Raw genomic sequence first — 57671 nt, 5'->3', positions numbered from 1 at the left:
CCGTGACCGCCGCGACCGGCGCCGGATTCACCCTGGTCATCGCACCCGGCGTGTACCGCGAGACGGTCTCGGTCGGCGCCGTCGACCCGGCGACCGGCCTGCCCGGCGCCGCCGGCTCCGAGATGACCTGGATCGGCGCCTCCGGCGACCCGCGCGACGTCGTCGTCGTGTACGACAACGCCAACGGCACGCCGAAGCCCGACGGTTCGGGCACCTACGGCACCACCGGGTCCGCGACGACCACGGTGCGCACCGACGGGTTCACGGCCCGCTCGGTCACCTTCGCCAACGACTGGCTGCGCGCCGACCACCCCGGGATCACCGGCACCCAGGCCGTGGCGGTCAAGGTGCAGGGCGACCGCTCGGCGTTCCACCGGTGCCGCTTCCTCGGCCACCAGGACACCCTGTACGCCGACTCGATCGCGCTCGGCACCTTCGCCCGGCAGTACTACCGGGACTGCTACGTCGAGGGGGACGTGGACTTCGTCTTCGGGCGGGCGACGGCGGTCTTCGAGTACTGCCACTTCCGCACCCTGGACCGCACGGACCTGTCCGGCGCCCCGTACGGCTTCGTCTTCGCGCCGTCCACGGCCGTCGCCGACCCGCGCGGGTACCTGGTCACCCGCAGCCGGATCAGCAGCGCCGCGCCGGACGCTTACTACAAGCTGGCCCGCCCCTGGGTGCCCGGCTCGGACCTCACCGCCCGCCCGATGCTGACCGTCCGCGACACCCGTCTGGACGCCGGCATCGACGCGGTGGCGCCCTACACGAACATGTCCGCCGCCTATCCGTGGCAGAGCCAGCGCTTCGCCGAGTACCGCGACACCGGGCCGGGCGCGGTGATCACGGTCCCGGAGAACCGTCCCCAGCTCACGGCCGAGCAGGCCCGTTCGGCGACCCGTGAGGCGTACCTCGGCGACTGGACTCCGTGGAAGGGGTGCTGAGATGCGCAGGCGAACCCTCCTCGCCGGTCTGGCGGGGTCGTTCACGGCCGCGGTCACGGCCCCGGCCGCCGCCCACGGCCGCCGTGTCCTGCACGTGCGTCCCGGCGACTCGGTCCAGGCCGCCGTGGACGCGGTGGACGGTCCCGGGCAGACGATCGTCATCCACCCGGGAACGTACCGCGAGGTGGTCCGCATCCCCGCCGACAAGGGGGAGCTGACGCTCCGTGGTGCCACGCGCGACCCGCGCGACGCGGTCGTCGTCTTCGGCCGGGCGAACGGCACGCCGCTGCCGGACGGCTCCGGGACCTACGGGACCGCGGGCTCGGCGACCTTCACCTCGGCGGCTCCGGGGCTGACCGTGCGCCGGCTGACGATCGCGAACGACTGGCTGCGCGCGGACCACCCGGAGACCACCGGCACACAGGCGGTCGCGGCCTACGTCACCGGCGACCGCTCGTACTTCGAGCGGGTGCGGCTGCTGGCCCACCAGGACACGCTGTTCGCGGACACGACGGACCTGGCCGCCTTCGACCGGCACTGCTACCGCGACTGCCACATCGAGGGCGACGTCGACTTCGTGTTCGGCCGGGCCACCGCCGTCTTCGAACGCTGCCGCTTCCACACCCTCGACCGGGACGTCTCCTTCAAGCCCGAGGGCATGGTCTTCGCGCCGTCCACCGCCCGCGCGAACCCCCACGGCTTCCTCGCCGTCGGCGGCCGTGTCACCTCGGGCGCCGAGGACGGGGCGTACAAGATCGCCCGGCCCTGGGTCCCGTCGTACGAGACCACCGCGTGGCCCTCGCTCGTGGTCCGCGGCTGCGAACTCGGGCCCGGCATCGACGCGGTGGCGCCCTACACCGACATGCGCGCGGCCTACCCCTGGCAGTCCATGCGCTTTCGCGAGTACCGCAACACCGGACCCGGCGCGGTGATCACCGTCCCGGAGAACCGCCCCCAGCTCACGGACGCGGAGGCCGAGCGGCACACCCGTGCCGCGTATCTCGGCGACTGGCGCCCGTGATTCCCCCGCTCCATTCCCCAGCACGACGAAAGGACCGCACTCCATGTCCCGTCGTACCGTTCTCGCCTTAGGCGCCACCCTGGCGCTCGGCGCGGGCCTCGCCGTCCTCCCCACCCAGGCACAGGCCGCCACCGTCGTCGTCTCCACCACCGCCCAACTGACCAGCGCGATCTCCGGTGCCACCGCCGGAACCGTCATCCAGGTGCGCGGCGGCACCTACTCCCCGACGGCCACCCTCCAGTCCACCGCCAACGGCACGTCCTCCTCGCCGGTCACCCTCACGGCGTACGGCTCGGAGACCGTGAAGATCGACGGCTCCTCGCTCCCCTCGGGCTCCTGGATCTTCAAGTTGACCGCCGACTACTGGAACGTCTCCAACATCACGTTCCAGAACTCCCCGGACAGCGCGGTCGTCTGCCAGTCCTGCACCGGCACCGTCTGGAACAACATCAAGACCATCAACGGCGGCGACTCCGGCTTCACCCTGACCGGCGACGGCACCGTGAACAACACGGTCAAGAACATCGACGCGTACGGCAACTACGACGCCGCCACCCACGGCGAGAACGCGGACGGCGTCGCCGTGAAGTTCGGCTCGGGCAGCGGCAACCTGATCACCGGGGCCCGCCTCTACAACAACTCGGACGACGGAATCGACTTCTGGTCGTTCTCCTCGCCCGTCACCGTCGAACACACCTGGTCCTTCGGCAACGGCAAGAACCGCTGGGGGGACTCGGCCTTCGCGGGCGACGGCAACGGCTACAAACTGGGCGGCGACGGCGAGGTCGTCGCCCACGTCGTCAACAACTCCGCCGCCTGGGACGACGCGGGCAGCGGCTTCACCGAGAACTCCAACACCGGTGCCATCGTCATCAACCGCACCACCGCCTACGCCAACGGGAAGTACGGCTACTACTTCGCCACCAGCGCCGCCAAGCTCGGCAAGAACCTCGCCGTGAGCAACGGCACCGCGGTCTCCAAGGGCTCCTCGGTGACGTCGGCCGGCAACAACTGGGACTCCGGCGTCTCCACCCCGTCGTTCATCTCCACGGACGCGAGCACCACGTACAACTCCCGCTCCTCCAGCGGGACACTGCCCGCGACCACCTTCCTCACGACGGGCAGCACGACCATCGGCGCGACCATGAACTGACTCCCGCCGGGCAGTCCGTGAGGCCCGATCCGTGCGACGCGAGGTCCAAGTCGGCCGAAAAGTATGTATCGATCCGGCAAAAGGCCTCGCGTCCAGCGACGTGACGCGCGTAGAAAACTGTCATGCATAAGTCACTGCGCATAGCGGCCGTCGCCGCAACCTGTGTCGTCGCCGGTGCCGCCCTGTACGGCACCGGTGTCGCCACCGCCGGTCAGTCCACGGCGAACTCGACGCACGAGCCTTACAACATCGGTGTTCTCGTCAAGGACATCGACACCTATTACGGCACCACGGCCGACGCCAACGGGGTGTACCAGGCGTCCCCCGACAGCCCGTACGCCAAGGACCTGGCCCGCCTCGACGCCTCCGCCAAGCGGTACATCGACCAGGCGGCCCGCAAGGCCCACCACCGCCACGGGAAGCCCGCGGTCGTCTTCGACATCGACGACACGCTGCTGCTCTCCCTCGACTACGAGAAGAAGACCAACTACACCTACAACTCGGCCTCCTGGGCCGCGTACGTCGCCCAGGCGGACCGTCCGGCCGTCTTCGGCAGCCCCGACCTCGTCAAGTACGCCGCGTCCAAGGGCGTCGAGGTGTTCTACAACTCCGGCCTGAAGGAGTCGCAGCGCGTCTCCGCGGTCGACAACCTCAAGAAGGTCGGCGTCGACGTCAACCTCGACGCCGCGCACATGTTCCTCAAGGACGCGGCCAACCCGCCCGCGTACCTGAGCGACTGCGCCACCGCCACCGCCTGGAACTGCACGACCGTGCAGTACAAGGCCGGCACCCGCAAGCACATCGAGTCCCTCGGGTACGACATCGTCGCCAACTTCGGCGACCAGTACTCGGACCTCGACGGCGGCTACGCCGACAAGACCTACAAGCTCCCGAACCCCACGTACTTCGTGAGCTGACACGCCCCCATCGTCGAACGCCCCCGCCGGTCGCCACCGGTGGGGGCGTTCGTCGTCTCCGGAAGGCGAACGCGTCCGCGGGCCTCGCTAGGGATCGCCGCCGTCGCTGTCCCGGGTCGCGAAGTCCCCGGCCACGAAAGCCCGTTCGCCGCCCTTCACGGTCGCCGTCACGGTGTAGCCGTCCTCCTTCGCGTCCCGGCCGCCACGATCGTGGCCGTACTGGCCGGCGAAGATCCACGCGCCCGGACGGACCGTGCGACCCGGCCTGAGCGTCCAGGTGTAGACGAGGAAGCCGTCCCGCTCGGTGACCGCCGTCGTGAAGTCGCTCCCGGGCAGCGAGAGCCAGGCCCCCGTCTCGCTCACCCCGCCGGTCTGCCTGACCTCCAGCGTGACCGAGAGCGAGGTGAGCTGCTCCGTGGTCCGCAGGCTGACATCGCTCTGCGCCCAATAGTCGTCGCTGTGCGGGTCGACCGAGCCGTCCGACCGCAACGGGCCGTCCGCGGTGTCCCCGCCGGGCGCCCGGTCCGGGGCCGAGGGGCCGCTCTTCGCGGGGGTCCGGGAGGGGGACGGACGCGGCCGGTCCGACACCTTCGGCGTCCCGGAACGCGGTCCGGCCCCGGCGGTGGCCGGCGCCCGGCCGGCCGGGTCCGGCGACGGGTCGGGCGCCGGGGGAACGGCCACGGTCCGCCGTGCCGGCCCCTCGTCCCGCACCGCCGAGGCGACCGCGTAACCGCCCGCCACCAGGACGCCCGCGACCGCGGCCGTGGCGCCCAGGACACGGGCCCAGCCGAGCAGCGGCGGGCGCGCGGCGCGCCGCGGGGGCCGCCGCTCGCCGGAGCCCGCCATGCCGCGCTCCACCCGGGCCAGGATGCGCGCGCGGTCCGGCCCGTGGGCCCCGGCCGCCTCGCGCAGCCGGGCGCGCAGCTCGTCGTGCACCTCCCGCGACTCCCTCACCGGTCCCGTCCTCCGGTCCCACCCGTGGGCAGCGCCCCCGCGTGCATCCGTACCGACGCCTCGTCCGTGCCGAGCAGTCGCTTCAGTTCCGCCATGCCCTTGGACGTCTGGCTCTTCACCGTACCCACGGAGACGCCGAGGGCGAGCGCGGTGTCCTTCTCCGACAGATCGAAGGCGTGCCGCAGCACGACACAGGCTCGCTTGCGGAACGGCAGTCGGCGCAGGGCCTGTTGGACATCGACCGTTCCCGGTATGTCGGGGTTCTCGGCCCTGTCCTCGCGCTGGGACCAGACGAGCGTGATCCGCCGGCGTTCCCGCACGGCGGCGCGGATCCGGGTGCGGGCGAGGTTGGCGACCACTCCGCGCGCGTACGCCGTCGGACGGTCCGCCGCCCGCACCCGGTCCCAGCGGTGCCACAGCGCGAGCAGCGCGTCGGCGGCCAGGTCGTCCGCGGCGTCCGGCTCACCCGTCAACAGGTGCGCCAGCCGGGCCAGTTCGGCGTAGTGCCGCTCGAAGAAGGCGTGGAACTCCACCGAGGCGGCGTCGTCGACGAGCGTGCCCACGGGGTGTCTCCCCTCGCTTCGGCTGCGGCACCGGTGCGGGTGCGGTGGGTACGGATCCGTGATTCCGGTGTGGAGCACGGGAGTTCCGGCGGAGCGGGATGCGTGAGCGTACCAGCCGGTCGTACGGGCCTTCGAACGGCGTATGGCGGGCCGAACTCGATTCCGTAACACGGGGAAAACCTGAAACCTGTTGATCGGGGGAACAATCCAGCCAGCATCCGCACACGAGGCACGCAGGCAACGAGGAGTATCGCCATGTCCGAAGCGCAGAAGGTCGACAACCGGCCAAGTACCGCCCCACCGGCGGCAGGCGGGATCGACGCCTTCTTCAAGATATCCGCCAGAGGCTCCACCGTCGGCCGGGAGATACGCGGCGGGTTCGCCACCTTCTTCACCATGGCCTACATCCTCGTCCTGAATCCCATCATCCTCGGCAGCGCCAAGGACAAGTTCGGGCACACGCTGGACACCGGTCAACTGGTCACCGCCACCGCGCTGGTGGCGTGTGTCATGACCGTCATCATGGGGATCGGAGGCAACCTTCCGCTCGCCATCGCGGCGGGCCTCGGCCTCAACGCCGTCGTGGCCTTCCAGCTCGCGCCGCTGATGAGCTGGGACGACGCCATGGGCCTGGTCGTCCTCGAAGGCGTCCTGATCTGCGTCCTGGTGCTCACCGGCCTCCGGGAAGCGATCATGAACGCGATCCCGCAGCAGCTCAAGCAGGCCATCGGCGTGGGCATCGGTCTGTTCATCGCCTTCATCGGCTTCGTGGACGCCGGGTTCGTCAGCCGTATCCCGGACGTCGCCCACACCACCGTCCCGGTCCAGCTCGGGGCCGTGGGCCGCCTCACCGGATGGCCCGTCCTCGTCTTCTGTCTCGGCGTCCTGCTGACCATCGCGCTGCTCGCCCGCAAGGTGAAGGGCGCGATCCTCATCAGCATCGTCAGCATGACGGTCGTGGCGATCGTCATCGACGCCGTCGCCGACATCAAGAGCTGGGGCCTGACCACGCCCAAGGTCCCGGACAAGATCGTCGCCAGCCCGGACTTCGGGCTCGTCGGCCACTTCAGCCTGTTCGGCGGCTTCGCCGAGGCCGGTGTCCTCACCGCCGTCCTGCTGATCTTCACGCTGGTCCTGTCGGACTTCTTCGACGCCATGGGGACCATCGTCGGGATCAGCGCCGAGGCCGGGCTGCTCGACGAGCAGGGCCAGGTCCCGGGCATCGGCCGGGTCCTGTTCATCGACGGCGCCGCCGCCGTCGCGGGCGGTGTGGGCTCCGCCTCCTCCAACACCGCCTACATCGAGTCCGCGGCCGGCGTCGGCGAGGGCGCCCGCACCGGCTTCGCCAACCTGGTCACCGGCGGTCTCTTCGGCCTCGCGCTCTTCCTCACCCCGCTGCTGACCATCGTCCCGCTCCAGGCCGCGGCGCCCGCGCTGATCGCGGTCGGGTTCCTGATGATGACCCACGTCAAGCACATCGACTGGGACCGGTACGAGATCGCGATCCCGGCGTTCCTGACCATCGCCGTGATGCCGTTCACGTACTCCATCACCGACGGCATCGGGGCCGGCTTCCTGGCCTACGTCGTCATCAAGGCGGTCCTGGGCAAGGCGAAGGAGGTCAACTGGCTGCTGTGGGCCGTCTCGGCGCTGTTCCTGGTGTACTTCGCGATCGACCCGGTGGAGCAGGTACTCGGCGTGAAGTGACCGGCCCGAGCGAGGGAGCCGGTTCCCGAGGTGACCGGCCAGGCGGTGGGAGCCGGTGGCTGAAGCGACAGGCCGGCCGGTGGGAGCCGGTTCCTGAAGCGGCCTGCCAGGCGGTGGGAGCCGGTTCCTGAGGCGACGGCCCGTCCGGCGGACCCGGTGTCCGTGGCTACGGCCCGGCCGGCGGAGTCCTTGCGCGCGGCGGCCCCGCACCCGATGGGGTGCGGGGCCGCTCACTTGCGGGGGCGCGCCTCAGTTCTTCAGCGCCGCCCGCATCATCGCCTTGGCGACCGGCGCCGCCAGTCCGTTGCCGCTCACCTCCGAGCGCGCCGCGTCCGACTGCTCGACCATGACCGCGACGGCGACCTCCTTGCCGTTCGAGTCGGACTTCGCGAACGACGTGAACCAGGCGTACGGCGTCTTGCTGTTCTTCTCGCCGTGCTGGGCCGTGCCGGTCTTGCCGCCCACGGTCGCGCCGGGGATCAGGGCGTTGGTGCCCGTGCCGTCCTCGACGACCGTCTGCATCGCGGACCGGAGCTGCCGGGCGGTCTCCGAGCTGACGATCTCCTGGGTGTCCGCGCTGTCGTCGTAGTTCTTCAGCACATTGCCGTCGGCGTCGCTGGTCTGCGACACCATGTGCGGCGAGACCAGCTTGCCGTCGTTGGCGATCGCGGCGGACACCATCGCCATCTGGAGCGGCGTGGCCGTGACGTCGAACTGCCCGATGCCGGTCAGCGCCGTGGACGACCTGTCCATGCCCGTGGGGTACACGCTGGCGTACGCCCGCACCGGCACGTCCTGCTCGGTGTCGTTGAAGCCGAACTTCTCCGCCATGGCCCTGACCTTGTCCTGGCCGAGGTCGACCGCCATCTTCGCGAAGACGTTGTTGCAGGAGTACTGGAGCGCGACCCGGATCGAGGCGTTCTCGCAGGGAGCGGACGCGTTCTCGTTCTTCAGGACGGTCGTCGTGCCCGGCAGGGTGTACGGGTCCGGGCTGGTCGTCTTCGCGTCCACGTCGGAGTAGAGCCCGTTCTCCAGCGCGGCGGCGGCCACGACCAGCTTGAAGGTGGAGCCCGGCGGCAGGGGCTGCCGCAGCGCGCGGTTGACCAGCGGCTTGTCGGCGTCCTTGGTCAGCTTCTGCCAGACGCTGTTGTCGCCCGCGCTGATCGACGTCGGGTCGTACGACGGTGTCGAGACGACCGCGAGGATCTTGCCGGTCTTCGGGTCGATCGCGACGGCCGCGCCCTTGTTGCTCCCGAGCGCGCTGTAGGCGGCCTTCTGGACGGCCGGGTCGATCGTCGTGACCACGTCACCGGGGTCGGCGCGCCTGTTGGTGAGCGTGTCCAGCGGGTTCTTCAGCCGGAGGTCCGAGCCGTCCAGCAGCTTCTGGTAGATGCCCTCCAGCTGGGTCGCGCCGTAGACCTGCGAGCTGTAGCCGGTGACCGCCGAGTACAGGCTGCCGTTCTTGTACGTCCGCTTGTACTTGAGGTCGCTCCCTGTCGTCTCCGCGGAGCCGGTGATCGCGTCGCCGGCCACGATGATGTTCCCGAGCGGGTTCGCGTACAGCGCGATCGCGTTCCGTCGGTTGTCCTTGTCGTCCGCGAGTGCCTGTCCGTCGTAGAACTGCACCCAGGTCGCCCTGATCAGCAGAGAGAGCACGAGCAGCAGTGAGAAGACGGCGGCACGCCTGATCGTCTTGTTCATCCCGCACAGAAGGACGAGCGATCAGGGGCGAATCGTTCCCGTCCGCCCGGTTTTCTCATCAATCCTTCATGGGGCCACCGGGCGGCCGTCCCGCCGTCAGAGCCTGCGGGTGGCCAGGGTGAGCCGGTCGCGGGCGTCGAACAGGGCGTCCTTGACCATCTGCTCGTGCGCGGGGGTGAGCCGGGCCACGGGCACCGAGCAGCTGATCGCGTCACGGGCGGGCGTGCGGTACGGGATCGCCACACCGAAGCAGCGCAGCCCCAGCGTGTTCTCCTCGCGGTCCACCGCGAAGCCCTGCTCCCGTACCTGGTGCAGCTCCTCGATGAGCTTCTCCCGGTCGGTGATCGTGTGCTCGGTCAGCGCGGGGAGCGTCTCCGGCAGCATCTTGCGGACCTGCTCGTCACCGTACGTGGCCAGCAGCGCCTTGCCGAGCGAGGTGGAGTGGGCGGGGAGCCGGCGGCCGACCCGGGTGAAGGGGCGCAGATAGTGCTGCGACTGCCGGGTGGCCAGATAGACGACGTTCGTGCCGTCCAGACGCGCGAGGTGGATCGTCTCGGTGGTGTCGTCGGAGAGACGGTCGAGGGTCGGGCGGGCCGCGGCGACCACCTCGTCGCCGTCGATGTACGAGGTGCCGACCAGCAGGGCCCGTACGCCGATGCCGTACCGCGTGCCCGTCGCGTCCGTCTCGACCCAGCCGAGCTCGACGAGCGTGCGAAGCAACATGTACAGGCTGGACTTGGGATATCCGACGGCCTCCTGGACCGCGGCGAGGGAATGCATTCCGGGCCGGCCGGCGAAGTACTCCAGCAATTCAACGGTCCGCACCGCGGACTTGACCTGCGCCCCGCCACCTGTCTCGCCTGCCGACATCGCCCTTGACCCCTTCGTTGGACGGGAAATAGTCTCCGACAGGAGATTCACCATCAGAGACAGCGTTCAGCATATCGAACACCCCTGGTGAGTGACACAAGAACTGTGGCATCACATCTGAAGGGACCCGCGGTGGCAGCAGCACCAGTCTGGAGTGTCGACCCCCGTACCGGGAAGCAGCGGGAACAGGTTGCGGTGGAGGCCACGGCCCAGGAGGTGGACGACTCCGTCCGTGCCGCGCACGCCGCGCGTTCCGCGCTCGCCGACCGCACCGTACGCGCCGCGTTCCTGCGTACCGCCGCCGACCTGCTCGAAGGGGCCAAGGACCTGCTCGTCGAGGCCGCCGACGCGGAGACCGCGCTCGGCCCGGTCCGGCTCACCGGTGAACTCGCCCGCACCTGCTACCAGTTGCGCGCATTCGCCGGAATCGTCGACGAGGGTGCCTTCCTCGACGTCGTGATCAACCACCCGGACGCCACGGCCACCCCGCCGATCCCGGACCTGCGCCGCTACAAGGTGCCGCTGGGCGTCGTCGCCGTGTACTCGGCCTCGAACTTCCCCTTCGCCTTCTCGGTGGCCGGCGGTGACACGGCCAGCGCGCTGGCGGCGGGCTGCCCGGTCGTCGTCAAGGCCCACCCCGACCACCCGGCGCTCTCCGAGCTCGTCGCGGCCGTCCTGCGCCGCGCGGCCGGCCGGCACGACATCCCCGAGGGCGTCGTCGGCCTCGTCCACGGCTTCGAGGCCGGCGTCGAACTGGTCCGGCACCCGCTGGTCACGGCGGCCGGGTTCACCGGTTCCGTCCGCGGCGGGCGCGCGCTGTTCGACGCGGCTTCCGCGCGTCCGGTGCCGATTCCGTTCCACGGCGAGCTGGGCTCCCTGAACCCCGTGGTCGTCACCGAGGCCGCGGCCGCCGAGCGCGCCGAGGAGATCGGCGCGGGACTCGCCGGCTCGATGACCCTGGGTGTCGGCCAGTTCTGTGTGAAGCCGGGCCTGGTGCTCGCTCCGGCCGGCGCGGCGGGCGACCGCCTGCTGAAGTCCCTGACCGAAGCGGTGAGCGACACCGCCTCCGGGGTCCTGCTCGACCACCGTATGCGCGACAACTTCATCGCCGGGGTGGCCGAGCGCGCCGGGCTCCCGGACGTGCAGGCCCCGGTGACACCGGGTGCGGGCGGCGAGCACACGGTGAGCCCCGGCTTCCTGACCGTGCCCGCGAGCAGGCTCGCGGCCGAGGGTGTGCACGATCTTCTCCTGGAGGAGTGCTTCGGGCCGCTCACGGTCGTGGCGCGCTACGAGGACGAGTCCGAGGCGGGCGCGGTGCTCTCCCGGCTTCCGGGCAACCTCACGGCCACGGTGCAGCTCTCCGCGGAGGAGGCGGCGGGCGAGGGGCGCGGTGCGGAGATCCTCGCCGAACTCACCCCCCTCGCGGGCCGGGTCCTCGTGAACGGCTGGCCGACCGGGGTCGCCGTCGCGGCGGCCCAGCACCACGGAGGGCCGTACCCCGCGACGACCTCGACGTCCACCTCGGTCGGCGGCACCGCCATCGAGCGCTGGATGCGGCCGGTCGCCTACCAGGGCGTGCCCGAGGCGCTGCTGCCGCCCGAACTGCGCGACGACAACCCGCTGGGGCTGCCCCGACGGTACGACGGGCGCCTGGAGCGTTAGGTCGGTTCCGTGCCGGGCCGCCCCGGTTCCGGGCCGGGCCGGTTCCGTGTGCGGTCGGTCGTGTGCCGGGCCGGCCTCTTCGGGGGACGGCCCGGTTTCGTCCCCCGAAGGAGCCTGGTCCTTCTCCCGGGGCGGCCGGCCGAGAACCTGAGAGACTTCCGGCCATGGACATCACACTCCCCGAACTCCCCTTCTCCCTTCGTACCTACGGTCCCGACGGGAACTGGTCGTACGAGGACGGTGTCCTCACCGGCTGGGCCGGACCACGGCAGGACCGCTTCGTGCCGCCCACCGGCGAAGGACTCGACCCGGCTTCCGACGCGCCGAGGCTGCTCGGCTCGCCGGAGGGGGACTTCCAGCTGATCGCCCGCGTGACGGTGGGCTTCGGGGCGGCCTTCGACGCGGGCGTGCTGTACGTCCATGTCGGGGAGCGGGCCTGGGCGAAGCTGTGCCTGGAGTACTCCCCGGACGTGCCCACCGTCTGCACGGTGGTCACCCGGGGACACTCCGACGATGCCAACTCCTTCACCGTGGACGGCAGTTCCGTCTGGCTGCGGGTCAGCCGCACGGGCCGCGCCTTCGCCTTCCACGCCTCCCGCGACGGCGAGCGCTGGACCTTCGTCCGTCTGTTCACCCTGGACGGCGAGAAGGAGACCGGGGCCGCGCTGGTGGGCTTCATGACCCAGTCGCCGATGGGGGAGGGCTGCGTGGTGACCTACGACGGCATCGAGTTCAGGCCTGACTGGCCGAGCGACCTGAGAGACGGAAGCTGAGGGCGAACGTCACGGTGAGCAGGGCCGCGCTGACGGCCAGACTCAGCCGCATCCCGGTCTCGAAACCGCTCGCGACCAGTGCCCCGAACACCGCGATGCCCAGGCCCCCGGACACCTGCCGGGCCGCGTTGAGCACACCGGCCGCCAGCCCCGCCCGCTCGGCGGGGACGGCGTCCATCATCGCGGCGGTGAGCGGCGGCACCGTCAGAGCGCACCCCAGCGCCAGCGGGACCAGCAGGACAGCCACCAGCACCGGGGACGTGCGGGCGTCGACGCAGAGGAGGGCGAGCAGCCCGGCGGCTGCCACCGGCTGTCCCACCAGCATCGGCAGCCGCGGCCCGTAGCGCCCCGTGATCTTGCCGGCCACCACGTTCGTCACCGCGATCAGGCTCGTCATCGGCAGGAACAGCAGCCCGGCGTACAGCGCGGAGTGGTGCTGGACCTGCTGGAAGAAGAGCGAGAAGACGAACACCATGCTGTAGAAGGCCACGCTGACCGCCGAGCCCACGGCGACCGTCGTGGCCACGGTCCGGTTGCGGAACAGACCGAGCGGCACCACCGGGTGCGCCTGGCGCGCCTCGATCCGCAGGAACGCGGCGCCCGCGACCACGGCCGTCAGCAGCGCGAGGCGGCCCGCCGTCCCGCCCTCGATCACCGCGAAGGTCAGCGCCGTGAGGGCCACCACCGCCGTCAGCTGGCCGGGCAGGTCCAGCGGGGCCGGGCGGGGCCGCGAGCGCGGGGCCCGGAGGAGCAGCAGCAGGATCACCGCGCCCACCGGCAGATTGACGAAGAAGATGCCCCGCCAGTTCCAGGCCGCGATCAGCGCGCCGCCGGCCACCGGTCCGAGCGCCACCGCCAGCGAACCGCCCGCCGCCCAGGCGGCCACCGCGCGTGCCCGCCGCGCCGGTTCCGCGTACGCCTGCCGCACCAGCGCCAGTGAGGCCGGGAGCACGACCGCCGCCGCCACACCCTGCACCACCCGGGCACCGACGAGGGCCGGCAGGTTCGGGGCCAGTCCGCAGGCCGCCGAGGCGAGAGTGAACACCACGGTGCCCAGCGCGTACGCCCGGCTCGCCCCGGCCCGGTCCGAGAAGGCGCCGGTGGACAGCATCAGCGCGGCGAAGGCCAGGGTGTAGGCGTCCACCACCCACTGGAGGCCGGACATCCCGGCGCCGAAGGAGGAACCGATCGTGGGCAGGGCCACGTTCACCACGGACGCGTCGAGACAGGTCAGCGCGAAGCCGAGCAGCGAGGCGGTGAGGGTGAGTGCGGAGGAGGGCTTCCCCGACCCCGACTCCGGCCTCAACTCCCGCTGGCTGAGGACGGGTTCGGAGGCCCTGGACATCTGGTTCGTTGGCATGTCCCCATGCTGCGGACCCGCGGCGCCGTACAGTAGTGGCCTGAACGCCATGCTTCCGGAGGTTCTGGCCATGCCCGAGCGGCTCGCCCCGCACCGCGTCACCGTCATCGCCCCCTCCCCTGTCGCGCTGTTCAACCTCGCGATGCCGGAGATGCTGTTCGGCAAGGTCGTGGTGGACGGCCGGCCGGGTTACGAGGTGGTCGTCTGCACGGCCGAGCCGGGACCCGTGCCCACGACCGGTGGACTCGACCTGCACGTCCCGCACGGTCTGGAGGCCGTGGGGGAGGCGGACACGGTGGTCGTCGCGGGCACCGGGGCGCCGTTCGAGCCGGACCCGCGGATCGTGGCGGCGCTCCGCGAGGCGGCCGCCGCGGGCAAGCGCATCGCGTCCATCTGCACCGGCGCTTTCCAGCTCGCCGAGGCGGGCCTGCTCCAGGGCCGCAGGGCCACCACGTACTGGGCCCACGCCGAGGTGATGCGTCGGCGCTACCCGCAGGTCGAGCTGCGCGGAGACGTGCTGTACGTGCAGGACGGGCCGTTCCTGACGTCGTCCGGCTACGCCGCCGGCATCGACCTGTGTCTGCACATCATCCGCACCGACTACGGCGCCGCCGTGGCCAACGAGGTCGCACGCCTGGCCCTGGTCGCCCCCGTACGGCCCGGCGGCCAGACCCAGTTCACCCAGACCCCGCTGCCCCCCGAGCGCGGCAACGCCTGTGCCGACACCCGCGGCTGGGCCATGCGCAACCTCGACAAGCCGCTCACCCTCACCGACCTGGCCCGGCACGCGGGTGTCAGTGTGCGCACCCTCACCCGCCGGTTCCACGCCGAGAGCGGGGTCAGTCCCCTTCAGTGGCTGCTGCACCAGCGCGTCGAACGCGCGAAGGAACTCCTGGAGACCACGACCCTGCCGATGGATCAGGTGGCCGCGGCCTGCGGACTCGGCACGGCCGACTCGCTGCGCGCCCACGTGGTCCGCCGGACCGGTCTCACCCCGAGCGCGTACCGGACCCAGTTCAGCCGGCACGGAACCGTGACCGGAGCCGTGACGTCCTCCGTTGCATGATCAGTGGACGTGTTACCGGCGCGCTGGTGATCCGCACCGCCGTGCCCGTCGAGGCCGAGACCATCGCCGATCTGCACTTCCGGGCCCGTTCGACGTACTACCCGGACGGCGTCCCGCAGGGCGACGTCGACTGGGCCGAGGCCTGGCGCGGCTCCATCGCCCGCCCCGACGCACATGTGCTGTGCGCCGTCGCGCAGGGCCGGATGGTCGGCATCGCCTCGTTCCGTACGGCCGAGGGCGCGCCCGCCGACACGGTCAGGCTCTTCCAGTTCCACGTCGACCCCGACCGCTGGCGGGCCGGAATCGGGAGGGCGCTGCACGCGGCCTGCGTGGAGGAGTGGCAGGCGGACGGGAAGCGCACGGCGACCCTCGACGTGCACGTCGACAATCTGCGCGCGCAGGCCTTCTACGCCCGCCTGGGCTGGGTCCCCGATCCGGAGAACCCGCCCGAGGAGGGTGATCACCACCTGTATCTGCGGTACGCCGTGGCCGGGCGCGCGGCCGTGGCCGGGCGCGCGGCCGTGGCCGGGGAATGACCCGAGCCGCTTGAACGTTCACCTAAACGACGTCCCTGGAGGATGTCCCGTATCCGCACGACCTGGAGAGAGCCGAAGAATGCGCGTCGAGATCTGGTCCGACATCGCCTGCCCGTGGTGCTATGTCGGAAAGGCCCGTTTCGAGAAGGCGCTGGACGCCTTCCCGCACCGTGACGAGGTCGAGGTCGTGCACCGTTCGTTCGAGCTGGACCCCGGTCGCGCCAAGGGTGACATCCAGCCCGTGATCACGATGCTCACCAAGAAGTACGGCATGAGCGAGGCCCAGGCGCAGGCGGGCGAGGAGAACCTCGGCACGCAGGCCGCCGCCGAGGGGCTCGCGTACCGCACCCGGGACCGCGACCACGGCAACACCTTCGACATGCACCGCCTGCTGCACCTCGCCAAGGCGCGGGGCCGCCAGGACGAGCTGATCGGCCTGTTCTACCAGGCCAACTTCGCCGAGGAGCGGACCGTCTTCGGTGACGACGAGCGGCTCGTGGAGCTGGCCGTCGCCGCCGGGCTCGACGCCGGCGAGGCCCGCCGGGTGCTCGCCGACCCGGCCGCCTACGCCGACGACGTCCGCGCCGACGAGCGCGAGGCCGCCGAGCTGGGCGCGAACGGCGTCCCCTTCTTCGTGCTGGACCGCACGTACGGGGTCTCCGGCGCGCAGCCCGCCGAGGTCTTCGCGCAGGCGCTGTCCCAGGCCTGGGGCGAGCGTCCGGGGCTCACGCTGATCCAGGACGAGGCCGGCGACGCCGAGGCCTGTGGCCCGGACGGCTGCGCCGTTCCGCAGAACTGAGAAGCGCGGGAGAGGGCCCCGGCGCCGGAAGACGCAGGTCGGGGCCCATTCATAAGCGCTGCTTGGGGAAACCGCGTAAAAGTCCGCAATGGACTTGGGCATCGTCCGGGCCCACAGTGGTTTCATGGAGACCTTCGAGACCCTCGTCCGTGCCGAGTTCGCCCCGAAGAACACGTTCCTGAACACCGCGAGTACCGGCCTGCTCCCCGCCCGTACCGTCGCGGCCCTGCACGAGGCGGTGGCCCTGCGGGCCGCGGGCAGGCCGATCGACTCCCTCTTCGAGGACGTCGAGCTGGCCCGCGCCTCCTTCGCCCGGCTGGCCGGTGTCCCGGCCGCCCGGGTCGCAGCCGGCCCGTCCGTCGCGGCCCAGACCGCGCTGGTCGCCTCCGGGCTGGCGCCGGGGTCCGAAGTCCTCACCGCCGAGGACGACTTCACCTCCGTGCTGAACCCGTTCCACGTCCGCGGTGACCTCAAGGTGCGCGCCGTACCGCTGGAGCGGCTCGCCGAGTCCGTACGGCCCGGCACGGCGCTCGTCGCGGTCAGCGCCGCCCAGTCCGCCGACGGCCGGATCGCGGACCTGCCCGCGCTGCGCGAGGCGGCCCGCGCCCACGGAGCTCGCACCTACGTCGACTTCTCCCAGGCGGCGGGCTGGCTGCCGATCGACGCGGAGGGCTACGACTTCACCGTGTGCACCACCTTCAAGTGGCTGCTGGGCCCGCACGGCGCGGCCTTCCTCGTGGTGCCCGAGGACTTCGGCGGGCTCACCCCGCTGTACGCGGGCTGGGTCGCCGCGGAGCGGCCCTGGGACGCCTGTTACGGCCCGGTGCAGGAACTCGCCCACTCCGCCCGCCGGTTCGACGTCAGCCCCGCCCTGTTCACCCATGCAGGGGCGCGCCACTCCCTTGCCCTGATCGAGGAACTCGGCGTGGACGCCGTGCGCGAGCACGACCTCGCCCTCGCCGGACGGTTCCGTGCGGGGCTGACCGCGCTGGACCACGAGGCGCTGCCCGCGCCCGGCTCCGCCATCGTCTCCGTGCCCGGACTCGGCCACCGTCAGGGCGAGTTGAGCCGGGCCGGCATCGAGGTGTCCAACCGCTCCGGCAACCTGCGGGCGTCGTTCCACCTCTACAACACGCCCGCCGACGTCGACCGTCTGCTGGACGTGCTGGCCGGCTGACACGGCCGGCGGCCCCGGGGAGAACGCGCTCCCCGGGGCCGCCCGTCTCCCGCTCACCCCGCCGGAGGCGTCACCGCACCGGCGTGAAGTCCCGCGCCCCGATGAACTCCGGCCTGCGCACCGGTGCCGCGAACGGCTCCACCGCGGCGTTGTCCACGCTGTTGAACACGATGAAGACGTTGCTGCGCGGGAACGGGGTGATGTTGTCCCCCGAGCCGTGCATGCAGTTGCAGTCGAACCAGGTCGCCGAACCCGCCCTGCCCGTGAAGAGCTTGATGCCGTGCCGGCTCGCGAGGCCGGTGAGCGCCTCGTCGGAGGGAGTCCCGGCGTCCTGCATCTGGAGCGACTTCTTGTAGTTGTCCTTCGGCGTGGCCCCCGCACACCCGAGGAACGTCCTGTGCGACCCCGGCATGATCATGAGGCCGCCGTTGGTGTCGTGGTTCTCGGTCAGGGCGATCGAGACGGACACGGTCCGCATGTTCGGCAGGCCGTCCTCGGCGTGCCAGGTCTCGAAGTCCGAGTGCCAGTAGAAGCCGCTGGCCCCGAAGCCCGGCTTGACGTTGATCCGCGACTGGTGGACGTAGACGTCCGAGCCGAGGATCTGCCGTGCCCGGCCGACGACGCGCTCGTCGCGCACGAGACGGGCGAAGACCTCGCTGATCCGGTGCACCTCGAAGACGGACCGGATCTCCTGCGTGCTCGGCTCGACGATCGAGCGCTCGTCGGCGCGGACCGCCGGATCGGTGACGAGCCGTTCCAGCTCCTGGTGGTAGACGGCGACCTCGTCCTCGCCGATGAGCTGTTCGACGGAGAGGAACCCGTCGCGCTCGTAGGAGTGGAGTTCGGGGACCGAGATCGGGCCGGGAGTGTCCGGAGCGCCCCAGACGACCGGGTCCTGGCGGGGCACGGCCACTTCGGTGGCGGCGCGGCTGGGGTACGGATCGGTGCGTGTGGTCATCGGTGTGGTCATCGGTGTGTCACACCTCCTCGGGTTCGGTGAGCAGGGGGTAGACGCCGTTCTCGTCGTGGTCCTCCCGTCCGGTGACGGGCGGGTTGAAGACGCAGACGCACCGGAAGTCGGTCCTGGGACGCAGGGTGTGGCGCTCGTGGCCGTCCAGCAGGTACATGGTCCCGGGCGCGATCCAGTGCTTCTCGCCGGTCTCGTCGTCGGTGAGTTCGGCCTCGCCCTCCACGCAGAGCACGGCCTCGATGTGGTTCGCGTACCACATCCGCGTCTCCGTACCCGCGTACAGGATCGTCTCGTGCAGGGAGAAGCCGACCTTCTCCTTGGCGAGGACGATGCGCTTGCTCTCCCACGTGCCGGTCGCCGCTTTCACGTGCCGGTCGGTGCCTTCGACATCCTTGAACGAACGGACTATCACGCTGGTGCGATACCTCTCTCGTGCTGGTCGTGCTTCTTGTGGGGTGCGGCCGTCCGGTCAGACGGTCTCGCGGACGGCGCGTTCGAGGGTGCGCAGGCCCTCGTCGAGCTCGTCGGGGGTGATGGTGAGGGCGGGCAGCAGTTTCACGACCTCGCTCTCCGGTCCCGACGTCTCGATGAGCAGCCCGAGTTCGAAGGCGCGCCGCGCGACGCGTCCGGCGCGGGCCTTGTCCTTGAACTCGAGGCCCCAGACGAGCCCGCGGCCCCGGTACTCCTTGACGTCGGCGAGGTTCTCCTCGGTGATGGAGATCAGGGCCTGTTCGATCTGCTCGCCGCGGGCGCGGGTCTGCTTCTCCATGGCGGACCCGTCGGCCCAGTAGGCCTCCAGGGCGGCGGCGGCCGTGACGAACGCCGGGTTGTTGCCGCGGAAGGTGCCGTTGTGCTCGCCCGGCTCCCAGATGTCCAGCCCGGGCTTGAAGAGGCACAGCGACATCGGCAGCCCGTACCCGCTGATGGACTTGGACACGGTCACGATGTCGGGCACGATCCCCGCCTCCTCGAAGGAGAAGAACGCGCCGGTCCGTCCGCAGCCCATCTGGATGTCGTCGACGATCAGCAGCATGTCGCGGCGGCGGCACAGGTCGGCGAGGGCGCGCAGCCACTCGGGCCGCGCGACGTTGATGCCGCCCTCGCCCTGCACGGTCTCGACGATCACCGCGGCGGGCTGGTTGAGGCCCGAGCCCTGGTCCTCCAGGAGCCGTTCGAACCACAGGAAGTCCGGGACCTGGCCGTCGAAGTAGTTGTCGAACGGCATCGGGGTTCCGTGCACCAGCGGGATACCGGCGCCGGCCCGCTTGAAGGCGTTGCCGGTCACGGCGAGCGAGCCGAGCGACATCCCGTGGAAGGCGTTGGTGAACGACACGATCGCCTCGCGCCCCTTCACCTTCCGCGCGAGCTTCAGCGCCGACTCGACCGCGTTGGTGCCGGTCGGACCGGGGAACATCACCTTGTACGGCAGGTCGCGCGGCCGCAGCACCAGGTTCTGGAAGGTCTCCAGGAAGCCGCGTTTGGCGGTCGTCGACATGTCGAGCCCGTGGGTGACGCCGTCGCGCTCCAGGTAGTCGATCAGGGCCCGTTTGAGCACGGGGTTGTTGTGTCCGTAGTTCAGCGATCCGGCGCCGGCGAAGAAGTCGAGGTACTCGTGCCCGTCCTCGTCGTACATGCGGCTGCCCCGGGCCCGGTCGAAGACGGTGGGCCAGTTGCGGCAGTAGCTGCGGACCTCCGACTCCAGGGTCTCGAAAACACTCAGGTCCGGCTGGGTGATGGTCAAGGCGATTCGCTCCTCGAACTGTGGGGGAGGGGAGGAAGGAGGGGGTTCAGACGGAGAACGGGCCGATGCGGTACAGCACTTCGGGGTCGTGCGGCCCGTCGGGGAACTGGCCCGTCTCGAACAGCACCTCGCGCTCGACGGCCGCGCCACGACGCCTCGCGTACGACGTGAACAGGCGCTCGGAGGCGGTGTTGCCCGGCGTGATGGTGGTCTCGAGGACGGACAGCCCGCGTTCGGCGGCCACCCGCGCGGTCAGCCCGTCGAGCAGCCGTGCGGCCAGCCCGCGGCCGCGGTGTGCCGAGTCGACGGCCACCTGCCACACGAGGAGGGTCTCGGGGCGCTCGGGGCGCACGTACGCGGTGACGAAACCGACGGGACGCCCCTCGGCGTCGCGTGCCACCGCCGAGGTGCCGGCGAAGTCACGGCACCACAGCAGGTAGCTGTAGGAGGAGTTCAGGTCGAGGGTCCGGGAGTCCTTGGCGATACGCCAGAGGGCGGCCCCGTCGGCCACCTCCGGACGGTCGATCCGAAGGCCCTCCGGCATTTCCAGGAATTCCGCTGACAGGTCTGCTTGGGCGACGGTCATGCGGGTTGAATTTACCGACGGAAAGTTCAGATTGCATCGTCGGGCGGGGTTACGCGCGACGCACCCATGTGTTATCACGCGCCCGTGAAAGGTCACCGAGAAGAGTGCCTTTATGGGCGGCTTCGCCCAGAAAATACCACATAAAACGGGCGCATTGTGGAGTGCGTCACAGGAATGAAATGTGCAGGAGATCTCCCCGAATCGCGCCTGCTCGTGTTCGCGAAATCTTTGCGTTTAAGCACGGGGAGAGCGGGCAGAAGAATGCGGGAAGCTGCACCGAAGGAAACTCGAGGAATCCGGAAGAATTCGGGTCCGAATTGGCAGCAGGATAAACGGGGAGTGGATGTGGAATTCCCGCGCCATCGCGGGTGCGGCGCGCACGCGTTCCCGTCCGGTGACCCGGCGGAGGCGCGGATACCCCCGCCGGTCTCCTCCGGATCAGCCCCAGGCCAGTGCCACGGCCCGGCGCGCTCCCTCCAGGTCCACCGGGAAGCCGGACTCGGCCAGCGCCGCGCCGAGCCCCGCGAGGCCGGCACGGACGGCATCCCGGGTGGCGTCGGGGCCGTAGTGGTTCACGCGGATCATCGACTGCGCGAGAGCGCCGCCGCCCGAGGCGAGCGGCAGCGCGGGATCCGCGGCCAGTGCCTTCGCGACCACCGCGGACGCGTTCACGTCCTCGGGCACGCGCAGGGTGGTGGCGACGGGCGCCGCGTCACGGGCGGCGTCCACGTACGGGGCCAGGCCCCCGCCGAGGGCCACCGCTCCCGCCCGGGTGGCCGCGGCGGCCGAGGCGTGACGGGCCATCACCGCGTCGAGACCCTCGCCCTCGATCCGCTCGACACAGGCCTCGAGCGCCAGCATCTCCAGCTGGGCCGGCGCGTGCAGCAGCGCCGTGCGGCCGCCGTCGACCCACCGCTCCTTCCAGTCCAGCAGGGAGAGGTAGGAACGGCGCGGCGCGGCGGGGTTCGCGGCCATCCGCGCCCACGCCCGCTCGCTCACCGACACCGCCGACACCCCGGCGGGACCGCCCATCGCCTTCTGCGCCCCGATCACGCACAGGTCCACGCCCCAGGCGTCCGGCAGCACCGGCTCGGCGCCGATCGACGCGACGGCGTCCAGATAGAAGAGGGCGCCGTGCTCGCGTACGACCTCGCCGATCTCCGCCACCGGATTGGTGTTCCCGGTGGCGGCCTCGGCGTGCACGAGCGACACGAAGTCGATCGACGGGTGCTCGGCGAAGGCCTCACGGACCTGCTCCGCGGTGACCGCGGTGTGGAACGGCACGGCCAGATCGATCACGGTGGCCCCGCAGTCCCGCAGCCAGTTCCCGAACGTCTGGCCGTAGGGGCCGGTGATGACGTTCAGCGCGGTGGTGCCCGGACCGGCCGTGCCCCGGATGGCCCCTTCGAGGGGGAGCAGCGCCTCGCCCTGCATGATCACGACGTCCTGCGCGGTGCCGAGCAGCCGGGCCACACGGTCCTCGATCGACGCGAAGCGGGCGGCGCTCAGCGGCGCCAGGTCAAGGAAGGGGTGGGTCACGGCGGTGCTCTCTTCGCTCACGGTGGGGTCGACGATCAGAGCGTAACCGGCGGCCCCCCGCGTACCCGGACCGGCGAATTCTGAGGCCAGACGGCCCAGCGGCCATCGGATTGATTTGAGCGACCCAAACCTTTCCTTATAATCAGAACCCTCTGTTCCCCCCACTGGAGGTCCCCGTGTACTCGGTCACCGGACGCCGGACCCGTGTTCCGGCCGCCATCACCGCCACGGCCGGGCTGCTGCTCGTGGCCGGCTGCTCCTCGGACAGCGGAGGCGGCAAGACCACGACCGCGAGCGGGGTCCCGCTGGTCAAGAGCGGTCAGCTCACCACCTGCACCCATCTGCCGTACCCGCCCTTCCAGTCGGAGATCGACGGCAAGGTGCAGGGCTTCGACGTGTCGCTGATCGACCTCGTCGCCGCGGACCTGGGCGTGAAGCAGGCCATCGTCGACACGCCCTTCGAGAACTTCAAGACGGGCGCGTTCCTCAACTCCGACCAGTGCGACCTCGCAGCCGCCGGTATGACGATCACCGAGGAGCGCAAGAAGAACGTCGACTTCTCCGACCCGTACTTCGACGCCACCCAGGCCGTCCTGGTCGGCAAGGACAGCGGGATCACCTCCCTCGCCGACGTCAAGGCCAAGGGCAAGAAGCTCGGCGCCCAGGCGCAGACCACCGGCGAGGACTACGCGAAGCAGCAGGGCTTCGACCCGGTCTCCTTCGAGTCCTCCGACGCGGTCCTCAGCGGGCTGCGCAGCGGTCAGGTGCAGGCCGTCGTCATCGACTACCCGGTCGTCCAGGGCTGGCTCAAGGACAAGGCCAACGCCGACGCCTTCGAGGTCGCCGACAACATCAACACCGGTGAGCAGTACGGCTTCACGGTGAAGAAGGGCAACACCAAGCTCGTCGCCGCCATCAACAAGGCCCTGGCGGACGCGAAGGCCGACGGCACCTACAAGAAGCTCTACGAGAAGTGGATCGGCCCGTACGACGCGGCAGCGGCCTCCGCCTCCCCGTCCGCCTCATGAGTGATGCCGGTGCACCCGTCCAGCCCCGCAGGTCCGGCCTGAGCCGGCGCCGGAAGCGCTCGCTCTCGCGCGGCGCGCAGTACGTCGTCTTCGCCGCCGTCGTGATCGCCTTCGCGGTCACGGCGGACTGGGGCCGTCTGAAGAACCAGTTCTTCCAGTGGGACCTGGTCAAGCAGATGTTCCCGGACGTCATCACGCTGGCGCTGAAGAACACCGTCCTCTACACGACGTTCGGCTTCGTCGTCGGTCTCGTGCTGGGCATCGTCATCGCCCTGATGCGCCTGTCCTCGGTGGGCCCCTACCGCTGGTTCGCCGGAATCTACATCGAGGTCTTCCGCGGGCTGCCCGCCCTGGTGATCTTCATCTTCGTGGGTGTCGCGGTGCCGCTCGCGTTCCCGGGCACGGAGATCCCGGGCGGAACGTACGGCAAGGTCGCCATCGCGCTCGGTCTGGTGGGGGCCGCGTACATGGCCGAGACGTTCCGCGCGGGCATCCAGGCCGTGCCCAAGGGGCAGATGGAGGCGGCCCGTTCGCTGGGCTTCTCGCACGCGCGGGCCATGGTCTCGATCATCGTCCCGCAGGCGTTCCGGATCATCCTCCCGCCGCTCACCAACGAACTCGTGACCCTGTTCAAGGACTCCTCGCTGGTGCTGTTCCTCGGTGTCACCCTGGAGGAGCGCGAACTGTCCAAGTACGGCCGCGACCTGGCCAGCACGACCGCCAACTCCACGCCGATCCTGGTCGCGGGCCTGTGCTACCTGCTCGTCACGATCCCGCTCGGCTTCGTCGTACGGCGTCTCGAAGCGAAGTCGGGGGAGGTGTCCAAGTGAGCACACCCGAGATCCAGGTGAAGGACCTGCACAAGTCCTTCGGCGACAACGAGGTCCTGCGCGGCATCGACCTGGAGGTCGCCCGGGGCGAGGTCGTCTGTGTCATCGGCCCGTCCGGCTCCGGCAAGTCGACCCTGCTGCGCTGTGTGAACCTCCTGGAGGAACCCACCAAGGGCCAGGTGTTCGTGGGCGGTACGGAGGTCACGGACCCCGACGTCGACATCGACGCCGTACGCCGCCGTATCGGCATGGTCTTCCAGCAGTTCAACCTCTTCCCCCATCTGTCGGTGACCGCGAACCTCACGCTGCCGCAGCGCCGGGTGCTGAGGCGGAGCAAGGACGAGGCCACCCGGACCGCCGCCGAGAACCTCGCCCGGGTGGGCCTCGCGGAGAAGGCGGACGCCTATCCGGCCTCGCTCTCCGGCGGCCAGCAGCAGCGCGTCGCGATCGCCCGCGCGCTCGCCATGGGACCCGACGTGATGCTCTTCGACGAGCCGACCTCCGCGCTCGACCCCGAACTCGTCGGCGACGTCCTCGCCGTCATGCGGATGCTCGCCGACGAGGGCATGACGATGATGGTCGTCACCCACGAGATGACCTTCGCGCGCGAGGTCGCCGACCGGGTCGTCTTCATGGACGGCGGCGTGATCGTCGAGGACGGTGTCCCGGCGCAGGTCATCGGCAATCCGGCCCACGAGCGGACACGGCACTTCCTGTCCCGGCTGCTCGACCCGGCGATGGCCGACGTCGAGGAGGAGACACCGGACACGGCGGACCCGGAGTAGGACCGGCCGGGCGGAACCGGGCGTGACCGGGCGGGACTCGGCGGGTGCCGACCGGGTGAGGCCGGCCGGGAGCGGACCGGGGGAGCGGGGAGAGCGGGCCGCCTCACTAAGGTGCGTGACATGAGCGATCACCCGGTACTGCACGTGAAGGGGCGGGTCCTGGTCGGACCCGACGACGTCCGCGACGAGCTGTGGGTCGTCGGCGGCCGGATCTCGTACGAGCGCCCCGGCGGCGCCCGTGACGTCCGCGTCGTCGAGGGCTGGGCGCTGCCCGGCCTGGTCGACGCGCACTGCCACGTCGGCCTCGACGCCCACGGCCCGGTCCCCGCGGACGTCTCCGAGAAGCAGGCGCTGACCGACCGCGACGCCGGCACCCTGCTGATCCGGGACGCCGGATCGCCCTCCGACACCCGCTGGACCGACGACCGCGACGACCTCCCGAAGATCATCCGTGCGGGCCGGCACATCGCCCGCACCCGCCGCTACATCCGCAACTACGCCCACGAGATCGAGCCCGAGGACCTCGTCGCGTACGTCGCCCAGGAGGCCCGGCGCGGCGACGGCTGGGTCAAGCTCGTCGGGGACTGGATCGACCGCGGCACCGGCGACCTGAGCGCCTGCTGGCCCCGCGCGGCCGTCGAGGCGGCGATCGCCGAGGCGCACCGGCTCGGCGCCCGGGTCACCGCGCACTGCTTCGCCGAGGATTCGCTCCGCGACCTGGTCGAGGCGGGCATCGACTGCATCGAGCACGCCACCGGCCTCACCGAGGACACCGTCCCGCTCTTCGCCGAGCGCGGTGTCGCCATCGTCCCGACCCTCGTGAACATCGCCACCTTCCCGCGGCTCGCGGACGGTGGCGAGGCCAGGTATCCCCAGTGGTCCGCGCACATGCGACGCCTCCACGAGCGCCGCTACGACACCGTGCGGGCCGCGTACGACGCCGGAATCCCCGTCTACGTGGGCACCGACGCGGGTGGCTCCCTCGCGCACGGCCTCGTCGCCGCCGAGGTGGCCGAGCTCGTCACCGCCGGCATCCCGCCCGTCGAGGCGCTCTCGGCCACCGCCTGGGGCGCCCGGCGCTGGCTCGGGCGGCCCGGTCTCGACGAGGGGGCGCCGGCGGACCTCGTGGTCTACGAAGGGGACCCGCGCGACGACGTACGGGTCCTCGCGGATCCGCGGCGGGTGGTCCTGAACGGGCGGATCGTCGGCTGAGGCGGGCGTGGTTGACGGAGCGTGACGGCCGGGGCGGCGTGCTCGTTGAACATCATCGGGCGCTTCGGCGTGCCGACGGCGCACCGGCCGCGGCGTCAACCAGCGCGTTCGTCCTCATACGGTGAGCGAGTGACAGGGGGAACAACCGTGCCCAGGGATTCGAAGACGTGCGCGGAGAATCCACGATGGAGTGAACTCACGTCAGGTGCCTGACTGTTCACTCTCAGTGCGTAATTCTTTCCGGGTCCCAGGCTTTCTCCTAGGGGGGTCCCACCCTTGAACAGCATCAGCCGCCGCATGCCCGCACGCCGTTTCGCGGTCACAGCGGCCGCCACCGTCCTCGCCGCGGGTCCCGCCGCGCTGGCCGGCGCGGGCTCAGCGCACGCGAGTGACGACCACGGCCGCGCGAGTGCCGTCGTGCTCCGCACCGGACTCGACGTGTCCCTCCTCAACAAGACCGTGAACGTCCCGCTCGAGGTCTCCCTGAACGAGGTGCAGGCACCACGGAGTGCCGAGAAGACGGCGCTCACCGCGGAGTTGGACGGCGTCGACCACGGACGTCCGTTCAGCGTGCTGCGCGCGGACGTCGCCACCGCCGAGGCCACCGTCTCCGCGGAGAAGGCCGAGGGCTCCACCCGCCTCGCGCACGCCGCCGTCCATGTCCCCGGGCTGCCGCTGCTGTCGCTCATCGAGGTCCAGGACGTGACCTCGAAGGCGACCTGCGAGGCCGGGAAGAAGCCCGTCGCCACCGCCAACCTGCTGGGATCGGTCAAGGTGCTCGGCAAGAAGGTCACCCTGACGACGGGCGGCCCGACGCACGTGAAGGTGCCGGGGGTCGGTGAGGTGCGGCTCGACCTCTCCAAGACCGAGACCACCTCGCGTACGGCCGCCGCGTCGGCGCTCGAACTCAACGTGTCCGTCAACCCGTTGAAGCTGAACGTGGCTGAAGTCGAGGGAACGGTGACCCTGGCGAAGGCCACCTGCGAGTCACCGGCCGCGCCCGCTCGGGAGGCCGCGCCGGCCAGTCCCTCGGCGTCCGCCGAGCCGACAGCCGAGCCGGCAGCCGAGCCGAGCCCGCAGGGCGCTCGCGAGGAGGGCGGACTCGCCGAGACCGGCGGCAGTTCGATGACGCCGTACCTGGCCGGCGGCGCGGTGGCGCTGCTCGCCGCGGGCAGCGGAGCGGTCGCCGTCTCCCGTCGCCGCCGTAGCTGACGGCCGCTGTGCCCCGATGCCGCCGGGGCTGACGGTCGGCTCGCCCCTGGTGCGGCTCGGGGGCTCGGGGGCGAAGGCCGCCGTACCGGGTGTGCTGCGGCCGACGGGCGCCACGGCCCGGGGCGAGGGCCGCCCCGCCCCCGGCACCGATGGGACTGACGGTGGCCTCGCCCCGGCGGGCGCCTGAACCCTTGCTCCCCGAGCGCCGGAGCGGGCCGAACGGGCGCAGCACGTCCGGGGCCCGAGGAACGGGCCGGTCAGGCCGTGGAGGGGGTCCGCGGCGGCTCCGGACGGGGGCCGGGCGGGGGCGGCCCGTGCGACGGGGGCTGCCGGGGCGGAACGATCCCCGTTCCGCCGCCGCCCCCGCCGACGGTCATCGCCCGGTCCAGGGCCTGAAGGAACCGGTTGACCGTCGCCCGGTCCCGCACCGCGATGCGCAGCCACTCGTCCCCGAGTCCGGGGAACGTGTCCCCGCGCCGTACCGCGAACCCGAGATCGCGAAGAACACGGCGCACCCCGGCGGCCCGCGGCAGCCGGACCAGGACGAAGGAGCCCTCCGCCGGCTCCACCACCCGCAGCCCGTCGGTGCAGGCGAACTCCCGCAGCCCCGCGACCAGATGGTCCCGGTCCTTGGCGATCCGCCGTGCCGCGTGCGCCGCCTCCGCGAGCGCCTGCGAGGACACGCACGCCTCCGCGGCCGCGAGCGCGGGTGTGGACACCGGCCACAGCGGCTGGGCGCGCTCCAGCCGGGCGATCGTCTCGGGGCCGGCGAGTACGTAGCCGATCCGCAGCCCCGCCAGGCCCCACGTCTTCGTGAGACTGCGCAGCACGACGAGACCGGGGACATCGGTCCGCCCGGCCAGGGTCTCGCGTTCGTCCGGCACCGCGTCCATGAACGCCTCGTCGACCACCAGCACCCGCCCGGGACGGGCCAGTCCGGCGATGGTCCCGGCCGGGTGCAGCACCGATGTCGGGTTGGTCGGATTGCCGATCACGACGAGATCGGCGTCCTCGGGGACGGCGGCCGTATCGAGCCGGAAGCCGTCCTCCTCGCGCAGCAGGACCCGGCCCACCGTGTGGCCGGCGTCCCGCAGGGCGGCCTCGGGCTCCGTGAACTGCGGATGCACCACGACCGGCCGGCGCACCCTCAGGGCGCGCGCGAGCAGCACGAAGGCCTCGGCCGCGCCCGCCGTGAGCAGCACCCGCTCCACCGGCAGCCCGTGCCGCGCCGCCACCGCCGCCCGCGCGGCCCGCCCGTCCGGGTAGGCCGCGAGGGACGGCAGCGACGCGGCGATCCGGTCCAGCAGCCACGCGGGCGGGGTGTCGGCCCGGACGTTCACCGCCAGATCGGTCAGCTTGGAGCCGTCGTCGCGCACCTCGGCGTCCCCGTGGTGCCGCAGATCGTGCCCGCCCTCGGCGGCCTCTTCAGTGGGCATGGGAATGCGCGTGTCCCTCGTGATGGTGGTGCCCGTCGTCGTCCGGGTGGAAGTGGGGCTGCTGGGGGAGCCCCACCTTGTCCTCGAAGCCGGGCAGCGCGATCCGGTACACGCACGAGTCGCAGTTCATCCGCAGATCGCCCGCGACGGCCTCCCGGTAGCGCTCCATGACCAGGTCGAGGAGCTCGGGCTCGGGACCGATGACGTCGGCGGAACCCACCTCGACCCGGGGGTGCGCGGCGGCCCAGTCCTCGGTCTGCCGCCGTACCCGGTCCGGGAGGATGCCGGTGAACAGGAAGTAGGGCAGGACCACGATCCTGCGCGCGCCCAGCTTCACACAGCGGTCGAGGCCGGAGGGCACGTCCGGCACCGCCAGGGACACGAACGCCGTCTCGACCCCCGCGTACCCGCGGCCCTCCCACAGCAGCCTGGCGGCCTTGTGCACCTCGGCGTTGGCGTCCGGGTCGGTGGAGCCGCGGCCCACGAGCAGCACGGTCACCTCGGCCCGCTCCTCGGGGGTCGCCGCGGTGTCGCCGAGGGCCTCGTCCAGCCGTCGCTCCAGCACGGCGAGCAGCGACGGATGCGGGCCCAGCGGACGCCCGTACGTGTACGAGATCCCTGGGTGCCGCTCCTTCTCACGGGCCAGCGCCGCCGGGATGTCGCCCTTGGCGTGCCCGGCCGACACCAGCATCAGCGGCACGGCGGCGAAACGCCGTACGCCCTGTCCGACGAGTTCGCCGACGGCGTCGCCGAGCGGCGGCGGCGACAGCTCGATGAACCCGCCGGCGACGGGCAGTTCGGGGTGGCGGCGGCCCAGTTCCCGTACGAAGGAACGGAAGGCCTCGGCTCCGGCCTCGTCGCGGGTGCCGTGTCCGGCGACGAGCAGCGCGGGGGGAGGGGTGGTCACGATGTCTCCTTGGCGGCCGGATGGGCCGCGGTGGTCGTCGGGGCCGGCTCGGCCCGCGTGGTCGTCGGGGCCTGGTGGGCCCGCGGAACAAAGGGGTGGGGCAGGGCGCGCGCCGAAGGCGGACGCCGCGAGGTGTCCGGGCGGGTGAGCGGCCGCCGGACGGACTCCTGCCCGATGAGGCGCACGCCCCGGGTCCCGGGGAACACCTCGCTCACTCGGCTCAATCGGTCTCCTTCTGCCAGCGGTAGCCGCGCGGGGTCACCATGCGCCCGGCGATCTCGCGGGTCGCCGTGTTGCCGACGGTCACCACGGTCATCATGTCCACGATTCCCGGATCCAGGGACCCCAGCGTCGTGACCCGGCTCGACTCGTCCGGGCGGGAGGCGTTGCGCACCACACCCACCGGCGTCGCCGCCGCCCGGTGCTCCGCGAGGATCGCGAGCGCCTGGGGGAGCTGCCAGTCCCGGCCCCGGCTGCGCGGGTTGTAGAAGGTCACGACGATGTCGGCCTCGGCCGCCGCGCGCACCCGGCGCTCGATGACCTCCCACGGCGTGTGCAGGTCGGACAGGCTGATCGACACATGGTCGTGGCCGAGCGGCGCGCCGAGGATCGCCCCGGCCGCGAGCGCCGCCGTCACCCCGGGCACCCCGACCACGTCGATGTCGTCGGACGCCTCGGCCAGCGCGGGCGACGCCATCGCGTACACGCCCGCGTCGCCGCTGCCGATCAGCGCGACGGCCTGTCCGCGGCGCGCCTCGGCCACCGCCGTGCGCGCCCGCTCCTCCTCGGCGCCGAGACCCGACTCCAGGATCAGGGTGCCGGGCCGCAGCAGGTCGCGGATCTGGTCGACGTACTGGTCGAGACCGACGAGCACCGCGGCCCGCCGCAGCTCCGCCGTCGCCCGCGGGGTGAGCAGATCGCGGGCCCCGGGGCCGAGGCCGACGACCGCGAGCCGCCCGCGCGCCGGGCGGCGCACCACCGCGCAGGTCGCCATCGCCGGGTGCCCGTCCGCCCGTACCGACTTCCGCTTGGGCACGAGGAGTTCACCCCCGCCCAGCAGCGCGGCGGCCTCCGCCACGGAAGGGGTTCCCACCGCGGCGAGGGGCGCGCCGGAGGGGTTCGGGACCGCCACCGCCGCCAGCTCCTCGGCGGTGTACGTGACGAGCGGGACCCCGAGGCGCCCGGCGGCCCCGACGATGCCGGGCTCCTCGGACTTGGCGTCGACGGTGGCGAGTTCGGCCACCGACCGCACGGAGAGACCGGCCTCGCGCAGGGCGTCCACGACGAGTCCGAGGACCTCCTCCGCGGGCGCGCCCCGGGAGGCGCCGACACCGACGACGAGGGACGGCGGACGCAGGACGACCTCGCGCGCGGCCCCCTCCCGGACCCGGTCGCTCACCCGGACGACCGCGGCTCCCGGCGCCGCCGGACTGCCCACGTTCGGCGGCAGCGCGGGCAGCGGCCAGGGCGACTCCCGCTCCAGCACCACCGGTTCGCCGTCCAGCATGGCCCGCGAGACCCCGGCGAGATCCCCCTCCACCGGGAGGCCGAGGGTGTCGAGACCGGGCACCCCCACCGCGTCGGTCGCCGTCGTCACCACCGGCTCGGCGCCCAGCAACTCGCCCACCTCACGGGCGAGTTCGTTCGCCCCGCCCGCGTGGCCGCCGACCAGCGACACGGCGAACCGTCCCGCCTCGTCGACGCACACCACCCCGGGGTCCGAGCCCTTGTCCGAGAGCAGCGGCGCGACGAGCCGTACGACCGCGCCCGTGGCGAGGAAGCACACCACCTGGTCGCACTCCGCGAAGGCCCGCCGCACGGCGTCCGCCACGGGCCCGTCGTACACCCGGGTACGCGTGGACCAGGCCGCGGCGAGCCGGTCACGGGCCGTCGTGCCCGCCGCCGTCGCGGAAATCAGGCCGATCACTGGGGGACTCCTTCGGTAGTGGCCGGAGGCCGGACGCCCCACAGCACGAAGACGGGATTGGCCGCCGCGAGCCGGGAGACCTCACCCGGCAGCGGGGCGAGCCGCGAGGACTGCAACAGGACGCCGTCGCAGGTGAATCCGGCGGCGGTGAGCGCGTCCCGGGCGGCCGGCACCCGGTCGAGCGAGGCCATCGCGATCACGACGGCCCGCCGGGCCCGGCGCGCGCACACCGCGACGATCTCGGGCAGTTCACGCCCGCCGCCGCCGATGAAGACCGCGTCCGGATCGTGGGATGCGTCCAGGCCGGACAGCACGCCGGGCGCGGCCCCCTGCACGACCCGCACGTCCACGCCGTGCGCCGCCGCGTTGGCGCGGACCCGGCCGCAGCCGTCCGGGGTCTTCTCGACCGCGGTCACCGCGGCACCGAACCGCGCGCACTCCACGGCGACGGACCCCGAGCCCGCGCCGATGTCCCAGACCAGGTCGCCGAGCCGCGGCCCGATCCGGGCCAGCACCAGCGCCCGCACCTCGAACTTGCTGATCATCGAGTCGCGGTGGGCGAACTCGCTCTCGTCCAGGGCCCATCGGCCGGGACCGGCCGCCGGACCGGCGACGGTCCGCACGGGAGCCAGGGACCGCGACGCGTCCAGGCACAGCACGACACTGACCGCCGGCCCCCAGTCGCGGGCGGCGGCCTCGGCGGGCGTGACCCGCTCGACACGCTCGTGCTCCGGATCGCCGAGGGCGCTCGCCACCACCAGGACGCGCTCGGCGCCCGCGTCGGCGAGGGCGGCGCCCAGCTCGGCCGGCCCGGACCCGGGAGCGGTCAGCACGGCCACCTTGGGCCGCGACCGGCAGACCTGGACGGCCGTCCGCGGATCGCGCCCGTGCGCGCTGACCACCACCGCGTCGTCCCAGGGCAGTCCGAGCCGGGCGAACGCGGTCGCCACCGAGGAGACACCGGGGCGGACGTCGAGACGCCCGGTCCCGAACCGCTCCGCGAGCGCCCGCACGATCCCGAAGAACCCGGGGTCGCCCGACGCGAGCACCACGACCGGGCCCCCGCGCGCCCCGTCGTCCGTGTACCGCTCGACGCGGTCCAGGGCGGGTGCCAGCGGTCCGAGCACCACCTGCTCCGCCCGCTCCGGCAGCCGGGCCGCCGCCAGATGCCGCCGGGCACCCACGACCAGCCCGGCCCCGGCGAGCACGGCCCCGGCGTCCGGGGACAGCGGCGCCCCCGTGCCCGTACCGACGACGGTGATCACCCCGGAGCGGTCCACCGGACCGGCGGACCCTCCCGCCGCGCCCGTGACGTCGACGCTCACGACGCCGGGCCCTGCGCACCGCCCGCACCGCCCCGGCGCGCGGCGCGCAGCTCGGCCCGCGCCTGCGGGTCGGCCTTGCGGAAGCCGTGGAAGTGACCGGGGTGGTAGAGGTGCGAGCGGGTGCCGCTCGCGTCGAGCGCCGGGCCGACCAGGAAGAGGGTGTGCTTCCAGAGCTTGTGCTCCTTGACGGTCTCCTCCAGCGTGCTGATCGTGCACTTCACGATCAGCTCCTCCGGCCAGGTCGCCTGGTAGGCGACCACGACCGGTGTCGTCGTCGGATAGCCGCCCTCCAGCAGCTCGCGCACGAGCTGTCCGCTGCGGGCGGCGGACAGGAACAGCGCCATCGTCGTGCCGTGCTTCGCGAACTCCCGTACGTCCTCCCCGGGCGGCATCGGCGTCTTGCCGCCGCCGAGCCGGGTGAGGATCACGGACTGGGCGACCTCGGGGATCGTCAGCTCGCGCTGCGCGATCGCGGCCACCGCGGAGAAGGACGAGACACCGGGCACGATCTCCGTCCCGATACCGAGCTCGGCGCACCGGTCGACCTGCTCCTGCGTACCGCCCCACAGGGCCGGGTCGCCGGAGTGGATCCGCGCCACCCGCAGGCCCTCGGCGCGGGCCCGCTCGTAGACGGCGACGACGTCCTCCAGCGACATCGTCGCCGAGTCGAGGATCTCGGCACCCTCGCGCGCGTGGCCGAGGACCTCGGCCTGCACCAGGCTCGCGGCCCAGATCACGATGTCGGCCTCGGCGATGGCGCGCGCGGCGCGGAACGTCAGCAGGTCGGCGGCGCCGGGGCCGGCACCGACGAAGGTCACTTTGCCGGTGGGGGCATCGGCCATGGGAATCGGTCCTCTCCTACGAAAAATCAGGGGTGCTGCGAAGGCTTCGGTGGGCGCGGGGCCGTCGCCCCGGGTGCGCGAAGGGGGGTGCATCGGATAGCAAGGGCCTATGGCGGTCCTCGTCGCGCTCGGCGCGTTCCTGATGACGCTGGTCGGCGGCTGGACGGCGCAGCGGGTGACCGACCGCCGCCATCTGGTGCTCGGCCTGGCCGGGGGCCTGATGCTCGGGGTGGTCGGCCTCGACCTGCTGCCGGAGGCGCTGGCCGCGGCGGGCACCGAGGTGTTCGGCGTACCGGCGGCGCTGCTCCTGTTCGTGGGCGGCTTCCTGCTGGCCCATCTGGTGGAACGTCTCCTCGCCCACCGCCAGGCCGCGCACGGCGGCGAGGAGCACGGCGGACGCGCGCCCGAGGTGGGCCTCACGGCGGCCGGTGCCATGGTCGGCCACAGCGCGATGGACGGCGTCGCGATCGGCGCCGCCTTCCAGGTCGGCGGAGGCATGGGACTCGCGGTGTCCCTCGCGGTGATCGCCCACGACTTCGCGGACGGCTTCAACACGTACACGATCGCGAGCCTGTACGGGAACGCCCGGCGCAAGGCCCTGCTCATGCTGTACGCGGACGCGGCGGCCCCCATGATCGGCGCCGCCTCGACGCTCTTCTTCACCATCCCCGAGCCGCTGCTCGGCGGCTACCTCGGACTCTTCGGCGGCGTGCTCCTCTACCTCGCCGCCGCCGAGATCCTCCCGGAGGCACACCACGAGCACCCCGCCCGCTCGACCCTGCTGTGCACGGTGGCGGGCGTGGCCTTCATCTGGCTGGTGGTGGGCCTCGCGGGCTGAGCCCGCACGGCCCGCCGGGTCCGGCGCGAATGCCGCCGGGCGGGAGCGTTCCGCCGAGAGTGCCGCGGGTGCCGCCGGGACGGTGCGGTTCTCCGGACGCGGCGCGGGTGCCGCCGGGTGGGCGCGGGTCACAGCTTTCCGCCGCGTTTCCCGTCGCGGCGCGCGGGCGCGATGAGCGTCGAGAGGTACGGGAGCGGCTCCCCGTCGAGCTCGGCGGCCGGACGGATCGACTCGTCCTCCAGGCCGAGCGCCGACCCCCAGACCGCGTCGTCGATCCGCCCGCTGTCCCGCAGCGCCTCGGCCACCTCGGCGGCCTGCCGCCCGAACTTGTACGCGACCACCGTGCCGGGCCCGTTCAGCGCGTCCTTGAGCACGGCCGCCCCCGCGGTCACCGGGACGAGCGTGAGCGGCTCGGTCCCCTCGGTGAGAACGGCCCCCGACCGCGCGGCGAGGTCCTGCATCGCGGTGATGCCGGGCACGGTCTCCACGACCGTGCCGGGAACCAGCTCCCCGATCGTGTGGGCGAGATAGGTGAAGGTCGAGTACACGTTGGGGTCGCCGATGGTGGCGAAGGCGACCGTGGCGTGCCGGCCGAGAAGGCCGGCGACCCGTGCGCCGGCGGCGTCCCAGGCTGCTTCGCGCCGGCCCCGGTCGCTCCGCTCGTTGAGCGCGAACACGACCCGCAGGACCTTCTCCTCGGGCACGTAGTGCAGGACGGTCGCCTCGGCCCGGCCGCGCTCGCCGCCGTCCTTCCCATCCGGCGCAGCCATGACGGGGACGACGACGACGTCCGCGGCGCGCAGGGCGTTGACGCCCTTGACGGTCACCAGCTCCGGGTCGCCGGGGCCGACCCCGATCCCGATCAGCTTGCTGCTCATGACGTCAGGCACCTCTCGACGAACCGACGGGCCACACCGGGCTCGGACGCCCAGTGCGTGTGCAGATAACTCGCGTGCACGCCGTGCTGCACGAAACCTTCGACGCGCCGCTCGGGGGCGCGCACCCCCCAGGCGGGAGACGCCCCGGCGCCGGGCTCCACGACCGTCCGGTGGAACTCGTGCCCGCGCATCCGGGTGCCGGCCACGGCGAGCACGCTGTCGCTGACCGCCACCGCGTCCCGGTAGCCGAGGGTGAGCCGCTCGTGCATCCGGGCCCGCGCGTCGATGACTCCGCACATGGGCTGCCCGTCGAGTTCCCGGGCCAGATACAGCAGTCCTGCGCACTCGGCCGCCACCGGCGCCCCGCCGAACGCCAGCTCCGCCACCGCCTTGCGCAGCGGCTCGTTGGCGGACAGCTCGGGCGCGTACACCTCGGGAAACCCGCCGCCGATGACCAACCCGCCCGTCCCTTCGGGCAGTTGCCGGTCCCGGAGCGGATCGAAGGTGACGACCTCGGCCCCGGCGGCGGTGAGCAGCTCGGCGTGCTCGGCATAGGAGAAGGTGAACGCCTCCCCGCCGGCGACCGCCACCACGGGCGCCCGCTGCCCGGCCGAGCGGGTCGGATGGCCGGTGAACGCCTCCCCGCCCGCGGCAGCCACCAGTGGCCCCCGCTTCTCGGCCGAGCGGGTCGGGTGGTCGTGGGTGGGCGACTCGACGGCCTCGGCGGCGTCCCAGGCCGCACCCGGCAACGCACCGGCACTCCGCGCCAGCGCCGCCAGCGCGTCCAGGTCGCACCCTTGGGCGACCTGCGCGGCCATCGCCGCGACGGCCGCGACCGCCTCCGCCCGCCGCTCGGCGACCGGCACCAGCCCGAGGTGCCGCGACGGCGTGTCCACCTGCGGCGCCCGCCGCAGCACCCCCAGCACCGGCACCCCGGACGCGTCCAGCGCCTCCCGGAGCATGGCCTCGTGCCGCTCGGACCCCACCTTGTTGAGGATCACCCCCGCGACCCGCACCTCGGGGTCCCAGGACGCGAATCCGTGCACCAGCGCGGCCACGGACCGCGACTGCGAGGACGCGTCGACGACCAGCACCACCGGCGCCCGCAGCAGCTTCGCCACCTGCGCCGTGGACGCGAGTTCCCCCTCGCCCGCGGCACCGTCGTACAGCCCCATCACGCCTTCGACGACCGCGAGATCGCACCCGCGCGCCCCGTGCGCGAACAACGGCCCGATCAGCTCCGCGCCGCACAGGTAGGCGTCGAGATTGCGTCCCACGCGCCCGGTGGCGAGCGCGTGGTACCCGGGGTCGATGTAGTCGGGGCCCACCTTGTGCGGGGACACGGCGAGCCCCCGCGCGGCGAAGGCCGCCATCAGCCCCGTGGCGACCGTGGTCTTGCCGCTGCCCGAGGAGGGCGCGGCGATGACCAGCCGGGGAACGGAGGACGTCACCACTCGATGCCTCTCTGGCCCTTCTGGCCGGCGTCCATCGGATGCTTGACCTTGGACATGTCGGTCACGAGATCGGCGAAGTCGACCAGCTTCTCAGGGGCGTTGCGGCCGGTGATCACCACGTGCTGGGTGCCCGGACGGTCCCGCAGCACCGCGACGACCTCGTCGGTGTCGATCCAGCCCCAGTGCATCGGGTACGCGAACTCGTCGAGCACGTACAGCTTGTACGTCTCGGCTGCGAGGTCCCGCTTGACCTGCTCCCAGCCCTCGCGGGCCTTCTCCTCGTTGTCCATCTGGGCGTCGCGCTGGACCCAGGACCAGCCCTCGCCCATCTTGTGCCAGTCGACGGTGCCGCCCTCGCCGGAGGCGCCGAGGACGCGCAGCGCGTTCTCCTCGCCGACCTTCCACTTCGCCGACTTGACGAACTGGAACACCCCGATGGGCCACCCCTGGTTCCAGGCGCGCAGCGCGAGCCCGAACGCGGCGGTGGACTTGCCCTTGCCGATCCCCGTGTGCACGACGACCAGCGGCCGGTTACGACGCTGACGGGTCGTCAGCCCGTCGTCCGGTACGACACTCGGCTGCCCCTGCGGCATTACGCGGCCCTCCTCGAAGTCCCCTGCACACCCTGCACATCCCGGACGAGACCGGCGATGGAATCGGCCCGCAGCTCGTCCAGGGTCACCGGCGTGCCGCCCAGTTCCCCCGCGAGCTGCCCCGCGAGCCCGAGCCGTACCGGCCCCGTCTCGCAGTCGACGACCACCGACGCGACTCCGTTCGCCGCGAACAGCCGTGCCGCGCGCCCGGCCGTCGCGACCGGCTCCGGGCCGCCCGTGGCCCGTCCGTCGGTCACCACGACGACCAGCGGCCGCCGCGCGGAGTCCCGCAGCCGCTCGACGCGCAGCACCTCGTGCGCCCGCAGCAGCCCGGCCGCGAGCGGCGTCCGTCCGCCCGTCGGCAGCGACTCCAGCCGGGACGCGGCGGCGTCCACCGAGGAGGTGGGCGGCAGCGCGACCTCGGCGGCCGAACCGCGGAAGGTCACCAGGCCCACCTTGTCCCGCCGCTGGTAGGCGTCGAGCAGCAGCGACAGCACGGCGCCCTTGACCGCGCCCATCCGCTGCCGCGCCGCCATGGAACCGGAAGCGTCCACGACGAACAGCACGAGGTTGCCCTCACGGCCCTCGCGGGTCGCCTGGCGCAGATCGTCCCGCCGTACGACCAGACCGCGGCCCGACCGGCCGCGCGCCAGCTGGTGCGGGGCGGCGGCCTGCACGGTCGCCGCCAGGTGCAGCTTGGTGAGCGCCCCGCGGGGCCGCCGCGACCCGGTCGTGCGGCCGTGCTCGGTCCGCGCGCGCGAACGCCGCCCGGCCGCGCCCTCGCCGAGTCCGGGCACGCTGAGCACCTTCGTGCGGAACGGCTCGGCGGCCCGTACGGGCGACTGCTCGCCGGCGCCCTGCCCGGCCGGGGCCTGCCCGTCGTCCGACGGCTCGCCCTGCGCCGGGACGTCGCCGGCAGGGGAGCCGTCGTCCGGCCCGTCCTGGGGCGGCTGCCCGCCCCCGCCGGGCCCGTCCGGATCCGGGTCCGGATCGTCGTCGGAGGGACCCTCGCCGGAGGTGTCGTCCGAGCCCGCGAACTCCTCCAGCGTCTCGTCGAGCTTGTCCTCGTCGAGTCCGGGCGCGTCGAACGGGTTGCGCCGCCGCCGGTGCGGCAGCGCGAGCAGCGCCGCCTGCCGCACGTCCTCGGCGATCACCTCGGTGCGTCCCGCCCACGCGGCGAGCGCCGTCGCGGTCCGGGCCATCACGATGTCGGCGCGCATGCCGTCCACCTCGAAGGCCGCGCAGGTCGCCGCGATCTGCCGCAGCGGCCCGTCGCCGAGGCGCACGGAGGGCAGCAGCGTGCGGGCCGCCACGATCCGTGCCCGCACGGCGGCCTCCTCGTCGGCCCAGCGCGTGGCGAAGCCGGCCGGGTCGTCGTCGTAGGCGAGCCTGCGCCGCACGACCTCGACCCGCTGATCGGGTTCCCGAGAGGCGGCCACCTCGACGGTCAGCCCGAACCGGTCGAGCAACTGCGGCCGCAGCTCGCCCTCTTCGGGGTTCATCGTCCCGACGAGCAGGAACCGCGCGGCATGCCGTACGGAGACACCCTCGCGTTCCACGTACGAGGCGCCCATCGCGGCGGCGTCCAGCAGCAGGTCGACCAAGTGGTCGTGCAGCAGGTTCACTTCGTCGACGTAGAGAATCCCGCGGTGTGCGTCGGCCAGCAGGCCCGGCTCGAAGGCTTTCACGCCCTCCGCGAGCGCCCGCTCGATGTCGAGGGCGCCCACCAGCCGGTCCTCGGACGCGCCGACGGGCAACTCGACCATACGGGCCGGGCGTTGCGCGCCGGCCGCCGTCTCGTGCGGCCCGTCCGGGCACGCCGGGTCGGGAGCGGCCGGGTCGCACGAGAAACGGCACCCGGGTGCGACGGCGACCTCCGGCAGCAGCGCCGAAAGGGCGCGCACCGCCGTCGACTTGGCGGTGCCCTTCTCGCCGCGCACCAGCACACCGCCCACGGCGGGCGACACGGCGTTCAGCAGCAGCGCGAGCCGCAGGTCGTCCTGGCCGACAACAGCCGTGAACGGGAACGGGGTACTCACTGGTCGTCGCCCTCCAAGTCGCCTTCGAGCTCCAGATAGGTGGCGCGCAGCCGCTCCAGCGTGTCCGCGTCCGGCTCCGCCCACAGCCCCCGGTCCGCCGCCTCCAGCAGCCGCTCCGTGATCCCGCGCAGCGCCCACGGGTTGGACTTCTTCATGAAGTCCCGGTTCTCCGCGTCGAAGACGTATTCCGCGCTGAGCTTCTCGTACATCCAGTCGTCCACGACCCCGGCCGTGGCGTCGTAGCCGAAGAGGTAGTCGACGGTCGCCGCCATCTCGAAGGCGCCCTTGTAGCCGTGGCGGCGCATCGCGGCCATCCAGCGCGGGTTGACCACCCGGGCCCTGAAGACGCGGTGGGTCTCCTCGCCCAGTGTGCGGGTCTTGACCTGGTCGGGGACGGCCGAGTCACCGACGTACGCCTCGGGGGAGGACCCGGTGAGGTGGCGGACCATCGCGACCATGCCGCCGTGGTACTGGAAGTAGTCGTCGGCGTCGACGAGGTCGTGCTCGCGCGTGTCGACGTTCTTCGCCGCGACCGCGATGCGCCTGAACGCCGTCTCCATGTCCCCGCGCGCGGCCCGCCCGTCGAGCCCGCGTCCGTAGGCGTAGCCGCCCCACACCGCGTACACCTCGGCGAGGTCGGCGTCCGAACGCCAGTTGCGGGCGTCGATCAGGGGGAGCAGACCGGCACCGTACGCGCCCGGCTTGGAGCCGAAGATACGGGCGGTCGCGCGCCGCCGGTCACCGTGTTCGGCGGTGTCCTCGTCGGCGTGCTTGCGCACGTAGTTCCGGTCGGCGGGCTCGTCCAGCTCGGCGACCGCGCGCACCGCGTCGTCGAGCAGACCGACCACGTGCGGGAACGCGTCCCGGAAGAAGCCCGAGATGCGGACCGTGACGTCGATGCGCGGGCGGCCGAGCTCGTCGAGCGGGACGATCTCGAAGCCGGTGACGCGCCGCGAGGCGTCGTCCCACACCGGACGGCAGCCGAGCAGCGCGAGGATCTCCGCGATGTCGTCGCCCTGGGTGCGCATGGCGGACGTGCCCCACACCGTCAGTCCGACGGACGTCGGGTAGGCGCCGGTGTCCTGGAGGTAGCGCTGCACGAGCGAGTCCGCGAGGGACTGGCCGACCTCCCAACTCAACCGTGACGGAATGGCCTTGGGGTCGACCGAGTAGAAGTTGCGGCCGGTCGGCAGGACGTTGACGAGCCCGCGGGTCGGTGAACCAGACGGGCCCGCCGGGACGAAACCGCCGTTCAGCGCCTTGAGGATGTGCCCGATCTCGTCCGTCGTACGGGCGAGCCGCGGCACCACCTCGCGGCACGCGAACTCCAGCACCGCGACGGCGTCGGGGAGTTCGGTGCCCAGCACCTCGCGCACGAGCGCGGGCACTGCGGCCGTGTCCCAGCCACGCTCCTCCATGCCCAGCGCCGCCCGGCGGCACAACTGCTCCAGCAGGTCGATCGCGTCGGCCGCCGTACGGGCCGGGCCCTCGACCAGGTCCGTCAGTTCGACGGACACCTTCGCCGGAGCGCCCGGCTCGGCGAGCAACTCCTTCTCCACCAGGCCGAAGTGCTCGGCGAGGCAGGCGCGCAGACCGGGCAGCGCGTTCGCCGCGCCGCCCCACACCTGCGAGGCGCGCAGCACGGCGAGCACGAGGTTCACCCGCGGCTCGGCCTCCGGACCGCCGCCCAGGATGTGCAGGCCGTCGCGGATCTGAACGTCCTTGATCTCGCACAGATAGCCGTCGATGTGCATCACGAACGAGTCGAAGTCGCCGTCGTCCGGCTGCTCGTCGACGTGCAGGTCGTGATGCAGCTCGGCCGCCTTGACCAGCGTCCAGATCTGCGCCCGGACCGCCGGGGCCTTCGTCGGGTCCAGGTCGGAGACGAGCGCGTACTCGTCGAGGAGCTGCTCCAGTTTGGCGAGGTCCCCGTAGGTGTCCGCGCGGGCCATCGGCGGTACGAGGTGGTCGACGACGGTGGCGTGCCCGCGGCGCTTGGCCTGCGTGCCCTCGCCGGGGTCGTTGACGATGAACGGGTAGACCAGGGGGAGTTCGCCGAGAACGGCGTCGGGGGCGCAGCCGCCGCTGAGCCCGAGGCCCTTGCCCGGCAGCCACTCCATCGTGCCGTGCTTGCCCATGTGCACGACCGCGTCCGCGCCGAAGCTGTTCTCCAGCCAGCGGTAGGCGGCCATGTAGTGGTGCGAGGGCGGCATGTCCGGGTCGTGGTAGATCGCGATCGGGTTCTCGCCGAAGCCGCGCGGAGGCTGGATCATCACGACGACGTTCCCGAACTCCAGGCAGGCCAGCACGATGTCGTCGCCGTCGACGTAGAGGGAGCCCGGAGGCTCGCCCCAGGCCTCCAGCATGCCCTCGCGCAGCGCGGGGTCGAGCGTCTCGAACCAGGCCCGGTAGTCGGCGAGCGGCACCCGCGCGGGGGCGGCGGCGAGCTGCTCCTCGGTCAGCCACTCCACGTCGTGACCGCCGGCCGCGATCAGCCGGTGGATCAACTCGTCGCCGTTGTCCGGGTATTCGGTGAGGGCGTAGCCCGCGTCGCGGAGCGCGTCGAGGACCCGTACGGCGGAGGCGGGCGTGTCGAGACCGACCGCGTTGCCGACCCGCGAGTGCTTGGTCGGGTAGGCGGTGAAGACGATCCCGAGCTTTTTCTCCGCGTTCGGCTTGTGCTTCAACTGGGCGTGCCGCAGGGCGATCCCGGCGACCCGCGCGGCCCGCTCGGGGTCGGCGACGTACACCGGGACGTCGTCCGGACCCTGCTCCTTGAAGGAGAAGGGCACCGTGATGAGACGGCCGTCGAACTCCGGGATCGCGACCTGCATCGCCGCGTCCATCGGGGACAGGGCCGCGTCCGAGGTGTCCCAGGCGCTCTTCGACGAGGTCAGGCAGAGACCCTGGAGGACGGGGATGTCGAGGTCGGCGAGCGCGCCGATGTCCCAGGCCTCCTCGTCGCCGCCCGCGGACGCCTCGGAGGCGTGGGTGCCGCCCGCCGCGAGGACGGTGGCGACGAGCGCGTCGGCCCGGCCGAGGATCTCGTACAGTCCCGGGTCGGCTCCGCGCAGCGAACCGCAGTACACGGCGAGGGCGTTGGCGCCGCGTGCCTCGATCGCGTCGCACAGCGTGTCCACGAACGCGGTGTTCCCGGACAGCTCGTGCGCCCGGTAGAACAGCACACCGACGGTCGGGCGGCCCTCGACGAAGTCGCGCTCGCCGTGGACACCGAACTCGGCCGACTTCCGCGGCTCCTCGAAGCCCTCGCCCGTGAGCAGCACGGTGTCCGAGAGGAAGCGGGCCAGCTCGGCGAGGTTGGCGGGGCCGCCCTCGACGAGATAGCGCAGCGCCTCCGCGACGACACCCGCGGGCACCGACGACTCGGCCATCAGCTCGGCGTCGGGGACGGACTCGCCGCCCAGCAGCACCGTCGGGATGCCGGACGCCTTCAGGAAGGCCAGCCCGTCCTCCCAGGCCCGCTTGCCGCCGAGCAGCCGCACGACGGCCAGGTCCGCGCCCTCGACGAGCGCGGGGAGTTCGCCCGTGACGTCGACCCGGGTCGGATTGCCGATCCGGTAACCGGCGCCACTGGCGCGGGCCGCCAGCAGATCCGTGTCGGCGGTCGACAACAACAACACTGTGCTCATGCGGGTGCTCCCGGTGGGATGAAGGGCAGTCCTTGCGGCGCGCCGGACTCGATGAGCCGCCACAGCGCGTCCGTGTCCGCGTGTTCCTCGATCAGGTCGCCGAGCAGGTCGAGCTGCTCCTCGCGCAGCGCCGCGAACGACGTGTCGGGGGCCGGTACGAAGCGGCGGCCCGCGGCGGCGGCCACCTCGCGCAGGAAGGCCCGCCGGAAACCGTCCGACTCCAGCGAGCCGTGCCAGTGCGTGCCCCAGACGGCGCCGGCCCGGCACCCGTCCAGGCTGTGCCCGTGCTCATCGGAGAAGAACGCCTCGCCACCGGTCACCTCGGCGACTCCGTGATGGATCTCGTACCCCTCGACGTGCTCGCCGAGGGCCTCCCCGACCGGCCGTGCCAGAGTCTTCTCCCGCTCGAACCGCACGCGTACGGGGAGGAGTCCGAGACCCTCGACATGACCGGCGCGGGATTCGACGTCGTCCTCGATGTGCTCTCCGAGGAGCTGGTAGCCACCACAGACGCCGAGGACCGGCCGCCCCTCGGCGGCCCGGCGCGCGATCGCGTCCGCGAGGCCGCGCTCGCGCAGCCACCGGAGCGCCTTCACGGTGCCCCGGGTCCCGGGCACGACGACCAGGTCCGCGTCGGCCAGTTCCTCGGGCCGGTCCACGAACCGCACGACGACACCCGGTTCGGCGGCCAGCGCGTCCACGTCGGTGAAGTTGGACATCAGCGGGACCGCGCAGACGGCGACCCGCAGGATGTCCTCGCCGACGGGGGAGGAGACCGCCGATTCCCGGACCGCACCGCGCAGCGAGACGCGCAGGCCGTCCTCCTCGTCGATGCCCAGACCGTGCTGGAAGGGCAGGACGCCGTAGGAGCGCCGGCCGGTGAGGCCGTGCAGCATGTCGAGGCCGGGTTCCAGCAGACTGACGTCGCCCCGGAACTTGTTGACGAGGAACCCGGCGACGAGCGCCTGGTCCTCCGGCGACAGCAGCGCGACCGTCCCGAAGAACGAGGCGAACACCCCGCCCCGGTCGATGTCGCCGACGACGAGCACGGGAAGCCCCGCGTTCCGCGCCACCCCCATGTTCACGATGTCGGTGCGCCGCAGATTGATCTCGGCCGGGCTGCCGGCTCCCTCACAGATCACCGCGTCATACGTGCCCCGCAACTGAGCCAGACAGTCGAGGACGGTCGCCAGGAGTGCTTCCTGGCGTCCCCCGCGCAGCCTGTCCCCGGCGGAGGCGGAGGACGCGGCGGACGCTTCGGCCGACGGCGGCCGCTCCGCGGGCCCGGCCGTTCCGAAGAACCCGCGCGCGCTCATCTCGCCCACCGGCCTGCCCATCAGGACGACCTGGCTGGTGCGGTCGCCGCCCGGCTTGAGCAGCACGGGATTCATCAGCGCGGTCGGCTCCACGCGGGCGGCCTGCGCCTGCATGGCCTGCGCCCGCCCGATCTCGGCGCCCTCGCGCGTCACGAACGAGTTCAGGGACATGTTCTGCGCCTTGAAGGGCGCGACCTTGACGCCCTGGCGCGCCAGCCACCGGCAGATCCCGGCGGTCACGACACTCTTTCCGGCGTCCGAGGTGGTCCCGGCGATCAGCAGCCCGCCGCTCATGCGGTGCGCCCCTTCCTGGTGGCCGGAACCCGTCCGGTTCCGGTGAGCAGAACCCGTCCGGCGGCGCTCACGCCGAGCGCGAGCCAGCCCACGCGCCGGGACAGCCGTACGGCCCGTTCGATGTCGTGGACGTGGACGGCGCGCCCCGCGCCGTTGAGCACGGGACGGTGCTCGACACGTCCGCCGTACGAGAGGGTGCCGCCGAGCCGCACGCCGAGCGCGCCCGCGAACGAGGCCTCCACGGGCCCGGCGTTGGGGCTCGGATGCCTGCGGGCGTCCGCGCGCCAGGCGCGTACGGCACCGCGCGGGTCGGATCCGGCCACGGCCGCGAGGACGGCGGTCAGCCGGGCTCCGGGCCAGCCGGCGACGTCGTCGAGCCGGGCGGAGGCCCAGCCGTAGCGCCGGTGGCGGGGGGACTTGTGTCCGACCATCGCGTCGAGCGTGTTCACGGCGCGGAAGGCGACGAGTCCCGGCACACCGCCGACGGCGCCCCAGACCAGAGCGCCCACGACGGCGTCGGAGGTGTTCTCGGCGACGGACTCGACGACGGCGCGCGCGACGCCGTCGGCGTCCAGCGCCTGCGGATCGCGTCCGCACAGGTGCGGCAGCCGCTCCCGGGCCGCGTCGAGATCACCGGCCGCGAGCGCGCCGCCGACCGCCCGCGCCTCGCGGCCGAGAGAGGTGCCTCCGACGACTGCCCAGGTGGCGGCGGCGGTCAGAGCGACCGAGGCGGTACGGGAGCGGCGTACGGTACGGCTCGCGAGCGCGGCCAGTCCGGTGGCGCCGCCGACGCAGACGGCCGTGTGCAGCGCGCCCCACCCGCGGTGGTCGCGCCACAGTGTCCGCTCCACGGTCGCGGCGGCCCGCCCGAAAGCGGCGACCGGATGCCCTCGGCGGGGATCGCCGAGCAGCAGGTCGCCGAGGAGGCCGGCGGCGGCGCCGTACGCGAAGACGCGATCGGCACGCACGCGGTCAGCCGGCCGTGGGGTGGAGCGGAACCCTCGTACTCAGCGAAACGGGCAACGGGCAGCCGCGCATGGCGATATGTCCTCACTCAGGGTGTCCACGCCCTGGTTCGACGAGACCGGCGGTGAGAGTTCCTGGCTCCCGGGGAGTTTCTTCCCCGATGACAGTGGCGGGACCGCGCCGGATTCGCACCGGCTTCCTCTCATGCCGCCGTACTTGGCTCCGGCAGTCCACCACGGGGTGAGAACGGCCGTCAACTGGCTGTTGACCTGCGGAGGGACAGTGTGCGCAGGCCCACATACGCGTGGGGGCGGGACGGCATACGCGTGGGGTGCGGGACGGTGGTCCGTCCCGCACCCCACGCGCGGTACCGCTCGGAGGCAGCCCGGTTCCGGGCGGCGCCTGCCGGCTACTTGGTGATGATCAGGGAGATGCCGTACGCCACCGCCGCGGCGCAGGCCGCGAAGCAGACGTACGCGCCGGTGGCCGCCGCGACCGCGGAACCGCCCTGGGCGGACTCCTTCTTGGAGAGGCCGGCGACACCGAGGGTGAAGAGGGCGACGAGGGCCACGGTCACTCCGAGGCTGACCCCGAAGACGGACCCGAGGGCTGACCAGTCGATGCTCATGCTGTTTCTTCCTTCGGTTCTCAGGCCACTCGGGACGGCGCCGGCGGGTTCACCGCGGGCTCGGCCGGAGCCGGGATGGTGGCCGTGAGGCCATCGGCCACGGTGCCGGCCGGGGGCGGGGTGACGGCGGCGATGGCCTGGGTCACCACACCGGCGGGCTCCTCGGTGTCGTTCACGTTGTTGTGGTCGATCACCTCGCGGCGCGAGCGGCGCCAGATCGCGAAGCTCGAACCGACCAGGAAGACGGCGACCAGCGTGGTGCCCCAGGCGCCGAAACCGGTCACCCATTCGGCGAGCGCGCCGACCAGGGCGGCGGCGGGCAGCGTGAGGACCCAGGCGACGACCATGCGCTTGGCGGTGGACCAGCGGACCACACCGCCCTTGCGGCCGAGACCGGCGCCCATCACGGACCCGGAGACCGAGTGCGTGGTGGAGAGGGAGAAACCGATGTGCGAGGAGGCCAGGATGACCGTCGCCGCGCTGGTCTGGGCGGCGAAGCCCTGCTGCGGCTGGAGGTCGGTCAGGCCCTTGCCCATCGTGCGGATGATGCGCCAGCCGCCCAGGTAGGTGCCGAGCGCGATGGCCAGACCGGCGGAGAGGATGACCCAGACCGGCGGGTCGGAGTCGGGAGCGACGGCGCCACCGGCGACCAGGGCCAGGGTGATGATGCCCATCGTCTTCTGCGCGTCGTTGGTGCCGTGGGCCAGCGAGACCAGGCCCGCGGAGGCTATCTGGCCGACGCGGTAGCCCTTCTTGGTGGCCTTGGTGTCGGCGTTGCCACTGAGCTTGTACGACAGGCGGGTGGCGAACATCGCGGCCAGACCGGCGACGATCGGGGCAGCGACGGCGGGCAGGAGCACCTTGCCGACCAGGACGTCCCCGTGCACGGCGCCGGTACCGGCGGAGGCGATGGTGGCGCCGACCAGGCCGCCCATGAGGGCGTGCGAGGAACTGGACGGGAGTCCGACGAGCCACGTCACCAGGTTCCAGAGGATCGCGCCGACGAGCGCGGCGAAGATCACTTCTGGCTGGATGCCGGATTCATCGACGAGGCCTTTGGAGATCGTGTTGGCGACCTCCACCGAGAGGAAGGCGCCGACAAGGTTGAGGGCGGCGGACATGGCCACCGCGACCTTGGGCTTGAGTGCGCCGGTCGAGATGGTGGTGGCCATCGCGTTGGCGGTGTCGTGGAAACCGTTCGTGAAATCGAACACGAGAGCGGTGACGATCACGATTCCGAGGAGGAGCGTGATGTGTTCCATTTACCCAGGCTTCTGTTGGACGTCAGTGGCAGGGGGAACGTAGGCAACCTGGATGAACGGAAGGTGAACTGAGTCGGACTTGACGGTGTCCTGAATAGCGGATCGTCATTCCGCTTGCGTCGACGGGAGGCTTGCCGGGTTCGAACGGATTCGGAATTCCGTACTCCGCTTGGGGTCGGGGCTCGTGGTGGAGTGTCCTGGTCGGGGCAGGTTTGAGCGGTGAGATCCCTGTCACTCGCAGGCTGTAGCCGTGGTCACAGCGCCCGGAAGCCCGAAAGGGCCACCCTGTCGATGGAGTCCGAGCGCCGGTCGGTCCGTAGTGACCCGACCACGGGGTGTGATCCGCGGCAAATGTCCGACCGGGGTGCCGTGGGCGTTCTCTCGGTTGCATGTGATGCACATCACATACAACCGTGGGCTGTTGGCGGCCCGCAGCCGCCCCGAAGCCCGCTCGCGCGGGTGTGTGGAAAGCGGTGCCTGGCAGGATCGCGTCATGACTGAGCCGCACCGGGACGCACGGGTCGGGCACGAGCACGCACGGACGACGGGCGAGGCCCACGAGCGAGACGAGCGAGACGGGCGTGACGGGCCGCACGCGCGGGACACCCTCCGGCGGGCCTGGGACGAACTGGTCTCCACCGCCCGGCGCACCGTCGCCGACGGGCTGGTCGTCGGCACCTCCGGCAACGTCTCCGTCCGCGTCGGAGACACCGTCCTGGTCACGCCCACGGGCGTGCCCTACGACCGGCTGACGCACGACGACATCGTCGGCGTCGGCCTCGACGGCCGGCAGGTGCTCGGATCGCTGCGCCCGACCAGCGAACTGCCGATGCATCTCGCGGTCTACCGCGCGACCGAGGCGCGGGGCGTCGTCCACACCCACGCACCCCACGCGACGGCCGTCTCGCTCCTCGTCCCCGAACTCCCGCTCGTCCACTACATGGCGGCGGCCCTCGGCGGCCCGGTCCGCGTCGCCCCCTACGCGGCCTACGGCACACCGGAACTGGCCGAGAACACCCTCCGGGCCCTGGCCGGCCGCACCGCCTGCCTCCTGCGGAACCACGGCACCATCGCGTACGGAGACTCGCTGGACCAGGCGTACGACCGCACGGCCCAGCTGGAATGGATGTGCCGCGTCTGGCTCCTGTCCTCCTCGGTCCCCGGGCTCACGCCCGCCCTGCTCTCACCGGACCAGCTCGCGGAGGCGGGGGAGCGGCTGCGGGGGTACGGACAGCAGGAGTGAGGCCGGCAGGAGTGAGGCCCCGCCGCAGCGCCGCCCGGCGCGCAGGTCCGGCGAGTACCGGAGGCGGGGGTCCGGCGGGCGTCGGCCATCACCCCTGGAGGCGCTTCCGCTGGCCGATGGCCGGGTCCCCCGGGAAACTGGTCGGGTGCGCACCCTAAGAGCCACGGCAGCGGCCGTCACCGTAGCCATAGCCGCGGGCGCGGCCTCCGTGGCGGCGGGCCGGTTCGCCAGCGACGCCGCGCTGAAGACGAGGCCGGGCAAGCCTCTGCCCACCGAGCCCCGGCTCACCGTGCACGCCACGACGGCCGGCGGAATCACCCTGACCCGGGCCCTCGCGTCCCGGCGCCCGGGAATCTACGGCCTCGCGGGCGACGGCTCCCACGCGGTCGTCGGCCCCCTCCAGAACTCCGTGCCCCACACCGCCGACACCGTCGTACGCAGCCTGGAACGCGTCACGCACGGGTCCCTGGAGCGCGGCGACAAGGTGTGGCTCACCCCGAACCTGTACGTCGGCGACCCAGGGTCCGCCCTCGGACTCGAACACGCCGACGTCGACGTGCCCGGCGAACTCGGCGCCCTGCCCGCCTGGTTCGTGCCCGCGGTCCGCGACACCTGGATCATCACCGTCCACGGCCTGGGCGCCACCCGGGAACACCCCATGAACCTGATGGGGTTCCTGAACAGCCGGCACTTCCCCGTCCTCGACCTCGCCTACCGGGGCGACCTCGGGGCACCCCGCCCGCCCGACGGCCTGAACCACCTCGGCGAGACCGAGTGGCGCGACCTCGACGCCGCCATCCGGTACGCCGTGCGGTTCGGCGCCGAGCGGGTCGTCCTGTACGGCTGGTCCACGGGCGCCACGATGGCCCTGCGCGCGGCCGCCCACTCCGCGCTGCGCGAGCGGATCTCCGGGCTCGTCCTCGACTCGCCCGTCCTCGACTGGGAGACGACGCTGCGCGCTCTCGCCGGCGCCCGCCACACCCCGCGATTCCTGCTGCCGCTCGCGGTGCGCGCCGCACAGGGGCGCACCGGCGTACGCGGAGACCGCATCGCGCACGCCGCGCACCCCGACCAGGTCAAGGTGCCGACCCTGCTCGTGCACGGCCCGGACGACCGCATCGCCCCCTGGGGCGCCTCCCGGCGCCTCGCCGCGAGCAGGCCCGACCTGGTCACCCTGTACACCGTCCCGAACGCCCCGCACGGCGCCATGTGGAACGCCGACCCGGCGAGCTACGAGGAAGCCCTGCGCCGCTTTCTCACCCCCCTGATGTGAGCCACGGCGCCCGGCTCCCCCCGGTCCCGGCCAGTCCGGCGGGGGAGCCGGGCCTCGGTCCTGGACGGGCTGGGCCTTGGCCCCGGGTGGGGACGGGCCCCTGGTCCCGGGTGGGCGGGCCGGGGCTTCCGTCCCTGGCCGTCCTGTGGGGGAGGCCCGGCCTCGGGTCGGGCTCCGGGCGAGGCGGCGCGGTGGGTGCGACGGTGTGCTTCCGGTTCGGTTCCGGGCAACTCCGCGCGGCGCTCCCACCCGCGTGCCGGGCACCCCGAGAGGGCCCCGCTCCCGTCGCCCCACGGCCTGCGACGGCATTCCGTTTGGGTTTTCGGACTGTCAACCGCAAGACTGCACCCGTGACGTCCCGTAACCCGCGCGACTCCAGGCTCCGACTCGTCAGCCCCCGGTCCCTCGCGACCGCTCCCCGAGCGGTGACCCAGCGCCGCACCCGCCGCCCCGCACCGCGTCCGCCGGAAGGCACACCGCCGCCCGCGGAACTCGCCCGCATGGCGCGCACCGGCCTGTCCGACGCGGCCCGCGTGGCGCGCTGGGCCGACGCCGCCCTGCGCCCGGGGCGCGACACCGCCGGCCCCGACGGCAAGGGCACCCTGTCCGACGCCACCGCCGAGCGGGCCGCCACGGATCTCGGACTGACCCCGCTCAAGGTCCGCGCCGACTGGGACACCGCACGCCTGGCCGGCCTCATCGAGGTGCACGGCGACGACGCCCGCCCGGGCTGGCGGCTGCGCGCCTGGAGCCGCGACGACAGCGCCGTCCTGCGCGGCTGGGTCGCCCTCTTCGACGCCTGGTCCCTCGCGTACCCCGAACCGCTGGACCGCGAGCCCGCGGCCGTCGCCGAGGTCGTCTCCGCGATGCCCCAGGTGCTCTCCTTCCTCCAGCTCTCCGCCGGGCCCGTCCCCGTGGACCAGCTCCTCGACCTTCTCGGGCAGCGCGTCACGGAACTGCGCACCGAGCGCTGCGAGATCTCCTACGGCCCCGAGCCCGGGACCGAGCCCGCCCAGGAGCCCGCCGAGGTCCCGGACGCACCCCTCGCCCCGCTCCTCGAATGGGCCCTCCAGGCCCTCGCCTCCGTCGGCGCGCTGACCTACGGCGAAGGACAGGCCACCCTCACCGCGCTCGGCAGCTGGGCGGTCTGGGTCAAGCTGGAGCAGATCTGCGTCGCCGCGCAGAGCCCCGCCGGCAACATCGAGCAGTCCGCCGAGGACATGCTCCGCGGCTGCGCCCAGCTCCGCCCCAACGCCGCCCGCGCCGAGTACCGTGCCTGGCTCGCCGCCCGCCCGGTCGGCGGCGCCGTCACCGAACTCATCGCCGCGGCCCGCGGCGAGGACGCCCTCACCCGCGGCCTCGCCTTCGAGGCACTGCGCGTCGTCGGCGCCCCCGCCGAGCCGGACGTGCGCGCCGTGGTCGAGGAGACCCCGCTGCGCCCCTACGCCCTGCTGTGGCTCGCCGAGCACGACGGCTACGACCCCGAGGACGCCCACGAGGTCCTCACCCGCGCCGAGTCCACCTGGCTGTGGGTCGACACCGCGGCAGCCGTAGCCGACCACGGTGAGGCCCCGCTCCTGGTCCGCCACCTGGAGTCCGCGGTGCAGCCCACCGTGCCAGCGCTCCTCGACGAGGTACGGGCCGTCGGGCACCCGCGCACGGTGCAGGTGCTGGTCGCGCTCGCCGCCGCCCACCCGGACCCGGCGCTCGCCAAGGCCGTACGCAGGGCCGCCTTCCAGGTGCACACCGGGGGGAGCTGACCGGGGCCGGCCCGGAACCGCCGCGGGCCGGATCCCGGAGCGGTCCTGCGCGCCGTCCTACGCGCCTATCTCCGGGGTGTAGGTGCCGAAGCTCCAGATGTTGCCCTCGATATCGCGGGCCATGTAGTCCCGCGAGCCGTAGTCCTGGTCGGTCGGGGCCATCAGGATCTCGGCGCCGTGGTCCACGGCCCGCTGGTGGTGTGCGTCGACGTCGTCCACGACGATGTACACCCCGCACGGGCCCGCGCTCTTCATCGCCTCGTCGAAGCGTCCGCCGCGGCCCTTGGAGCCGAGCATCACCGCGCCGTTGCCCTGCACGAGCTCGGCGTGCATCACCGAGCCGTCCTCACCCTCGTAGACCGCCAGCTCGGTGAAGCCGAAGGCCTCCGTGAGCTGCCTGACCGCCGCCTTCGCGTCGGCGTACAGCATCGAGGGGTAGATGCTCGGGCGCCCGTTGCTCATGCCAGCCATACCGATCACTCCGTCTCGTCACGAACTGCCGGATTCCGATCCGCAGCCCAGTCTGGCACCGGCCACTGACAACGCCCCGCGGCCCGGAACCGGGCCCACCCCCGGCGGACCGGACCGCGTGCCGCCCCGCTCACCGGAACGTGTCGCACTGCGCCATGTCGCCACTGGTGAAGCCCTGGTAGAACCACTGCTGCCGCTGCTCGGCCGACCCGTGCGTCCAGGTTTCCGGGGTCACCCGGCCCTGGTGCCTCGCCTGGATCCGGTCGTCACCGACGGCGGCCGCCGCGTCCAGGCCGTCGCGGATGTCGGTGTCCGTCAGCGCGGTCAGCAGCGGTCTGCCCGTCGACGAGGACGGCGTGGTGGTCGCGTTCCGCGCCCACACCCCCGCGTAGCAGTCGGCCTGGAGCTCCACCTTCACCGAGTCGCTGTTCGCGCCGGTCACGCCGTCCCGCGACCGGGCCGGCGTTCCCGTCAGGTCCTGCACGTGATGCCCGTACTCGTGCGCCACCACGTACGCCTGCGCGAAGGGTCCGCCGCCGGAGCCGAACCTCGTCCGGAGATCGTCGAAGAAACCGAGGTCCAGATGGACCTCGCGGTCCACGGGACAGTAGAAGGGCCCGACGGACGACGTGGCGGTGCCGCACCCGGTGTTCACCCGGCCGCTGAAGACCACCGTCGGGGCACGGGTGTAGGTGCCGCCCCTGCGCGCGAACTCCCGGCTCCAGTAGGCCTGGACGCTGTCGACCACCGCCACGATCCGGCAGTCCTCCTGGGCGCTGGCGTCCCGCCCCTTCAGACAGGTCCGCTGCACCTGGGCGAGGGAGGAGGCGGTGGCTCCGGGCTCCTCGCCGCCGGAGGTGAGCCCGAGCCGGTCGGGACCCACTCCGAAGAGCAGTCCGAGGACCAGGGCGATCAGACCGGCGAGCCCGCCGCCGATGGCCGCCCCGCCGCCGGGGATGCGACTGCCGCGTACGTCCTGGACCTCGGAGGTGTCCAGGTCGGCGTCGTCGTCGAACCGCATGAGCACACCACTTTCGTCGCTCCGTGGCGCCATCCTCGTACGCTCCCGGACCCCCGGCCCCGGCCCGCGGTCCGAACGGGCGACGCCCGGCCCGGCCTCCGTGCCGCGGGCGATCCAGGCGTCCGCAGCATCCCGGAAGGGGGCGAGCATCACAGTGCGCACCGGAAAAGTGGTTGCACGGCCCCGTTAGACTTGGCCCATGGCCATTCTCCTCGCGCATTAGACGGCGGGAACGCCTCAGCCGCCCACCCCGCCACTCCCCATTGCTCTGGAGTCTGTCCGTGATCTCCGCCTCCGGTATCGAGCTGCGCGCCGGCGCCCGCATCCTCATCGAGTCCGCGACCTTCCGCATCACGAAGGGTGACCGCATCGGCCTGGTCGGCCGCAACGGCGCGGGCAAGACGACCCTCACCAAGGTCCTCGCGGGCGAGGGCCAGCCCGCCGCCGGAACCGTCGCCCGCTCCGGCGAGGTCGGCTACCTTCCGCAGGACCCGCGCACCGGCGACCTCGACGTCCTCGCCAGCGACCGCGTCCTGTCGGCCCGCGGCCTGGACGTGCTGATCCGCAAGATGCGCGAGAACGAACAGCGCATCGCCAACGGCGCGGGCGCCACCCGCGAGAAGGCCATGCGGCAGTACGAGCGCCAGGAGACGGAGTTCCTCACCAAGGGCGGGTATTCCGCCGAGGCCGAGGCCGCCACCATCGCCGCCGCGCTCAACCTGCCCGACCGGGTGCTCGGCCAGCCCCTGCACACGCTCTCCGGCGGTCAGCGCCGCCGTATCGAGCTGGCCCGCATCCTCTTCTCGGACGCCGACACCCTGCTGCTCGACGAGCCGACGAACCACCTCGACGCCGACTCGATCGTCTGGCTGCGCGACTACCTGAAGACCTACCGCGGCGGCTTCATCGTGATCTCCCACGACGTCGACCTCGTCGAGACGGTCGTCAACAAGGTGTTCTACCTGGACGCCAACCGCGCCCAGATCGACGTCTACAACATGGGCTGGAAGCTCTACCAGCAGCAGCGCGAGGCCGACGAGAAGCGCCGCAAGCGCGAGCGCCAGAACGCCGAGAAGAAGGCCGCCGCGCTGAACGCGCAGGCCGACAAGATGCGTGCCAAGGCGACCAAGACCGTCGCCGCGCAGAACATGGCCAAGCGCGCCGACCGGCTGCTCGCCGGCCTGGACGCCGTCCGCGTCTCCGACAAGGTCGCCAAGCTGCGCTTCCCCGAGCCCTCGCCCTGCGGCAAGACCCCGCTCATGGCGGAGGGCCTGTCGAAGTCGTACGGCTCCCTGGAGATCTTCACCGACGTCGACCTGGCCATCGACAAGGGCTCCCGCGTCGTCATCCTCGGCCTGAACGGCGCCGGCAAGACGACCCTTCTGCGCCTGCTCGGCGGCGCCGAGAAGCCCGACACCGGAGAGGTCATCGAGGGCCACGGCCTCAAGCTCGGCTACTACGCCCAGGAGCACGAGACCCTCGACCCCGAGCGCACGGTCCTGGAGAACATGCGCTCCGCCGCCCCCGACCTGGATCTGGTCGAGGTCCGCAAGACGCTCGGCTCGTTCCTCTTCTCCGGCGACGACGTCGACAAGCCGGCCGGTGTGCTCTCCGGCGGCGAGAAGACCCGGCTCGCGCTCGCGACCCTCGTCGTCTCGTCCGCGAACGTCCTGCTCCTCGACGAGCCGACGAACAACCTCGACCCGGCCAGCCGCGAGGAGATCCTCGGCGCGCTGCGCACCTACAAGGGCGCCGTCGTTCTCGTCACCCACGACGAGGGCGCCGTCGAGGCGCTCCAGCCGGAGCGGATCATCCTGCTGCCCGACGGTGTCGAGGACCTGTGGGGCGCCGACTACGCCGACCTGGTGGCCCTCGCCTGAGTCCAGCGCGGCCTCCTGGAGGGGGCGCGCTCCGCGTGATCGATTGACTGATCCACCGCGTATGGATCATTCGGCCGATCCGTGATCCACCATCTGTGTGAGATCTCCTCGTACCGGGGTGTGTCGTACACCGATTTCACGGCCGAGTCCTTTGTTCCCAAGGGCTCGGCCGTTTTGCGTCGCTGACCAGGTACTTCTCGGAGGAACCCGTTCGGCTGTGCGGGCCGCGCCACCCGGAATCATTGATTCCACTCGTGGGGACGGGCTCCTGTCGTCAAAACCTTGTCTTACGGACCTTGCCGAATGGGTGGCCATGACGCCCGAAAGGGGTGATCATGAGAGTCCAGAGCGCACTTCCCATGAGGAGGACCGGGTGGCCGAGACTCTGAAGAAGGGCAGCCGGGTTACCGGCGCCGCGCGCGACAAGCTCGCGGCAGACCTGAAGAAGAAGTACGACTCCGGTGCGAGCATTCGAGCGCTGGCCGAAGAGACCGGCCGCTCGTATGGCTTCGTGCACCGGATGCTCAGCGAGTCGGGCGTCACGCTCCGAGGGCGTGGCGGTGCGACGCGGGGCAAGAAGGCCGCCTCGGCCTGAGGCCGGGCGTCCCCATCGGCTTCGGTGGTGACCACCCGGTCGGTCGGGTGACCGACCGGGTGGTTACTGTGCAGTCACTTAGGTGCGTTCCTCGTGTCTTCGCGAGGTGCGCGTCTGATCCGACCGCACCCATCGGAGGCACCCCATGGCTTCGCCCGACAAGGATCTCGACCCGGTACTCGACCAGGACGGCGTACGGCTCACCGTCGACGGCGCGACCGCCACGGTGACGCTGACCAATCCGGCCAAGCGCAATGCCCAGAGTCCTGCTCTCTGGCGGGCCTTGACGCAGGCCGGCCGGTCACTGCCGGGCTCCGTCCGGGTGGTCGTCCTGCGTGCCGAGGGCCAGTCCTTCTCCGCGGGGCTCGACCGGCAGGCGTTCACGCCCGAGGGTTTCGACGGGGAACCGTCGTTCATCGACCTCGCGCGCGGTTCCGATGCCGAGCTCGACGCGACCATCGCCGAGTACCAGGAGGCGTTCACCTGGTGGCGGCGCAGTGACATCGTGTCCATCGCCGCCGTGCAGGGGCACGCCATCGGCGCGGGGTTCCAGCTCGCGCTCGCCTGTGACCTGCGCGTCGTCGCCGACGACGTGCAGTTCGCCATGCGCGAGACCAGCCTCGGCCTGGTGCCCGACCTCACGGGCACGCACCCCCTGGTCGGCCTCGTGGGGTACGCCCGTGCGCTCGAGATCTGCGCCACGGGCCGCTTCGTCCTGGCCGAGGAGGCCGAGCGCACCGGGCTCGCCAACCTCGCCGTGCCCGGCGAGCAGCTCGACGCCGCCGTCGGCGACCTGGCCGCGGCGCTGCTGGGCGCGCCGCGGGACGCCGTGATCGAGACGAAGGCGCTGCTGCGCGGGGCCCAGGAACGCTCGTACGAGGAGCAGCGCTCCGCCGAACGCGCGTCCCAGGCCCGCAGGCTCCGCGACCTCGCGGGCGTGGGCGACTAGGCCTCCGGCCGCTGACCAGACACCCCTCTGCGGCGGGGCCCGGTGAGGCCGGGCCTGGCGCCGCACGGGGTCACGTTCCCCGGGCCGGGCGCTCCCGCCCGTGGCGGTCATGCCTTCCGGGAAGGGGCGCCCCGGTCCGCGGCGGTCTCCCCGTGGCGGGTCATGTTTTCCGGGAAGGGGTGGCCCGGTTCACGGCGGTCACCAGGACCGCCACGGACGGGGTGTCCTGGGCGGCCTGAGTGATCGCGGCTCTGACCGCGCGTGCCACGTCCACCGCCCGCTCGTCCCCGGAGACCTCCAGCTCGACGCGGACGTGGCGGCGCGGCAGGGCCGCTTCGGCGGCGGGCGCGCTCCCCACGTGGACCGGTCGGCCCAGGACGTCCGTCAGACGGGTGACGCCCGGGACGGCCAGGGCGGCCGCCGCGATCCGCACCTCCTCGGGGTCCTTCGGCACGGACGCCGTCCGCACGTCGTCGGCCGTCCCGGAGCCGGCCCCGTCCCGCGACCCGGCGGCCGGCACACCGCCGGGGTGTTCCCGTAGGCCGTCGGCCGGTGCCGAGGCCCGCTCCTTTACGCCGTAGGCCGGGACCGCCACTGCCGCACCTCGTTCACCGCCCGCCGGGCGTTCCGTGGGCGCCTCGTCCGCCTCCTCCACGAGGCCCGTCACCCGCAGGTCCACCTCCGTGACGTCGAGACCCAGGAGCCGGGTCGCGGCGGACACCACGGCCAGGCGCAGCCGGGCCGCGACGGCCGGAAGGGGCTCGGCGCCCGGGGACGTGGGATCCACCGAGGCGCGGAACTCGGCGGTGACACGCAGCGGACCGGGCGGCAGCGCACTGGGCGGGGGAGGCACGGCCGGTGTTCCGGCCAGGTCCGGGTCGGCGAGAGCGATCCGCAACGCCCCGAGCCGTACCCCCTCGACGGCCGTGGTCTCCCGCCGCAGCACCGACTCGGCCGCCTCCTCCGTGATCCACGCGCCGTCGAGCGCGAGACCCAGCGGCAGGAGCCTGCCGAGCCC

General features: G+C 72.5%; 51 protein-coding genes and 1 riboswitch (2 of these 52 only partly in view). Of the genes, 23 read left to right on the top strand and 28 right to left on the bottom strand.

Features of this window, described 5'->3' with window-relative positions; translation table 11 throughout:
- The 4 genes from OG485_RS12365 to OG485_RS12350 all read left to right on the top strand — a co-directional run.
- Positions 1 to 944, top strand: the 3' portion of a protein-coding gene (locus OG485_RS12365) for a pectinesterase family protein (RefSeq protein WP_328668394.1). 199 nt of this gene lie to the left of the window's left edge; only the last 944 of its 1143 coding nucleotides appear in the window; its start codon lies off the left edge, out of view; it ends in the stop codon at positions 942 to 944.
- Position 945: 1 nt separating this feature from the next.
- Positions 946 to 1965 carry a pectinesterase family protein gene (locus OG485_RS12360; RefSeq protein WP_328668393.1) on the top strand — a complete coding sequence of 340 codons (1020 nt, stop codon included), beginning with the start codon at positions 946 to 948 and terminating at the stop codon, positions 1963 to 1965.
- Between the two features lie 43 nt (positions 1966 to 2008).
- Positions 2009 to 3118, top strand: coding sequence for a right-handed parallel beta-helix repeat-containing protein (locus OG485_RS12355; protein WP_328668392.1), 1110 nt, complete (start codon positions 2009 to 2011; stop codon positions 3116 to 3118).
- 122 nt (positions 3119 to 3240) lie between these two features.
- Positions 3241 to 4035, top strand: a complete 795-nt coding sequence (locus OG485_RS12350) for an HAD family acid phosphatase (protein ID WP_328668391.1) — start codon at positions 3241 to 3243, stop codon at positions 4033 to 4035.
- 87 nt (positions 4036 to 4122) lie between these two features.
- Here the strand turns inward: OG485_RS12350 and OG485_RS12345 are convergent, their stop codons facing one another.
- Both OG485_RS12345 and OG485_RS12340 read right to left on the bottom strand, forming a co-directional pair.
- Positions 4123 to 4989 (bottom strand): hypothetical protein, encoded by an 867-nt coding sequence (locus OG485_RS12345; RefSeq protein WP_328668390.1) that lies wholly within the window; start codon positions 4987 to 4989, stop codon positions 4123 to 4125.
- Positions 4986 to 5552 (bottom strand): SigE family RNA polymerase sigma factor, encoded by a 567-nt coding sequence (locus OG485_RS12340; protein ID WP_328668389.1) that lies wholly within the window; start codon positions 5550 to 5552, stop codon positions 4986 to 4988. The genes OG485_RS12345 and OG485_RS12340 overlap by 4 nt, the downstream gene beginning before the upstream one ends.
- A gap of 255 nt (positions 5553 to 5807) precedes the next feature.
- Between OG485_RS12340 and OG485_RS12335 the strand changes: the two genes are divergently transcribed.
- Positions 5808 to 7259, top strand: a complete 1452-nt coding sequence (locus tag OG485_RS12335) for an NCS2 family permease (RefSeq protein ID WP_328668388.1) — start codon at positions 5808 to 5810, stop codon at positions 7257 to 7259.
- A gap of 249 nt (positions 7260 to 7508) precedes the next feature.
- Here OG485_RS12335 and OG485_RS12330 read toward each other — a convergent pair whose 3' ends face one another.
- Both OG485_RS12330 and OG485_RS12325 read right to left on the bottom strand, forming a co-directional pair.
- A complete protein-coding gene (locus tag OG485_RS12330) occupies positions 7509 to 8960 on the bottom strand; it encodes a peptidoglycan D,D-transpeptidase FtsI family protein (protein ID WP_328668387.1) in 1452 nt (483 codons plus the stop codon).
- Positions 8961 to 9056: 96 nt separating this feature from the next.
- Entirely contained in the window at positions 9057 to 9830 is a 774-nt protein-coding gene (locus tag OG485_RS12325; protein WP_151470389.1) for an IclR family transcriptional regulator, read from the bottom strand.
- Between the two features lie 132 nt (positions 9831 to 9962).
- Here OG485_RS12325 and OG485_RS12320 point away from each other — a divergent pair, with 132 nt between their 5' ends.
- Positions 9963 to 11492 carry an aldehyde dehydrogenase (NADP(+)) gene (locus tag OG485_RS12320; RefSeq protein ID WP_328668386.1) on the top strand — a complete coding sequence of 510 codons (1530 nt, stop codon included), beginning with the start codon at positions 9963 to 9965 and terminating at the stop codon, positions 11490 to 11492.
- Between the two features lie 164 nt (positions 11493 to 11656).
- Positions 11657 to 12265 carry a DUF1349 domain-containing protein gene (locus OG485_RS12315; protein ID WP_328668385.1) on the top strand — a complete coding sequence of 203 codons (609 nt, stop codon included), beginning with the start codon at positions 11657 to 11659 and terminating at the stop codon, positions 12263 to 12265.
- Here OG485_RS12315 and OG485_RS12310 read toward each other — a convergent pair.
- Positions 12225 to 13625, bottom strand: coding sequence for an MFS transporter (locus OG485_RS12310; protein WP_328668384.1), 1401 nt, complete (start codon positions 13623 to 13625; stop codon positions 12225 to 12227). The two genes, OG485_RS12315 and OG485_RS12310, sit on opposite strands and share 41 nt — an antisense overlap.
- A 49-nt stretch (positions 13626 to 13674) precedes the next feature.
- On the opposite strand from OG485_RS12310, the gene OG485_RS12305 reads away from it, so the two are divergent.
- The 4 genes from OG485_RS12305 to OG485_RS12290 all read left to right on the top strand — a co-directional run bounded on the left by OG485_RS12305 (position 13675) and on the right by OG485_RS12290 (position 17203).
- The gene (locus OG485_RS12305) at positions 13675 to 14691 is read left to right on the top strand and encodes a GlxA family transcriptional regulator (protein WP_328668383.1); all 1017 of its coding nucleotides are present in this window, start codon (positions 13675 to 13677) and stop codon (positions 14689 to 14691) included.
- The gene (locus OG485_RS12300; protein ID WP_328668382.1) at positions 14688 to 15227 is read left to right on the top strand and encodes a GNAT family N-acetyltransferase; all 540 of its coding nucleotides are present in this window, start codon (positions 14688 to 14690) and stop codon (positions 15225 to 15227) included. The genes OG485_RS12305 and OG485_RS12300 overlap by 4 nt, the downstream gene beginning before the upstream one ends.
- Positions 15228 to 15306: 79 nt before the next feature.
- The gene (locus tag OG485_RS12295; protein ID WP_328668381.1) at positions 15307 to 16026 is read left to right on the top strand and encodes a DsbA family oxidoreductase; all 720 of its coding nucleotides are present in this window, start codon (positions 15307 to 15309) and stop codon (positions 16024 to 16026) included.
- 124 nt (positions 16027 to 16150) lie between these two features.
- Positions 16151 to 17203, top strand: coding sequence for an aminotransferase class V-fold PLP-dependent enzyme (locus OG485_RS12290; protein ID WP_328668380.1), 1053 nt, complete (start codon positions 16151 to 16153; stop codon positions 17201 to 17203).
- A 70-nt stretch (positions 17204 to 17273) separates the two neighbouring features.
- Here the strand turns inward: OG485_RS12290 and thpD are convergent, their stop codons facing one another.
- The 5 genes from thpD to OG485_RS12265 form a co-directional block, all read right to left on the bottom strand.
- Positions 17274 to 18173: an ectoine hydroxylase gene (thpD, locus tag OG485_RS12285; RefSeq protein ID WP_328668379.1), complete on the bottom strand. Its 900-nt coding sequence runs from the start codon at positions 18171 to 18173 to the stop codon at positions 17274 to 17276.
- A 7-nt stretch (positions 18174 to 18180) separates the two neighbouring features.
- Positions 18181 to 18585 (bottom strand): ectoine synthase, encoded by a 405-nt coding sequence (locus OG485_RS12280; RefSeq protein ID WP_328668378.1) that lies wholly within the window; start codon positions 18583 to 18585, stop codon positions 18181 to 18183.
- A 57-nt stretch (positions 18586 to 18642) separates the two neighbouring features.
- On the bottom strand, positions 18643 to 19914 hold the full coding sequence (gene ectB, locus OG485_RS12275; protein WP_328668377.1) for a diaminobutyrate--2-oxoglutarate transaminase: 1272 nt from the start codon (positions 19912 to 19914) through the stop codon (positions 18643 to 18645).
- 46 nt (positions 19915 to 19960) lie between these two features.
- Positions 19961 to 20500, bottom strand: a complete 540-nt coding sequence (gene ectA, locus OG485_RS12270; protein WP_328668376.1) for a diaminobutyrate acetyltransferase — start codon at positions 20498 to 20500, stop codon at positions 19961 to 19963.
- Positions 20501 to 20938: 438 nt separating this feature from the next.
- The gene (locus OG485_RS12265) at positions 20939 to 22039 is read right to left on the bottom strand and encodes a pyridoxal-phosphate-dependent aminotransferase family protein (protein ID WP_328674342.1); all 1101 of its coding nucleotides are present in this window, start codon (positions 22037 to 22039) and stop codon (positions 20939 to 20941) included.
- A 176-nt stretch (positions 22040 to 22215) separates the two neighbouring features.
- Between OG485_RS12265 and OG485_RS12260 the strand changes: the two genes are divergently transcribed.
- The 5 genes from OG485_RS12260 (at position 22216) to OG485_RS12240 (ending at position 27106) form a co-directional block, all read left to right on the top strand.
- Complete coding sequence (locus OG485_RS12260; protein ID WP_328668375.1) at positions 22216 to 23067, top strand: transporter substrate-binding domain-containing protein; 852 nt, start codon at positions 22216 to 22218, stop codon at positions 23065 to 23067.
- Entirely contained in the window at positions 23064 to 23897 is an 834-nt protein-coding gene (locus OG485_RS12255; protein ID WP_328668374.1) for an amino acid ABC transporter permease, read from the top strand. Before OG485_RS12260 ends, OG485_RS12255 begins: the two co-directional genes overlap by 4 nt.
- Entirely contained in the window at positions 23894 to 24682 is a 789-nt protein-coding gene (locus OG485_RS12250; protein WP_326788537.1) for an amino acid ABC transporter ATP-binding protein, read from the top strand. Before OG485_RS12255 ends, OG485_RS12250 begins: the two co-directional genes overlap by 4 nt.
- A gap of 120 nt (positions 24683 to 24802) precedes the next feature.
- Entirely contained in the window at positions 24803 to 25894 is a 1092-nt protein-coding gene (locus OG485_RS12245) for an amidohydrolase family protein (RefSeq protein WP_328668373.1), read from the top strand.
- A 276-nt stretch (positions 25895 to 26170) separates the two neighbouring features.
- The gene (locus OG485_RS12240) at positions 26171 to 27106 is read left to right on the top strand and encodes an SCO1860 family LAETG-anchored protein (protein WP_328668372.1); all 936 of its coding nucleotides are present in this window, start codon (positions 26171 to 26173) and stop codon (positions 27104 to 27106) included.
- A gap of 257 nt (positions 27107 to 27363) precedes the next feature.
- Here the strand turns inward: OG485_RS12240 and cobC are convergent, their stop codons facing one another.
- From cobC to cobM, 6 genes are read right to left on the bottom strand one after another with little or no spacing between them, the layout of a single operon-like run.
- A complete protein-coding gene (gene cobC, locus OG485_RS12235; RefSeq protein WP_328668371.1) occupies positions 27364 to 28542 on the bottom strand; it encodes an Rv2231c family pyridoxal phosphate-dependent protein CobC in 1179 nt (392 codons plus the stop codon).
- Positions 28532 to 29449: a sirohydrochlorin chelatase gene (locus OG485_RS12230; RefSeq protein WP_328668370.1), complete on the bottom strand. Its 918-nt coding sequence runs from the start codon at positions 29447 to 29449 to the stop codon at positions 28532 to 28534. Before OG485_RS12230 ends, cobC begins: the two co-directional genes overlap by 11 nt.
- Complete coding sequence (locus OG485_RS12225) at positions 29446 to 29673, bottom strand: hypothetical protein (RefSeq protein ID WP_328668369.1); 228 nt, start codon at positions 29671 to 29673, stop codon at positions 29446 to 29448. Before OG485_RS12225 ends, OG485_RS12230 begins: the two co-directional genes overlap by 4 nt.
- On the bottom strand, positions 29670 to 31376 hold the full coding sequence (gene cobJ, locus OG485_RS12220; protein ID WP_328668368.1) for a precorrin-3B C(17)-methyltransferase: 1707 nt from the start codon (positions 31374 to 31376) through the stop codon (positions 29670 to 29672). Before cobJ ends, OG485_RS12225 begins: the two co-directional genes overlap by 4 nt.
- Positions 31373 to 32641, bottom strand: coding sequence for a precorrin-6y C5,15-methyltransferase (decarboxylating) subunit CbiE (gene cbiE / locus OG485_RS12215; protein WP_328674340.1), 1269 nt, complete (start codon positions 32639 to 32641; stop codon positions 31373 to 31375). Before cbiE ends, cobJ begins: the two co-directional genes overlap by 4 nt.
- Before the next feature lie 56 nt (positions 32642 to 32697).
- Positions 32698 to 33543, bottom strand: coding sequence for a precorrin-4 C(11)-methyltransferase (gene cobM / locus OG485_RS12210; RefSeq protein WP_328668367.1), 846 nt, complete (start codon positions 33541 to 33543; stop codon positions 32698 to 32700).
- Positions 33544 to 33652: 109 nt separating this feature from the next.
- Between cobM and OG485_RS12205 the strand changes: the two genes are divergently transcribed.
- Positions 33653 to 34381, top strand: coding sequence for a ZIP family metal transporter (locus tag OG485_RS12205; protein ID WP_328668366.1), 729 nt, complete (start codon positions 33653 to 33655; stop codon positions 34379 to 34381).
- A 128-nt stretch (positions 34382 to 34509) separates the two neighbouring features.
- Here the strand turns inward: OG485_RS12205 and cobI are convergent, their stop codons facing one another.
- The 9 genes from cobI to OG485_RS12160 form a co-directional block, all read right to left on the bottom strand.
- Positions 34510 to 35259 (bottom strand): precorrin-2 C(20)-methyltransferase, encoded by a 750-nt coding sequence (gene cobI, locus OG485_RS12200; RefSeq protein ID WP_328668365.1) that lies wholly within the window; start codon positions 35257 to 35259, stop codon positions 34510 to 34512.
- Entirely contained in the window at positions 35256 to 36710 is a 1455-nt protein-coding gene (locus OG485_RS12195) for a cobyrinate a,c-diamide synthase (protein WP_328674338.1), read from the bottom strand. Before OG485_RS12195 ends, cobI begins: the two co-directional genes overlap by 4 nt.
- Positions 36707 to 37306: a cob(I)yrinic acid a,c-diamide adenosyltransferase gene (cobO, locus tag OG485_RS12190; protein WP_328668364.1), complete on the bottom strand. Its 600-nt coding sequence runs from the start codon at positions 37304 to 37306 to the stop codon at positions 36707 to 36709. The genes OG485_RS12195 and cobO overlap by 4 nt, the downstream gene beginning before the upstream one ends.
- On the bottom strand, positions 37306 to 39345 hold the full coding sequence (locus OG485_RS12185; protein WP_328668363.1) for a putative cobaltochelatase: 2040 nt from the start codon (positions 39343 to 39345) through the stop codon (positions 37306 to 37308). The genes cobO and OG485_RS12185 overlap by 1 nt, the downstream gene beginning before the upstream one ends.
- Complete coding sequence (gene cobN, locus OG485_RS12180; protein WP_328668362.1) at positions 39342 to 42995, bottom strand: cobaltochelatase subunit CobN; 3654 nt, start codon at positions 42993 to 42995, stop codon at positions 39342 to 39344. Before cobN ends, OG485_RS12185 begins: the two co-directional genes overlap by 4 nt.
- On the bottom strand, positions 42992 to 44605 hold the full coding sequence (locus OG485_RS12175) for a cobyric acid synthase (protein ID WP_328668361.1): 1614 nt from the start codon (positions 44603 to 44605) through the stop codon (positions 42992 to 42994). Before OG485_RS12175 ends, cobN begins: the two co-directional genes overlap by 4 nt.
- Positions 44602 to 45573: a cobalamin biosynthesis protein gene (locus OG485_RS12170; protein ID WP_328668360.1), complete on the bottom strand. Its 972-nt coding sequence runs from the start codon at positions 45571 to 45573 to the stop codon at positions 44602 to 44604. Before OG485_RS12170 ends, OG485_RS12175 begins: the two co-directional genes overlap by 4 nt.
- 107 nt (positions 45574 to 45680) lie before the next feature.
- Positions 45681 to 45821, bottom strand: a riboswitch (cobalamin riboswitch).
- A gap of 159 nt (positions 45822 to 45980) precedes the next feature.
- On the bottom strand, positions 45981 to 46199 hold the full coding sequence (locus OG485_RS12165) for a hypothetical protein (protein ID WP_326788553.1): 219 nt from the start codon (positions 46197 to 46199) through the stop codon (positions 45981 to 45983).
- A gap of 20 nt (positions 46200 to 46219) precedes the next feature.
- The gene (locus tag OG485_RS12160; RefSeq protein WP_328668359.1) at positions 46220 to 47461 is read right to left on the bottom strand and encodes an inorganic phosphate transporter; all 1242 of its coding nucleotides are present in this window, start codon (positions 47459 to 47461) and stop codon (positions 46220 to 46222) included.
- A gap of 493 nt (positions 47462 to 47954) precedes the next feature.
- Here OG485_RS12160 and OG485_RS12155 point away from each other — a divergent pair, with 493 nt between their 5' ends.
- From OG485_RS12155 to OG485_RS12145, 3 genes are all read left to right on the top strand, one after another.
- Positions 47955 to 48704: a class II aldolase/adducin family protein gene (locus tag OG485_RS12155; protein ID WP_328668358.1), complete on the top strand. Its 750-nt coding sequence runs from the start codon at positions 47955 to 47957 to the stop codon at positions 48702 to 48704.
- A 145-nt stretch (positions 48705 to 48849) separates the two neighbouring features.
- Positions 48850 to 49977: an alpha/beta hydrolase family protein gene (locus OG485_RS12150; RefSeq protein ID WP_328668357.1), complete on the top strand. Its 1128-nt coding sequence runs from the start codon at positions 48850 to 48852 to the stop codon at positions 49975 to 49977.
- Between the two features lie 350 nt (positions 49978 to 50327).
- Entirely contained in the window at positions 50328 to 51737 is a 1410-nt protein-coding gene (locus OG485_RS12145; RefSeq protein WP_328668356.1) for a hypothetical protein, read from the top strand.
- A gap of 57 nt (positions 51738 to 51794) precedes the next feature.
- Here OG485_RS12145 and OG485_RS12140 read toward each other — a convergent pair whose 3' ends face one another.
- Both OG485_RS12140 and ypfJ read right to left on the bottom strand, forming a co-directional pair.
- A complete protein-coding gene (locus tag OG485_RS12140; protein WP_328668355.1) occupies positions 51795 to 52208 on the bottom strand; it encodes a VOC family protein in 414 nt (137 codons plus the stop codon).
- A 130-nt stretch (positions 52209 to 52338) separates the two neighbouring features.
- The gene (gene ypfJ / locus OG485_RS12135; RefSeq protein ID WP_328668354.1) at positions 52339 to 53229 is read right to left on the bottom strand and encodes a KPN_02809 family neutral zinc metallopeptidase; all 891 of its coding nucleotides are present in this window, start codon (positions 53227 to 53229) and stop codon (positions 52339 to 52341) included.
- A 281-nt stretch (positions 53230 to 53510) separates the two neighbouring features.
- Between ypfJ and OG485_RS12130 the strand changes: the two genes are divergently transcribed.
- The 3 genes from OG485_RS12130 to OG485_RS12120 all read left to right on the top strand — a co-directional run bounded on the left by OG485_RS12130 (position 53511) and on the right by OG485_RS12120 (position 56653).
- Positions 53511 to 55109, top strand: coding sequence for an ABC-F family ATP-binding cassette domain-containing protein (locus OG485_RS12130; protein WP_328668353.1), 1599 nt, complete (start codon positions 53511 to 53513; stop codon positions 55107 to 55109).
- 373 nt (positions 55110 to 55482) lie between these two features.
- On the top strand, positions 55483 to 55704 hold the full coding sequence (locus tag OG485_RS12125; protein WP_006123601.1) for a helix-turn-helix domain-containing protein: 222 nt from the start codon (positions 55483 to 55485) through the stop codon (positions 55702 to 55704).
- Between the two features lie 145 nt (positions 55705 to 55849).
- Positions 55850 to 56653 carry an enoyl-CoA hydratase/isomerase family protein gene (locus OG485_RS12120; protein WP_328668112.1) on the top strand — a complete coding sequence of 268 codons (804 nt, stop codon included), beginning with the start codon at positions 55850 to 55852 and terminating at the stop codon, positions 56651 to 56653.
- Positions 56654 to 56813: 160 nt separating this feature from the next.
- On the opposite strand, the gene OG485_RS12115 is transcribed toward OG485_RS12120, so the two are convergent.
- A protein-coding gene (locus OG485_RS12115) for a nucleopolyhedrovirus P10 family protein (RefSeq protein WP_328668110.1) crosses the window boundary here: on the bottom strand, positions 56814 to 57671 show its 3' portion. It continues 42 nt past the right edge of the window; 858 of the gene's 900 nt are visible here — the last part of the coding sequence; its start codon lies off the right edge, out of view — the gene reads right to left on this strand; it ends in the stop codon at positions 56814 to 56816.

This window comes from Streptomyces sp. NBC_00328, from assembly GCF_036139655.1.
In the GTDB taxonomy this organism is placed as follows: Bacteria; Actinomycetota; Actinomycetes; order Streptomycetales; family Streptomycetaceae; genus Streptomyces.
Note: the sequence above shows the minus strand (reverse complement) of the source record. Positions and strands in the feature narration are given on the sequence as shown.

Bases quoted from the DNA above. Each gene is read 5' to 3' on its own strand.
- OG485_RS12310 (WP_328668384.1), bottom strand. From the start codon at position 13,625: ATGCCAACGAACCAGATGTCCAGGGCCTCCGAACCCGTCCTCAGCCAG.
- cobC (WP_328668371.1), bottom strand. From the start codon at position 28,542: ATGCCCACTGAAGAGGCCGCCGAGGGCGGGCACGATCTGCGGCACCAC.
- OG485_RS12165 (WP_326788553.1), bottom strand. From the start codon at position 46,199: ATGAGCATCGACTGGTCAGCCCTCGGGTCCGTCTTCGGGGTCAGCCTC.
- OG485_RS12290 (WP_328668380.1), top strand. From the start codon at position 16,151: ATGGAGACCTTCGAGACCCTCGTCCGTGCCGAGTTCGCCCCGAAGAAC.
- OG485_RS12175 (WP_328668361.1), bottom strand. From the start codon at position 44,605: ATGAGCGGCGGGCTGCTGATCGCCGGGACCACCTCGGACGCCGGAAAG.
- cobM (WP_328668367.1), bottom strand. From the start codon at position 33,543: ATGGCCGATGCCCCCACCGGCAAAGTGACCTTCGTCGGTGCCGGCCCC.
- cobI (WP_328668365.1), bottom strand. From the start codon at position 35,259: ATGAGCAGCAAGCTGATCGGGATCGGGGTCGGCCCCGGCGACCCGGAG.
- OG485_RS12325 (WP_151470389.1), bottom strand. From the start codon at position 9,830: ATGTCGGCAGGCGAGACAGGTGGCGGGGCGCAGGTCAAGTCCGCGGTG.
- OG485_RS12350 (WP_328668391.1), top strand. From the start codon at position 3,241: ATGCATAAGTCACTGCGCATAGCGGCCGTCGCCGCAACCTGTGTCGTC.
- cobN (WP_328668362.1), bottom strand. From the start codon at position 42,995: ATGAGCACAGTGTTGTTGTTGTCGACCGCCGACACGGATCTGCTGGCG.
- OG485_RS12245 (WP_328668373.1), top strand. From the start codon at position 24,803: ATGAGCGATCACCCGGTACTGCACGTGAAGGGGCGGGTCCTGGTCGGA.
- OG485_RS12305 (WP_328668383.1), top strand. From the start codon at position 13,675: ATGCTTCCGGAGGTTCTGGCCATGCCCGAGCGGCTCGCCCCGCACCGC.
- thpD (WP_328668379.1), bottom strand. From the start codon at position 18,173: ATGACCACACCGATGACCACACGCACCGATCCGTACCCCAGCCGCGCC.
- OG485_RS12160 (WP_328668359.1), bottom strand. From the start codon at position 47,461: ATGGAACACATCACGCTCCTCCTCGGAATCGTGATCGTCACCGCTCTC.
- ectA (WP_328668376.1), bottom strand. From the start codon at position 20,500: ATGACCGTCGCCCAAGCAGACCTGTCAGCGGAATTCCTGGAAATGCCG.
- ypfJ (WP_328668354.1), bottom strand. From the start codon at position 53,229: ATGCGGTTCGACGACGACGCCGACCTGGACACCTCCGAGGTCCAGGAC.
- OG485_RS12355 (WP_328668392.1), top strand. From the start codon at position 2,009: ATGTCCCGTCGTACCGTTCTCGCCTTAGGCGCCACCCTGGCGCTCGGC.
- OG485_RS12120 (WP_328668112.1), top strand. From the start codon at position 55,850: ATGGCTTCGCCCGACAAGGATCTCGACCCGGTACTCGACCAGGACGGC.
- OG485_RS12335 (WP_328668388.1), top strand. From the start codon at position 5,808: ATGTCCGAAGCGCAGAAGGTCGACAACCGGCCAAGTACCGCCCCACCG.
- OG485_RS12330 (WP_328668387.1), bottom strand. From the start codon at position 8,960: ATGAACAAGACGATCAGGCGTGCCGCCGTCTTCTCACTGCTGCTCGTG.
- OG485_RS12300 (WP_328668382.1), top strand. From the start codon at position 14,688: ATGATCAGTGGACGTGTTACCGGCGCGCTGGTGATCCGCACCGCCGTG.
- OG485_RS12140 (WP_328668355.1), bottom strand. From the start codon at position 52,208: ATGGCTGGCATGAGCAACGGGCGCCCGAGCATCTACCCCTCGATGCTG.
- OG485_RS12255 (WP_328668374.1), top strand. From the start codon at position 23,064: ATGAGTGATGCCGGTGCACCCGTCCAGCCCCGCAGGTCCGGCCTGAGC.
- OG485_RS12295 (WP_328668381.1), top strand. From the start codon at position 15,307: ATGCGCGTCGAGATCTGGTCCGACATCGCCTGCCCGTGGTGCTATGTC.
- cobO (WP_328668364.1), bottom strand. From the start codon at position 37,306: ATGCCGCAGGGGCAGCCGAGTGTCGTACCGGACGACGGGCTGACGACC.
- OG485_RS12315 (WP_328668385.1), top strand. From the start codon at position 11,657: ATGGACATCACACTCCCCGAACTCCCCTTCTCCCTTCGTACCTACGGT.
- OG485_RS12205 (WP_328668366.1), top strand. From the start codon at position 33,653: ATGGCGGTCCTCGTCGCGCTCGGCGCGTTCCTGATGACGCTGGTCGGC.
- OG485_RS12155 (WP_328668358.1), top strand. From the start codon at position 47,955: ATGACTGAGCCGCACCGGGACGCACGGGTCGGGCACGAGCACGCACGG.
- OG485_RS12360 (WP_328668393.1), top strand. From the start codon at position 946: ATGCGCAGGCGAACCCTCCTCGCCGGTCTGGCGGGGTCGTTCACGGCC.